The sequence below is a fragment of the Trinickia symbiotica genome (genome assembly GCF_003028655.1).
Taxonomy (GTDB): Bacteria; Pseudomonadota; Gammaproteobacteria; order Burkholderiales; family Burkholderiaceae; genus Trinickia; species Trinickia symbiotica_A.
Window position 1 is genome coordinate 57,672 of sequence record NZ_PYUC01000006.1, and the last position, 57,075, is coordinate 114,746.

The following is a 57,075-nucleotide window of genomic DNA, read 5'->3' on the forward strand; positions in this document are numbered from 1 at the left end:
CTATGCGCACCAAATCGCAATGTCGGTTCGGCATTCGCCCTGCGCCATCCGTCGACGTCGGCTCCACGTCGCAGCGGGAAATCGACGCGAGCCCCAATGCGCTCGAGGATCGCTTCCTCGCCGTATGCCGCAAGCAAGTGACGCATCCGTGTATCGTCAGGGCGAGCGAGGTCGAGGAACGTGTCGAGCGAGGCGCGGACGAATGCGGCTGCGTTTTCGTGCCTGACCGCCGCGAGCGCGCAGGGGTATGCCGAGGACGGACAGCCCGCTAGACCGAATGCGAACCAGCCGTCGTCGCCTTGCGGTGGCATCGCCGACAGCCAGATGTCGTGAGGATGATCGATCATCGCGAGGCGTTCGCCGCCGTCGAGTAGCAACGCGAATTTCGGCGAGAGCGCGGAGAACCTCGGTTCGCTTTGCAGCAGTGCGAGAATCTCTTCGGCAAGCGGCCTCGTATCGCATAACGCTTGCGTGTCGCCGCCGGCGGTCGGGCTGACCATCAAATTGCGCACGTCGTCGGTTGCGGCCGCCCGCGCTCGCTGCACGGCTGCCTCAGCGGCCTCGGCGGGCGCCGCGCTCGGCGACGATGGCGCCGCTGCCATGTAATCGAGCGGCGTCTGCGGCGGGCCGAGCCTGGCCTGCATCAGTCGCTCGATCAATGCGGTTTCGTGGCCCGCGCGCACGCCGCGCAGTTGCAAATTGGCTCGATTCGTCAGCTCTATGACACCGGAGGCATGGTGATCGATTGCCTCGGCCAGGGCGAGCGCCTGCTCGGCGCGCAATTGGCCGCCGGGCAGCTTGATGCGGCATAGGCCGCCGTCGCGCGCGGCGACGATGCGCGAAAGCGATGGGCAGGCCGAGGGCCGAAGCGAGAAAGACGGATCGTGGCTCAAGGCTCGACGGAGTTAGGCATCGCGGCGGCAAGGAGCACCGGCGAAGCGGTATTATGCCGCTTTTCGTAGCGTCCACGAAGCCGCGGACTGGCCGGCGGCGAGGGGTTGGACGTTCTAGCAAGCGGAGATCGATAGAAGGTGATGCCATGCCGGCTTGGCTGACCGTGGTGGGAATTGGCGAAGACGGATTTGCCGGTCTTGGGCGGGCCGCACGGCGCGCGCTGCTCGACGCCTCGATCATCATCGGCGGCGATCGTCATCTGGCTTTGCTGCCGGACCGCATCCGCGCGCGTCGCGAGCCGTGGCCGAGGCCGTTCGACGTCGCTCATGTTCTCGCGCATCGAGGCGAGCCGGTCTGCGTTCTGGCTAGCGGCGACCCGATGTGGTTCGGCGTCGGCGCGACGCTGGCCCGCGAGGTACCGGTTGACGAATGGCGCGTGCTGCCCGCGCCGTCATCATTGTCTCTCGCCGCTTCGCGTCTTGGCTGGGCGCTGCACGAGGTCGCCGTGGTGTCGCTCGTCGGCCGGTCGCTCGCTATGCTCAATCGCCATCTTTATGACGGCGCCCGCGTTCTCGCCTTGAGCGGCAATGGCGAAACACCCGCGGCGATCGCGGCATCGCTGCGCGAGCGAGGATTCGGCGCAACGAGAATGACCGTGCTCGAACACCTCGGCGGTGAGCGAGAGCGGCGCATCCAAACGAGCGCGAACGCCTGGCCGGGCGCCGAGGTTGCCGCCTTGAACGTCGTCGCGCTCGAGTGTCGAGCGCAAGGCGGCTTCTCGTGGCCGCTGACCTTCGGACTGCCCGACGAGGCTTTCGTGAGCGACGGCCAACTCACCAAACGCGACGTTCGTGCCGTCACGCTCTCGCGTCTTGCGCCGCGGCCGGGGGAACTGCTGTGGGATGTTGGCGCGGGTTCCGGTTCGATCGGTATCGAATGGATGCGCGCCCATCCGGCCTGCCGCGCCATCGCGATCGAATCGAATCGAGAGCGGCAGCGCTTTATCGAGCTCAACCGTGACGCACTCGGTGTGCCGGGCCTGCAATTGGTCGCGGGGCGCGCGCCCGAAGCGTTGACCGACTTGCCGATGCCTGACGCGATCTTCATCGGCGGCGGCGTCACTGCCGCAGGCGTGCTCGAAACGTGCTGGGCGCGCTTGCGCCCCGGCGGCCGGCTCGTCGCCAATGCGGTGACGTTGCAGGGCGAAGCGGCGCTCATGGCTTGGCGCGGCCGATGCGGCGGCGCGCTCGCACGCATCGCGCTTGGCGTTGCCGAGCCGCTCGGCGGATTCGATACGTGGCGGCAGGCGTTGCCGATCACGATACTCGAAGCGGCGAAGCCTCGTGACGACGAAGCTCGCCCGGACGCGGATGACGGTGATCGATGATGCGCGAGGAAACGCCGGAAACGCAGCGGCCGTTGCGCAGCGGCTATACCACCGGAAGCTGTGCGACGGCGACATCGCTTGCAGCGGCGCGGCTGTTGCTCGGCGGCATCGCCAGCGAGGTCGCGGAAATCGTGTTGCCGAAGGGACAGCGCGTTCCGATGCAGCTCGTCTATTGCCGCTTTGCAAACGGCTATGACGGCGCGCTCGGTGCGGAGGCGGGTACGGTCAAGGACGCGGGCGACGATCCCGATGTCACGCATGGCGCTGTCGTATTCGCGCGCGTACGGCTGAGCGCCGACGCGGGCGTACGCTTCCACGCCGGCCCCGGTGTCGGCATCGTGACGCGCGCCGGTCTCGTCGTGCCTGTCGGCGAACCGGCGATCAATCCGGTGCCGCGCCAGATGATGCGCGAGCACCTTGCCGAACTGGCCGCCGAATACGGGTACGAAGGCGGGTTCGAAGTGGAAATCGGCGTCGAAGGCGGCGAAGCGCTCGCGCTGAAGACGATGAATCCGCGCCTCGGCATCGTCGGCGGGTTGTCGATTCTCGGTACGACCGGCATCGTCCGGCCTTTTTCGTGCTCGGCCTATATTGCGTCGATTCATCAGGGCATCGACGTGGCGCGCGCAAACGGCTACCGGCATGTCGCCGCCTGCACGGGCAACGCGAGCGAGGACGCGATGCGCGCGCGCTACGGGCTGCCCGAGATCGCCCTGATCGAAATGGGCGACTTCGCCGGCGCTGTTCTCAAACACTTGCGTCGCGCGCCCGTCGAACGGCTCAGCATTTGCGGCGGATTCGGCAAGCTGAGCAAGCTTGCCGCTGGCCACCTCGATCTGCATAGCAGCCGATCGAGCATCGATCTGGAACTGCTGGCTCGGTGGGCAGGCGATCACGGGGCTGACGCTGCGCTGCAGGCCGCGATCCGCGCGGCGAATACGAGCCAGCAGGCACTCGTTCTCGCCAAAGAGCAGGACATACCGCTTGGCGACGTCGTTTGCCGGCATGCGCTCGAGGTGGCGCGTCGCGTTGCGCCACCCGAAGTCGCCGTCGAAACGTTCGCGATCGATCGCCAAGGCAATTTTGTCGGGGAAGCACGATGACGCGAATCTTGTTGCTCGGCGGTACGGGTGACGCGCTGCGGATTGCGCGCGGCCTGCTCCCTGAGCATGTCTATAGTCTCGCGGGGCTCGGGAAACTGCCGCACGAACCCGCATGCCTGATACGTGTGGGCGGTTTTGGCGGAAGCGCGGGGCTCGCGCGATATGTCGACGCCGAACGCATCAGCCTCATCGTCGACGCGACGCATCCGTACGCCGCAAGAATCAGCGCTAACGCATTCGCCGCAAGTCGCGCCACGGGTGTGCCGTATTGGGCACTGCATCGTCCCGCCTGGCAACCGCAGCCAGGTGACGATTGGCGCCTGGTCGACGATTGGAGCGATCTCGTGACGGCGCTATCCGGCTTCGCTCGGCCGCTCTTCACGCTGGGACGCGAGCCGCTCTCGCATCTCGGCGAAATCCCTGCGCATCAATACTGGACCGTGCGATGCCTCGATGCGCACGCCGGCAATGAGCGCTGCGTTGTGATCGGCGCGCGCGGACCGTTCACGGTCGAAGGCGAGCGCGCGCTTTTCGACGCGTGCGGAACCGACGTGGTCGTCAGCAAGAATAGCGGCGGCAAGGCGACGGAAGCGAAGCTCGACGTCGCGCGCGAGCGCGGCTTACCGGTGATCATGCTGCGCCGTCCGTCGCTGCCCGAGGGCGATCGCACGTTCGAGGAAGTTTCGGCATTGATGAGCGCGCTCGACGCGCTTGGTGTGATGTCGAGCGAGATCGGCACAGGTGCCGTCAGAGCCGCCCCATAACGGAGTACAGGATGACAGTGTTTTTTATCGGCGCCGGACCCGGCGATCCCGAGCTCATTACCGTGAAGGGGCAACGGCTCGTGCGGACTTGTCCCGTCATTCTCTATGCAGGGTCGCTCGTTCCTCCCGCGGTGCTCGAGGGCAACGTCGCCGAGCGCGTGGTGAATACGGCGGAACTCGATCTCGACGAAATCGTCGCATTGATCGTCGAAGCGCATCGCAAAGGGCAGGACGTCGCGCGCTTACACTCCGGCGACCCGTCGCTTTATGGAGCGATCGGCGAGCAAATTCGCCGGATCCGCTTATTTGGCATTCCTTACGAAATCGTGCCGGGCGTCACGGCGACGGCCGCCTGTGCCGCCGCGCTCGGTTGCGAGCTGACGTTGCCCGACGTCTCGCAGACGCTGATCCTGACGCGCTTCGCAACCAAGACGGCAATGCCGGAGGGCGAACGGCTCGGCGCTCTCGCACGCCACCGCGCGACGATGGCGATTCATCTCGGCGTGCGGCACCTCGCACGCATCGTAGAGGAGATTCGCCCGCATTACGGCGACGATTGTCCGATTGCCGTGATCTATCGCGCCAGTTGGCCCGATGAGGAGCGCGTGCTCGGGACAGTGGCCGATATCGTCGACAAGGTCCGGCAGACCGATATCGAACGGACTGCGCTGATTCTGGTCGGCCATGTGCTCGCGGCCGAAGGGTTCGCCGATTCATCGCTCTATGCGAAGGCGAGCCGCGTAGCAGAGCCGCGCTGACGGATGCGTCATTCGCAGGTTTGCCGGCCGGCGATCTGCGGCAAGCCATCCGCGATTTCGTAATAGTCGCCCTTTTTCGCAACGCATACGTGCCGCGTGAGCCGTAGCCCGGTCGGCTCATCGATCGTCCCCGCGGCGATTGCAATCCGCCGCTTGTCGCTGCTTTCCGAAAACAACTGCGCGCCGCATCGAGAGCAGAAGCCTCGTCGTGCAACAGGCGAGGAGCGGTACCAACGCAGCTTGCCCGTGCCGACGATCTCGATGTCGGCCGAATCGCATTCCGTATAAGCCGCAAAGTGGCTGTGCAGGCGGCGGCAGAGCGGGCAGTGGCAAGCGATGACATCACGCAACGCGCCCCGTACCGTGTATCGCACCGAGCCGCAAAGACAGCCTCCGGTGGCTCGAATCGGTCTTTCCGTGACCTCTGGCATGCGGTTCTCCTTGCATTCGTCGATGATTGGACTATAGTTCTGGAACTATCGTTCAATCAAGGTTCGATCATGTTTGACTGGGTCCGAGACATTTTCGATAATCTGGCCGCGGAGCGTCGGCGTCGCGCAAACCTGCAATTGTTCGGCAGCTTGAGCGACGAAGTTTTGCGCGACATAGGCCTCGAGCCCGATCGGGTCGAAGCAGGGTTCACCTCGCTTCGGTCTCGGCCTCGGCGGGGCAATGACACCGTTCGTTCTCGCCAGACTACGCGGCTGCTCCGTGGTTGAACGATGGAACCCTTGCCAAATTGACGGATATCGCCTTCGATGTCGCCGCGCGGTGCATGGCCGAACTCGGTCACCCGCACCGCTTACAGATCTTCCAGCTTCTTGTGAAAGCGGGAGAGGGCGGCCTTGCCGTGGGTGAGATCCAAAAGCAGGTCGGCATTCCGAAGTCGACACTCGCGCATCATATTGCTCAGCTCGTCGCGACCGGGCTCATGACGCAGGAACGTCAGGGCAGGATCCAGCGATGCCGCATTGCGCCCGAGCGGGCGCGCGCGCTCGTGACGTTTTTCGTCAACGACTGTTGCGAGGGATTGCCGGGGATCGAAGGGTTGTTCGATTGATCCCGGCGAGTTCGGCGATCGCGGGACAGCCGGCACCGTACCGAGGAAAGACGGCTCAGTGTGACGATGACGACGAGCTCGGCATCAGCACGAGTCGATGCACGGCCGGACCGGGCAAGAACGGGCTCGCATTGCCGTGCACCCAGTTCTCGTGGCCCGCGAGAAAATAGGGCGACGCCGGATTCCCCGATTCGCCACCCGGCATTTCGAAGATCGCTTGCGCTTCATGCCCCGGCGATATCACCATGCGCTCCGAGGCACCGAACGAGGGCGACTGGATTCGCGGCATGTTGATGTCGCCCGGCAGCGGATCGCGCGGCGCTTCCAAGCGGGACTCGAGTATCGGAACCCACGATGGAATCATCCGGGCGAACGGGTGCTTGATCGATGCGCGATTGCGATCGCCCCAGCGCGCCTCGTCGAGCGTCGTGCCGTTTTGCGTCACGGACTCGATGGCTCGATCGATGCGGTCGAGCGCGAAGGCATGCCAGCCGTCGAAACGCGACGGCACCCATGCGCGATGTTGCGCAAGCGCCTCCATGACGGCGAGCGAGCGCGAAGTGGCGTGGCGATAGTTGAGATCGGGCTGCGTCTTTGCCAGCTCCGCATCGAGGCCGCCGAACCACGCCTCGTAGAATGCGGAGTAAAACGCGCGCACCAACGTGTAGCCGACCGCATCGGCGTCCGCTCGACCATTCCATTGTTCGATGAGACTCCGGAACTTCGCACGCTGCGGATGCCCCTCGAGCGCGGCTTCGTCGAGCGTTTCGAGCGCAAGCTTCCGCCACGGCTCGATCCAAAGCGCGCGATCGTCCGTTTGCAGCGCGAGCATGTCGCGCTCGCTGAAACGATCGCGCGCGAACAGCGCATCGCGGATTTGCGTGGCACGCGCGCCGACATCGCTGCCGCTGTCGCCGATTTTTGCTTGCTCCACTCCGGCGAGCTGTCGGTTGTTCGCCGTCCATATCCGTCCACCCGGAGGACCGACGAGTCGGGGGTATTCGGGCGGGTTCAGATAGCCATTCCAGCCGCGGTATTCGTTGCTTCGCACGGGGAAATCAGTCAATGCCGTCGTTGACGCATGCGCCGGTACCCGGCGAGGCAGGGGGCCGGCGACTGTCCAACCGATATTGCCTTGCGCATCGACTACGGTCAGGTTCTGCGTAGGAATGCCGCAACTCGCACCGATCGTCAACGCGCTCGCGACATCGTCGGCGTCGGCGAGCCGGGCCAATCCGAGGTTGACTGCCCGCGCGTCATGGGCGACCCATCGTATCGCGTAAGTGTGCGCGCCCGCTTTCAGCATCGGCCCCCATTGAGTATCGGCAACGTCGAATTCGACCGGGGCCGCTCCGCTGACGGCGATTCGCTCGCGATGTACCGATGCGCGCGCCCAGTGTCCGTCGGACGTTCGATAGCGCAGCGGGTCTTGCGGATCGATCTCGAGGTCGATGACGTCGAGGAAATTGCCGTAGCTGTTCGTGAAGCCCCAGGCGATTTTGCCGTTGCTGCCCGCGACGATTGCCGGCGTACCGGGCAGGCTCACGCCGGTGATGCGTCGGCTCATGCCCCGAGGATCCTTCGTGACGACGGAAAGCCGGTACCAGATGTTCGGCAGCGATAACCCCAGATGCATATCGCTCGCGAAAATGGCGGCACCGCTTGCGCCGTGCGCGCCATCGACTGCCCAGTTGTTACTCCCGACCATTGCCGCAGGCGCGGCCGCCATGTCCTCTTCTTCAGATGCTTGCGCATGAACGGGCGGAGAGCCCACCCAATCGGGGGTGGAGGGAGGAACGGGGTAGCTTTCGACGGTTGCTGCGTGGGTCTTGTTCGCGGTGCGGGGGGGCAGACGATCGAGCGGCGCATCCCAATGGCTCGACGTCGGCAAGAGGAACGGCAGCAATCGGGCTGCCACGCTCTCGCGCAGTGCCGCGCGCGAGAGCGTGTGCTGCAATTCTTCGTACTGCAGATCGAAGTACATTGCGTAGATCACGAGCAGCGTGTCTTCGGCGGTCCAAACCTCGGGCCGCCTTTTCAACAGCCAATATTCGAACGGCCTTGCACTGAGCGAGGCCAATCCAGCGTTGACTCCGGCCGTGTACCGATCGAGCAGCCGTCGCGAATCGTCGTCGAGTGACGCGATGATCACGTGCGCGCGGGCGCGGAACCGATGGAGGCGATGAAGCCGATCGAGATCGAGCGCGGAGGGGCCGACGAGCGCGGCGAGTTCGCCAGCCGCGACGCGTCGCAGCAGGTCCATTTGGAAATACCGATCCTGCGCGTGAACGAAGCCGGTGGCATAGGCGATATCGGCGGTGGTGGTCCCTTCGAGTGTCGGCACACCGAGCTTGTCTCGCTCGATGGTGACTTGCGCCTGCAGGGCTGGGGCGACACGCGTTCCGTCGATCGTGGGCAGACTCGAGTGCACGAGCGCGCGTCCGCCGATGGCGATCGCCAAAAGCAAGACCAATAAAACGGCCAGCGCGCGCATGGCGAAGCGGGGCAGGTGTGTTGGCTTATCGAGCGTTGCTAGTGGTCGGTCTGGCGTGGACATCGTCGTTCCACAGTTCTCGTTGACTGACCGCTATAATAGACGCTTCAATCAGAGCTTCTCGTGAAACCATCTATCGCGCTGAACGCGCACCGTGAGGAAATTCGCAGGATCGTGGAGGATAACCGTGCGTCGAACGCACGCGTGTTCGGCTCGGTGGTCCGCGGCGAAGACACCGAAGAAAGCGATCTTGACCTTTTGGTCGAGCCAAGGCCGGGCATGTCGCTGCTCAATGTCGGGATCATTCGGTACAAATTGGCGGATCTGCTCGGTGTCAAGGTAGACGTTCTAACGCCGAATGCTTTGCCTGACAAGTTCCGGGCGCGTGTTCTCGCGGAGGCGCAGCCGGTATGAGCAGCAAAGCGCCCCGCCTTCGCGATTATCTCGGCCATATCGTCGAGGCAATTGACCGAATCGAACCATGAATTCGAAAGCCATCGTTGCGATTCACGGTGGTGCGGGCACGATCCTGCGCCAGGACCTGAATGTCGAAACCGAGGCGCACTACCGCGCCGAGTTGAACGCGGTGCTCGCCGCGGCGCAGGAAGTATTGGCCGGAGGCGGCAGCGCGCTCGACGCTGTGAGCATTGCGGTGCGTATGCTCGAAGACTGCCCGCTTTTCAACGCGGGATGTGGCTCGGTCTACACCGCTGACGGCAAGCACGAGCTCGACGCCGCAATCATGGATGGCGCGACGCTCGCGGCCGGCGCCGTTTGCGGCGTCACGCGACTGCGTAATCCCGTGCTTGTCGCGCGCCGCGTAATGGAAGCGACCGACCATGTGATGCTGGCCGGCGCAGGCGCCGAGGCGTTCGCGATGGCTGAGGGGCTCGAACTGGTCGAGCCTGGCTACTTCGATAGTGACTTTCGGCTCGCGCAATGGTTGAAGGCGCGGCAAGCCACAGGAGCCGTTCTCGATCACGATTCGGGCGCGTTGATGTTTCGCACGGAGAACGGCAAACCAGGCGCACGCACGCCGGAACCGCTTGACCCGGACACGAAGCTCGGCACGGTAGGTGCCGTCGCACTCGATCGAAACGGCCATCTCGCGGCGGCAACGTCGACGGGCGGCATCACTAACAAGCGGCCCGGGCGTGTCGGCGACAGCCCGATCATCGGCGCCGGCTGCTACGCAAACGACGCGACATGCGCGGTATCGTCGACGGGCACCGGTGAGATGTTCATTCGGCTCGTCGCCGCTTACGACGTCGCGGCTCAAATGGAGTATCGCAAAGTGTCGTTGCGCGAGGCCGCGCATGATGTCGTCATGAACCGGCTGCCGCGCATCGCGGGCCGGGGTGGTGTGATCGCCGTCGATGCGCTCGGCAATCTCGCGATGCCGTTCAATACGGAAGGCATGTACCGCGGTTACGCGCGTGTGGGAGAGGCGCCCATTACCGCGATCTATCGCGAAGAAGCGACGTAACGACGCGGCGACACGCGCTCGAAACGTCCGTTACTCGATCCGATCGAGCAAAGCCGCTTCGCGCCGACGCAACGTTTCCTGAATGGCCGCGAGCCCTCGGTTCACTTCGTCGAGATGTTCGAGCAGCCATTCGCCGCCGCGTGTATCGAGCGTCGCATGCAGCAGCTTGCATTGACCGACCAGCCTCTCGTCGCAATCGATGAGGGCCTTGAGCGTATCGGCCTCCCGGCGATAGCGTTCCGTCATGCGATCGTTCTCCGGCACGGGCTGCGATTGCAAGCGGCCTCCGATCATGCTGATGCTCGCGGCGAGCCGCTCGAGCTGCTGCGATGCCGCGCTCACCGAGGGATCGGGGAATGGCCTTTCGCGCGACGGTACGCCGAAATTCGCGCGGCGATACTCGGCCGCGGCAAGTTCCACGCTCGTACGGGCCATGCCGAGCAGCCAGGCGGCTTTGCTCCGCACAAGCTGATCGTCGGCGCGTAGCTGATTCTCGCGCCGGTAAAAGTTGTAGCCCCATCCGTAGAAGAGATTGATCGCGGTTTGCCGCAGCACGCCTTCGTCGTAAAAGCCCGAGTCCATTCTTTCACGCGCCCGTCGGAAGCCCAGTGTCACTTGCGAGCGGATAAACGCCGGCGGCCGGGCCGCCGATCTGGAACGGCACGCCCGCCGCGGCGTTCGGCGCGGAAACAAGGCCTTTTTCGGCCATTCGTAACGCGAGGTAGTAGCGGACGGCTTCGATCGGCGTGAGACCGATCGCCTGAAGCGAAATCAGCTCGCGCATCCGCTCGTCCTTCGGCACGATGAGCACCTTCACGTCGTTGAGCAAAATGCCGAACGTCCGCAGGAAATCTGACAGATGCATCTTCACCGAGTCTCTGATCTCGGTGATGTGCTCGTTGATGCTTTCCATTTTCGTGACCTGGACGATCTGATTGATCGCCTGCTCGATTGCGGGGCCCGCATATTCGGCGACTTCCTGCGTATCGATGAAATTGCCGTTGAACGGCATGTGCGTAATCAGGTCGAGCGCCGCCTCTTTCGAATCGATGTGAATGTAATAGTCGACCTGATAGGCCATCTCGGCCATTTCGGCGCTCGTCGCAACACCCTGGTTGCGAATGAGCAGCTTCGAGCGGTTCACGTAGATGACTTCGAAGACCCACGGCGACGATCCGCCGAAAAAGCCCTGCGCAATCGAGCCGAGAAGCGGCTTGTCGGGCGTGGTCAGCGTGTATTGGCCCGTCTCGTAGACGTTGAGCACGGCGCCGCGTGACTTGAGCACACAGAAATGATTGCTCTCCACGGTCAAAAGCGATCCCGATACGATACTTTCGTCGGCAATCTTCACCGCCAGTCCCTTCGTCCCCAGCATGTCGGTGCCGTCGCGCTGCAGCGACGTGATTACCTGTCTTGTAATGGCCATGCGATGCTCCGTGTGATCGTTCGTTGGATCAACTAAAAGGGAAGCGGTTGCCGCCAGGCTTTTCTCGGCGTTCAAAGCATAGGCTGACAGCGAAAAATGTCAATTGGTCGAATGTGGGGCGACGAACCTGCCGGGCAAACAGACATAACGGTCCGGCCGCAGGCTTAGTCGCGCGAGGTCAGCTGCACGATCGAGCCGGCGATGTCACCACAATTGGCAACCCCGTCATCCAAATGCTAGACTTCGCCGCGCCGGAAAACCTTTCAACGACATGACACTTCGACGACACGCACGCCTGACCGCATGGCTTGGCCTCATCGCCATGTGGCTCATCGTCTGCGCGCCGATCGTGAGTCAGCTCGTTGTCGCGTCTCACGAACGCGAGCCCGTCGCGGCGCTGTGTTCCGCTAGCGAATCGCGGGACGCTTCCCAGCATTCGGCATCCGATTCGCTCTCCGCATGCGGCTATTGCGATCTGCTGGCGACGCATGCGGCGATGCCGGCGTTGCCTGCTGTCGCGGCTCCTGTGCTGACGCTGGTCGTGATCATGACCGCGCCAGTGCTATCCGTTCGCTTCACGCCGCTCGGCGCATTCCCGTCCGGACGCCCCCGAGACCCACCTCTCGTTTCCTGATCGCCGTTCACCTAGACCGTCCGCAGCGCCCTTTGACGGCGCATACGGTCGTTTGTCCAACGCTTTCAGGAATACGCAATGTCCTTGTTTTTCTGGGCATGCGCATCCGCTTGCCGGCGCAAGCGGATTCGGCATGCCACGCTCGCCGTTGTGCCGATCTCGTTGCTGCCGCACTTTGCGCACGCCGATGACAAGACCGCTGAGCTCGTTTTGCCCACGGTGACCGTGACGGGCAGCGCACAGTCCGCCGGATCGTTATCGTCTCCAGCCATCGATCCCAATCTGCCCGCGACCGTCGAGACGGTCACGCGCAAACAGTTCGACAACTGGAACGTCGTCAACACCGAGGACGTTCTGAAATACATGCCGAATCTCGCGGTGCGAAAGCGCTTCATCGGCGATCTGAATTCGATCATCGCGGTGCGCGGCACGAGCAACGCCCAAAGCGCGCGAGGACTCGTCTACGCCGACGGCTTGCTGCTCAGCAACCTGCTCGGCAACAGTTGGTCTTTCGCACCACGCTGGTCGATGGTTTATCCCGATTCGATCGAGAAAGTCGATGTCATTTATGGGCCGTACTCGGCGCTCTATCCGGGCAACTCGCTCGGTGCAACGGTACTCGTCACGACCCGCATGCCGACGACGTTCGAAGCCGACGCGGACGTGAAGGCATTCACGCAGCACTTCAGTCTCTACGGCGTCAACGAGAATTTCAACGGCACCGAAACGACGGCGACGATCGGCAACAAAATCGGCAAATTTTCGTTCCGGCTCGGCGTCAATCATCTCGCGAATACGAGCCAGCCGTTGCAGTTCGCGACGCTCGCGCAATCGTCGACTCCCTCGCGGGCAGGCGATACGCCTGTCAACGGGGCCTACTTCTACAACAATCAGACTATGAGGCCGACGGCGGTGCTCGGTGTCAACGGCGAAGGGATCCAGCACACGGTGCAGGACCAGTTCACGCTGCGAGCGCAATACGACTTCACGCCGACCGTGCAAGGCGCTTTCACGCTCGGCTATTGGCATCAGACCTACAACAGCGGAACATCGACGTTTCTCACCGACGCGAATGGGAATCCCGTCTACAGCGGGAAGGTCGACATCGGCGGCTACGAGTACACCATTCCCGCAGCCGCGCTTGCGCCAAGCCTCGGTTTCAACGAAAACTGGCTCTACGGCCTCACGTTGCGCACCCATCAGGCAACGGGGTGGAACGCGGAGGCGATCGCCTCGTACTACGACGTGACGAACAGCGTGGCGCGTACCGCCAGCGCGGGTGCGCCCGGCAACGGCCCGGGCGTCGTGACCTACGGCGACGGCACCGGCTGGAAGACGCTCGATCTGAAAGCAACGTGGACGCACGCGTCGCCGGCCGCGGGGTGGGGCGCGCATTGGCTGACGTTCGGCTATCACTACGACAACTATTTCGTCGACAACGAGACCTACAACACGACGAACTGGCGCGACGGGGCGGCAGGCTCGTTCGCCAATGCTTTTGCCGGCAGGACGCGGACCCAGGCGCTGTTTGCGCAGGACGCCTGGCGCGTTTTGCCTCGGTGGAAGTTCGTGTATGGCCTGCGCTACGAGAACTGGAACGCCTATGGCGGCCGCCAGGCCGTCGGCGCGGCGGGACTGCCCTATCCCGAGTCGAGCGATCACCACCTTTCGCCGAAAGCTTCGCTTTCGTTCGATGTGACCAACGACCTGACGTTGCGGGCGACAATCGGACGCGCATACCGTTTTCCGACCGTCAGCGAGCTGTTCCAAGGTCAAATCAACGGCTCCTCGATCGTCAACAACAACCCGAACCTCAGGCCGGAAGACGATCTGTCGAAGGAACTTGCCGCCGAATGGGCGCATTGGAATGGCCTCATGCGGATGTCGTTGTTCCAGGACGACGTGAAGAACACTATCTTCAGTCAGACGGACACGACGGTCATCCCGAACGTCACCAGCTTTCAGAACATCGGCAAAGTACGCTCGCGCGGCGTGGAGCTCAGCTACCAGGGCGAGGACGTATTCGCGCGCGGACTCGATCTCGTTGCAAGCGTCGCTTATACGCAATCGAAGATTGTCGCCAACGCGCAGAACCCGGCCTCCGTCGGCAAATACTTCTATCGCATCCCGCTGTGGCGGGCCAATCTCGCCGCGACCTATCACCTCGACGAGCGCTCGGCGTTGACGTTGGCGGCGCGCTACTCGGGGCGCCAGTACAACACGCTGACGAACACCGACTCGAACCCTGATGTGTACGGCGGCACCAGCACGTATACGGTGGCCGACGCACGCTTCAGCTTCAGGCCGACGAAGAAAAGCGAAATTGGCGTGGGCGTCGACAACGTCTTCGATGCTCGCTACTTCGTCTATCACCCGTACCCGGGACGGACGTTCTATATCGACGCGAAGCTGAGGATGTGATGACAACGAACAACGGTTATCGAACGCTGTGGCGCTGGCATTTCTATGCGGGGCTCTTCGTCATGCCGCTGCTGATCGTGCTCGCGGTCACCGGTACGCTCTATTGCTTCCAACCGCAGATCGAGCGCGTGATCTACCGGGACAGGCTCGTAGTCGAACCGCAGGGGCAACCCCGGCTCTCCGAGGAAGCGCTGTTGGCGCGCGCGGCGGGTGTCCTGCCGAAGGGCGCCGTAGCCAGCAGCGCGCGTATCGCGAACGACCCGACGCGCAGCGCGGAATTCATCTTCCGGCTGCCGGATGGCGAACGCGAAAGCGTGTACGTCAATCCCTACACCGGTGCGGTGCTGGGCACGTTGAGCGTCGAGCATCGCTTCATGCAGATCGATCGGATGTTGCATCGCAAGCTGCTGATGGGCAAGCCGGGCGAACTGCTGATGGAGTTGGCCGCGTGCTGGACGATCGTGATGATCGGCACGGGGATCGCGCTTTGGTGGCCGAAGGAGGGCGCTCGCGCAGGCCGTAAGTTCTGGCCGAACTTCTCGATGAAGGGACGGGCTTTGTGGAAGAGCGTGCACGCGGTGCTGGGTGTCTGGCTCGCGGTCGGGGCGTTGGCCTTCGTCGTGACCGGATTGCCGTGGACGGGCTCATGGGGCATGCAGTTGAAGTCGCTTGCGACGAGCGCCAACCTGGGTGCGCCGTCCGGAGCTTGGGGCGGGCTGCGGCTGCATTCGCAGGCGCGCGATGGGGGGAGCCCATCGATCGACTCCGCGGATGCGCACCATGTCGATCATGCCGATGCTGGTGCTGGTGCCGATGCTAGCCGCATGAGTTCGATGGCAGTGATGACGATGGACGACATGCCGCTTGCCAATGTGCCATGGGCCGTAGGGGCCGTCCCCGTGCCGCGCATGCCTGGGCACGCGCATGACCCGCGGGCGCGCCTGCCGCTCGACCGTTTGATCGAGGACGTGCGCAGGTTTGGGCTGGCGGATGCGTACGAGATCGTGTTTCCGCAAAGCCGAGATGGCGTTTATACGGTCACCTATTTCCCGCAGGATCCGCGCGGCGAGCGCACGCTATTTCTCGATCAGTACAGCGGTGCGGTATTGAAGGACATCCGCTACCGTGACTATGGAGCAGTGGCGAAGGCGATTTCATTTGGCACGTCGCTGCACATGGGGCGCTACTTCGGGCTCGCGAACCAGATCGTCTGCACCTTGATTTCACTGGGGCTCGCCGCGATGGCGGTCACCGGATGCGTGATGTGGTGGAAGCGGCGGCCAGTCGGCAAACTCGGGGCCCCCGGCCGAGACCATGGCATGCCGCCGATGCGCGTATGGAAGGCCGGGCTTGCGTTCCTAGGCATCCTATTTCCGTTGATGGGAGCAAGCCTCGTTGCAGTGTGGGTAACGGACCGCGCATTGTTTGGACGGCCGGCCGAGCGCTGACAGACGAGTGGCTGAAACAGTCCGCGCTCGATCGAGATCCGAATTCGATCGACGTCCGTATTCGATCGCGGTCGGTATTCGATTGGCGGCTCGTCTATCTCGTCGCTCACCTGCGCGTTAGTGGCTGCGAGAGCCTTTGCGCATGGCTGATGAGATCGTCGAGCATCGAGGCACGCTTCTCGGCAGGCGTATCTCGGCTCGTCATGAAGCAGAGCGCGGCAATCGCCTGCCCCGTCCAATCGCGGATGGGCGCGGCCATGCAAAGCCGGAACGTATTCGACAATCCTTCGGTGCAGCAATATCCCTGTTGAGCCGCGCGCTCGACATCGCGTAGGAAATCTTCGAACGCTATGCGTTGACCGTTGTCCAGCACGAAATCTTCGTCGGGAATCAGTGCGCGTATTTCGTTCGCATTGAGATGCGCAAGCAGCAATCTTCCCGTTGCGGTCCAGGGAATCGGCACTTTGACGCCGATTTCGGAGCTGATGTTGAACGGCCGTGAACTATTCTCGGAGAGCACCACCGTGTACTTGTTGCCCTCGAGCGTGCAGAGCTGCGCTGTCTCGTCGTGCTTCCTGACGAGCGCGAGGATGGCCTGATGCGCGCGGCTGATGAGATCGTTACGCGCCGCGTAGTCCGAGCCGTAATAGTGCATGGCTCGACCGAAAAACACCTCGCCCTCCGGCGTCGTCTCGAGCCAGCCCGCCTCCGTGAGAATGGCAACGAGCTCATAGACGCTGGAGCGTGGCGCGCCGGTCGCATCGATGAGCTCGCGCATCGTCAACGGACGCCTCGCGAGATGGAGTTGCTGGCATATATCGATTACACGATCGACGCCTCGCGCTCTCATTGGAGCCGCCGCGGACGTCTCGATTGCGCCTTCGGCGGTCGGGTTCCTCATCGAATTCATGGATCTGTAGTAATCAATTCGGGCGTTCTCACGCGGCCGCCCGCTTCTGAACATCAATCGCGAGCCGGGACGGCCAGCGCCAACGCGATCAGTGTTCGAGCACCCGCTGCAGGAATTGTCTCGTTCGCTCGTTCTGCGGATTCGCGAATATCCGCTCGGGCGATCCCTGTTCGGCGACGAGCCCCTTGTCCATGAACACCACCCGGTCCGCTGTCTTGCGGGCGAAGCCCATTTCGTGCGTGACGACGACCATCGTCATTCCATCGCGCGCGAGACCCCGCATGACTTCCGTCACTTCGCCGACGAGCTCGGGATCGAGCGCCGAGGTCGCCTCGTCGAAGAACATGATGCTTGGCTCGACGGCCAATGCGCGCGCGATCGCGACACGCTGTTGCTGGCCGCCCGACAACTGACTCGGATAGTGCTCGGCACGGTCGGCCAACCCAACGCGATCCAGCGCCTCCATGCCGCGCTTGCGCGCATCGGCCGGTGCCATCTTGCGCGCCTTGATCAGCGCGAGCGTGACGTTGCCGAGCGCAGTCTTGTGCGGAAACAGATTGAATTGCTGAAACACCATGCCGACGTGGCCTCGAATTTCCTTGGCCCGGCGCGACTCGTGCAGCGGCACATCGTTGACCCACACTTCACCGGCATCGGCCGTCTCGAGCCCGCTCATGATGCGCAACACGGTGCTCTTTCCAGAGCCCGAAGCGCCGATCAGCACGAGCACCTCGCCCGGACGAACATCGAGATCGATGGACTTGAGCACTTGCGTCGAGCCGAATGACTTGCTGACCTGCATTAGATTGATGACGGGTTTCGTTTCGGCGGTGGCATTCATGGTCATGTCGGCAAGCTCCTTCGATCATGGCGGCGCACCCACTGCGAGAGCGGGAAGCAAACGATGAAATAAAGCAGGGCAACGAGTCCATAGATCTCGACTGGCTTGCCGATGCGATCGACGATGGCCTGGCCTCCGTGCATCAGTTCCGACATGCCGATCATGCTGACGATCGACGTGTCCTTGATGAGGGACAGGTACTGTCCGATGAGGGGCGGCAGGACGATCTTGCCGGTCTGCGGAAGCACGACCGAGAAGAAAGTCTGGCTCCTCGAGAGGCCGAGGATCTGGGAGGCTTCCCATTGGCCCTTGGGCACGGCCTCGATCCCGGCACGGAAGATTTCGCCAATATAAGCGCCTTGATAGATACTGAGGCCGGCGACGCCAGCCGCGAATACATCGATGGCGTAGCCGAAATACGAAACGCCGAAGTAAATGAACATCAATGTAATCAGGACCGGCGTACCGCGGAAGAGCTCGGTATAGAGCTTCGCGATGCGCCCCGTGCCCCATGGGCCGAACGTGCGCAGCACCGCTGCGAGCAGTCCGGCAATCGTCGAGCCTGCGATCGCCGCGGCCGACAATAGCAGCGTGACGGCCAGGCCCTGAAGCAGAATCGGCAGGCTCGTCGTCAAAAGATCCGTCGACATATCCGCTCTCCGGTTTGGGCTTCAAGTGCGATGTGCCTGGCGCAGAAATAAAAACCCGCGGCGGGTGCGCTTCGGCATCGCAAGCGGCGGATGAAAAGCTTTCGCGCCGATTCGCTCCGCGAGCCACGACAGAACGTTGCTCAACACCAAATAGGCGACGAGCGTGATGGAGAATGTCTGGATATAGAGCAGCGTGCGCGAGTTGATCACGATCGCGGTGCCGGTCAGCTCGGGCAGGGCGATCGCCGAAAGCAGCGACGTCCCCAGCAGTAGCTGAATCAAATTGTTGACGATGGCGGGATAGACGGCGCGCGCGGCTTGTGGCAAGACGACGGAGAGAAAAATTTGCGATCGCTGGAGTCCGAGCAGGCTCGCCGCTTCGATTTGCCCGCGCGGCACCGATTGAATGCCGGCCCGGAATACCTCCGCCAAATAAGCGCCGACATTGACGCCGAGCGCAATGACTCCCGCGGTGTAGGCGCTGAGATGGGCACCGAGCGAGGGCAACCCGAAGAAGACGATGAAAATCTGCAGCAGCACGGGTGTATTGCGGATCAGCTCGATATAGCCGCGCGCGACGGCACGCAGCGCGAGGATCGGCGATGCGCCTGCAAGAGCCGTCGACAAGCCGAGCACGATCGCAAGCAAGAAGGAGAGGAGCGTGACCTGAAGCGTGAGCCACGCGGCGTGGATGAAATCGGGCACATAGCCCCACAACGTGAGCCATTGGTAAAGCATTGCTTCTCCTTCCTTCTCGACGATCCCCCAGCTGACGGCGAACCAGTCGAATCAGCTTCGCTCAGAACTGCGGATTGAGCGGATAGCGCGGATCGGCGCCGAACCACTTCTTGTAGAGTTGAGCGTTGAGCTTCGAAGCGTTGATGTTGAACAGGAACAAATTCAAGTAGTTGAGCCAGGTCTGATCGCCGGCTTTTACCCCGAATGCGTTGTATTCGAGCGGCACGAGCGCTTCGTTCGTGACCGTCAAATTCGAATCGAGGCTGGCTTGATAAGCGAGGAAGTTGTTGTCCTCGATCATCGCATCCGCCTGACCTTGCTTGACCGCCAGAATGGCGGCCTGGGAACTGTCGTATTCCTGGATCTTGATCGGCATGTTCAGCGCGCGCACCTCGTCGCCGTTCGTCGAGCCTTTGACCGTCGCGATCGTGCGGCCCGACATGTCCTTCACGGATTGAATGCCGCTGTTCTTGCGAACGAGCAACGCCTCGCTCGCCACGACGTACGGCGACGTGAACGAAATCTCCTTTGCTCGTTCAAGGTTGCGGGTGAAGTTGCAGAAGACGACGTCCACCTTGCCCGTCTGCAGATTGGGGATCCGGTTCGCGCTTGTCGTGTTGATCACTTCGAGCTTGACGCCCATTTCCTTCGCCAGTTCCTTGGCAAGATCCACGTCATAGCCGTCCGGCTGTCCATCTTTGTTGTAAAAGCCGAACGGCGCGAACGTGAGGCAGTCGCCCACGCGCAAAGTGCCTCGTTGCAGCACGGACTGCAGCGCCGATGCGCTGGAAGCGTCCTGCCCAGGCGTCGAGACCTTCGTACAGGCCGCAAGTAGCATGAGGGCAGCCGCGGCCGCAATAACCAGAAGATTTGCGCTGTGTCTGACAACTCTCATGTTTGCAGTCCTGTCCGGTGCGAGATAATCCGTGGAAGAAGGGGTGACGAGACGCGTTTCGCGGCAACTTGCACAAGGGTGCCGCCCTGTATTCGCCGGCGGTCCGGTATATCGGACTCACGTCCGGTATTGCGGATGCAGGCCAGTCTTTCACGGAAAAAATGTTGTGGCAACGGGGTAAACGCGCGGGTCAGCCATCACCGCGCGGAACGGACGTGTCCGGTTTTCGCTATCGCTGTAGGGCCGACCGATAGTTATCGCGCGAACGGATGCCCATGTCGTCTTCGCTTAGCGAGGCACCAGCGCGTCGAGCACTTCGCCGATTTGCTTCGTCAATCCATCCATTCGCGAGGCACTGACGTTCCCATACCCCAGCACCAGTCCGTTGTAGCGCGCCTGCTTGCCGTCCAGACAAAATCGAGAAAGCGGCCGCAGCACCAGACTTCGGGTCCGCGCGACGTGGCTGACTTCCGTATCCGCCACTGGCAGATCCAATCTTGCCGACAAATGCATGCCTCCCGCCCCGCCCGATACGGTCAACGCACCGCGCAAATTGCGCTCGAGCGCTTCGTGCAGGGCCGTTCGCCGCTCGGCGTACAGCCGCCGCATCCGCCGCAGATGGCGCGTAAAGTGTCCCGCTTCGATGAACTCGGCCAGAGCGAGTTGCTCGGCCACGCGTCCACGCAACATCAGCCGGCTTGCCGTATGCCGCAAGACGGGCGCGAGTGCGGGCGGCACGACCATGAAGCCAATGCGCAGCGCCGGAAACATCACCTTGCTGAACGTGCCGAGGTAGACCACAGGAGCGTCCTCGGCCAAGCCCTGAACGGCGGAAAGTGGCGCGCTGTGATGACGGAATTCGCTGTCGTAATCATCCTCGATGATCCAGGCGCCCATTGCGCTTGCCTGGGCCACCAGCGCCAGCCGTCGCTCCAGGCTCATCACGGCGCCGAGTGGGTACTGATGCGACGGTGTGATGTAGATCAACTTGGGTGGGGTGTCACGCCAGTCTTCGAGGCGCGGCGCAAGGCCGTTCGCATCGACGCCGATCGGTACCAGCTGCAGGTTTGCCGCCTGAAAAGCGTTGCGAGCGCCGTCGTAGCCGGGGTTTTCGATCCAGGCTGTGTCGCCGGCGTCGGCCAGCGTGCGCGCACAAAGGTCCAGGCTGTTTTGCGTGCCGCCGGTAATGAAAACCTGCTGCGCTTCGCAGCGCACGCCGCGTGAGATACGCAGGTACTCGGCAATGGCCGTGCGCAGCGCCATATCGCCCTCAACCGGCATATAGCCGAGTTGAGCCGGGCCGATGTTGCGCCAAGCGCGTTCCATGCAGCGCCGCCATTGCGCAAGGGGAAACTCGTCGAGCGCGGGCGTGCCGGGCAGGAATGGCAGCGGATCGTCCATGCCGGCGTCCTGCCGGATCATGTTCGCCACGCGCCGTGAGAGCACCGGTGCATCGCCGGGCGCGACAAGCGGCGTCCGCTGCACGCCAACCGCGGCCACTATCGTGCCCTGCCGCGTCCCGATCAAGAAACCTTCGGCCGCCAGCCGCTCGTACGCGTAGAGCACCGAGTTGCGAGCCATCCTCAACTCGTCGGCCAGCGCGCGCGATGACAAAAGGCGCGTGCCTTCTTCGATCTTGCCGCTGAGGATGGCGGCTCGCAGGCAGGCGTAGAGGCGCCGTTGCTGAGGCATTCGTGCTGGCGCCTCTTGCGCGGACTCGCGCACGAACGTCGACAGCAAGACACCGTAGTCCATCGTGGCTCCAAATGTGCGGTTGTTGGTGGGTCTATACATGGTGCCATGATTTTCTTATCGTTGGTCGTCGCAACTAATGATCACGATGTCTCGCCATGACCACCATCGAAGCCACGCCTCCGTCCGCGCGCACCCGTGTGCGCCGTGTCGCGAACCGCGGGCACTACGATCGCTCGACTCTTTACGCGATCATCGACGCATCCTACGTGTGCCATCTCGCCTTTGCCGACGACGATGGAGTGCACTGCATTCCCACCGCCTGCTGGCGCGAGGGCGATCATCTGTACATCCACGGCTCCAATGGAAGCCGCATGTTGAAGCTCGCGGCCGCCGGGGCACAGGTGTGCATAACCATTACGCATTTGGATGGTTTAGTGTTGGCGCGTTCGGCTTTTCATCACTCGATGAACTACCGCTCCGCTGTCATCTACGGCGCCTTCGAATTAGTGGACGGGCCAGCGAAGGCCGCGGCGCTAGATGCGTTCGTGGAATTCATCGCACCGGGTCGTTCACGCGAAGTGCGCCCTGGCGACGCCAACGAACTGGCTGCGACCACCGTCCTGCGCATTCCGCTCGACGAGGCAGCATCGAAAATCCGCACCGGTGGTCCGAAGGACGACGACGCCGATATGGATCGTCCGGTCTGGGCAGGCGTGCTGCCGCTCGCGCTGCAGCCGCTAACACCGCTGGTCGACGCTGCGCCTACGGGTACGCCCGATTACGTGAGGCATTGGCAAGGCGAGAGGCATACAGCCGACTCGAAATGAGGCGGTTTGCGTTTCAGCGAATCCGAGGCCCAACGAACGCGCTCAGGAAGCCGCGGCATTAAGCGGGCGGTATCGCGCCACATCTAGCGGAAGCAGTCGGGCCGGGGCCGGCCAAACACTGTTCCTGCCCGCGGCTTTCGCGTTGTACAGCGCCTGATCCGCGGCGCGGATCACCGCGGCGACATCGCTGTCGCGCTCTGGCGTCCAACTCGCTGCACCGATACTGACGGTCGCGTGCCCGAACTCGCTGCCGGTGTGCTCGATCTCCAGCTCGGTGATGGCACGGCGGATTTTTTCAGCGATCAGAACGGCACCGGCGGCAGTCGTGTCAGGCAGTACTACGACGAATTCTTCTCCGCCGTAGCGACCGGCGCTGTCGGCGGGCCGGCGGATATTCTCGAGAATGCATCGAGCGACGGCGGCGAGCACGTCGTCCCCGGCCTGATGGCCGTATGTGTCGTTGTATGCCTTGAAACGGTCAATGTCGATGAAAAGCAGGGAAAACGCGGCACGCGTACGCCGCGCGCGACTCCATTCGCGCTCGACGATCTCGTCGAGGGTTCGCCGGTTGTTCAGCCCTGTGACGCCATCGGTCCTCGCAAGCACTTCGAGCTTTATTTCGAGCTGCATCCGCCGCCGCAACTGCACGGCGAGCATGCACGAAGCTCCGACGAATGCGAAGGCGAGCGCGGCGGTCAACGAGCCGATCGTCAACGCCCGTCGGCGCCAGACCGCGTAGATGTCCGATTCGGCCTCGGCCACCATGATGATCAGCGGCAGATCCGGAAAGTTGCGGAAGTAGTAGAGCCGCCGCACGCCGTCGATCGAGGCGGTGTCGGAATAACTTCCCTCAGGCATCGAAACGAAGTGCCTGTACGTGCTGGCCTTGCTGATATCCCGCCCGATGATGCTGGGATCGAACGGCTGCCGCATGACCATGATCCCGTCGCGGCGGATCAGGGAGATCGCGCCGTGCGGTCCGAGCGATAGGCCCGCGAACAGCTGATGAAAGTACTCGAGGTTGATAGCCATCAGGACGACGCCGGCGAACGACCCATCGGGATGCGATAGGCGATAGCTCATTGCGATACTGGCCGTGCCGTTACGCAGCCGTGACCTGTAGGGGTCCCCGACGAAGAGTCCCGCATGAGGATTGTCACGCTGCACCGTGAAGTATTGGCGGTCCGCGAAGTTGCCCTTGCGCGGCACCTCGCTCCCCGAATCCAAGACGATATTGCCCGAGGCGTCGAGCACGAGCATCGCGCCTAGGTATTTTGCCGTGGTCGCGCGATCGAACAACACCGCATGACGCAGGCGAGGGGGCAAGGCCATCACGTCGGCTTGGTTGAGTCCATCCACGACCGCCTGCATGGAAAGCGAATAGAGCTCGAAATTGCGCTCGATGTCGCGCTCGGCGATAAGCGCAACATTGCGCGACGTTTCGCGAGCGCGGGCGAGCGAATCCTGCCGGCTCTGGTAGAGAACGGTGGCGGTCAAGCCGAGCATGGTCAACGCGATGAGCAAGCCGGCCAAGACAAACACTCGGGGCTCGGCCAGACCTTGCGCCAGTCTGGTTGCCGAAGCCAAGTGCGCGCTATTTCTTTTCGTTGTCGTCTCCATCGTGTATTCGGGGGTTTTTAAAGGCTTCCTGAAATGCGCTGGACAGCGCGCGGAAGACCGGGCCAGTATCGCCGAGCTGCGCGCACTACGATTGATCAAACAGGGATGTTTTGTCCCGCTATTTCCGCATGCCGCGATGGGCTTCGCCGACGTTATCAATCGAGCGTTCGACTATCCGCACGTCGCAGTCCGCGTCGGAGGTCGCGAGGAGGAGTGCTTGCAGGCAGGCGGTGCGATCGTTCAAAGTCCTTCGAGATACCCTTCGCGCCTGAGAAGGTCCGACAGGCTGTGATCCTCCATCGCGTACACGCCGCGCGATGCGCGCCAGACCAATCCCTTCTCCTGCAAGGCGGCCAACGCTTGCTGGACATTCGCCGACGAGAGTTCGCCGTCGCCGGCTTCCCCCCCTAGCGCGACGCCATACTTTTCCATCGTTCGGGACTCGAACGGTGCGTACCTTCTGCCGGCCGCGGCTAAAACGCGTAGCACGGCCGACTGGATCGGCGTGAGGCTGTGGAACACCTCTAGAAAGTCATCGTTGGCTTGCGCGATCTGTTCCTCGACGAGCTGTGAGAAACGTCGTTCGACATCGCCGGGCTGAAGCGCGAGGTCGAACCGGAGCTGGTCGGCCGCGGCGCCGAGGATTTCAGGGCGATTCCCAGCCTCTCTGAAGAGAGGGGTGACGACTTCCGGAGAGAGCTTCGCGGGCAGCTCCGTGGTGTTATCGCAAAACCATTTCACGTAACCTTCATCGAGGGGCGGAAAATCGATCAGCGGAGCACCGAAGAATGCCTGGTCCTTGCTCGAGCGCAGCATCGCGAGCTTGTCCCGGTTCGACCCTGTGCAAACGACTCGCAGCCCGAAGTGCGCCGCGTTCAGTTCGTCGCGCGCGGCCTTGAGCGAAAACATCGCATCGTTGCCGGTCTGAGTCGTAATCGCCTGCTGCGCTTCGTCGATGATCAAGACGATCGGGCCGTTGGCGTCATCGGAAAGCGCGGCGAGCGCCTGCACGAGGGAGACGTCCTTTCCTAGACCGACCCGGTCGAGCGAGAGGTCGACGCTGCCAATCTTGGCGCCCGTGATACCCAGGCTCTTTGCGACCTTGGTTACCACGAATTCGCTTTTTGTCAGTTCGGTTCGAATGGCGGCGACGATTACCTCGCCAGGATCCGCTTTGCGGTCGGCCCACAGGTCGACGTAAATGACGCGAGCGCCAAGCGTTTCCAACGCCGGCGCAAAATCCGCCCGCATGAAAGTGGTCTTGCCCGTGCGTCTCGGTGCGGCTAGAAACAGGCCAGAGGATGAGGCCGATGTCGGAGAAATGTGCAGGACCTGTCGGGCCAAGCGCTCGGCAAGCGCCTTGCGATGAAAGATCTGCCCGCCATCGAAAAGTGGCGAAGTCGCCGCCATAGGAGCCTCCGCGTCGTGGTACGACCAATTATCGACGATTATAGTCAATTATAGATAATTATGTAGCGTGGCGGCTCTCGCCGGGTGAGCGGCCAACGGGCCGACCATTGTGCCTGGCGGTATGTGCAGCCATTGCTGAGCAGCCCTTGGATGCACCGGCCACCTCACAATCGTTTGACGATTCACACTGTTCGTACCCTTTCTCGTGCATAATGCCGCGCGGCTGAGCTGCTCAGTTGCGGTTGGCTCGGCCGTGGTTTGGTGACTTATACGAAAAGACCTATCACAGGGGTGCTACCTCCATGAAAAACGCTTCCAAAGTCAGTCTGTTAGCTGCGACGCTCTTTCTGGCGGCCGCTTCGGCCAGCGCGCAAACGTTTGCGACCGGCGATAGCCGGACGGTAACGGAGCCGACCTATCCGGTGGTTTGCCAGACACTCTACGCAAACTTCTCGAGCGCTCAACGTTCGTCGCCGCCGACCACCGACGACACGACGCGCGTGCAGAATGCGCTGAATCAATGCGCGGGGACGGGCCAGAGCGTCGTGCTCGCGGCTTCGGGCTCCAACGATGCGTTTTATACGGGCAGCCTGACGATCAGCGGCGCGGGCCTCGTCATCAGCTCGGGCACGACACTCTTCGGCAACAACTACGCGAGCAATGCCAACTTGCTGTCCTTCTCTGGGACTAACGCCTCGTTGATGGGACCGGGAACGGTTGACGGCCGCGGCGATCTCATTACGGGAACGCCGAGATTGGTGCAGGCAAGCAAGATTACCAACTTCATCGTCTACAACGTGACGCTCGCCCAAGCTGCGCATCCGAATCTGTACGTGGAAGGCGGTAACGGCTTTACTGCCTGGGGCGTAGCGATTCGCACGCCGGCGACGCGCAAGAACGCCGATGGCATCGACATCGACAGTCTCACCAACGCCACGGTGACCAATTCGGACATCGAGGCCGGCGACGACGGGATCGCCGTCAAGACCAATTCCGGAGACATCTCGAACGTGACAGTCTCCAACACCAAGTTGCACGGTACGCATGGTCTTTCCGTCGGCAGCATCGACAAAAACACCGTCTCGAACATTCTTTTCCAGAACAACTACGTGTATGGAAATGACTTGAGCGGGACTCCGTCGACCAATGCAAACGGCATCAACGTCAAGACCGGCCCATGCACGCTCACCGTGCAACAAGTGAGCTACGTCAACACGTGCATGATCAATGTAAAGCACCTGATCGTCATGGATACCAACTACAACACGTGCACGACTGGCGGCAGCCCGACGCTGTCGGACATCTTCGTCAATGGGGCTTATTCGACGGAGTCGGTATCGGGCGCTTATACGAAGATCGACGGGCGCAATTCGAGCTACCCGGTCAATGCCTATCTGGCTAATGTCAGCCTTGATGCCACCGCGCAAAACGGCGACCAGTACGCAAACGTCGGCTTGTACAACTCGAACGATGTTCCGTCGGGGACCGGCGTGACCACGTCGAGCTTCACGACGACCGGCAGCGTGCCGAGCTGCTCGTTCTGACGCCGTCGTCTTCACCAGCATAGTCATGCAGCGGGATCGATGGTCCCGCCTGCATGGCTCGGTAACGGGATATCCATGCTGATTCAGCGTCAAGCGGAAAAGGCCCGATACGGGCGACACGTCTGCGTCGTCGTTGCCGCGATCGTCGCCTTATCGATAGGTGTGCTCCATTTCAGGCGCGCGGAGCAGCAGCCGTTTGCGACGAGTCAGTCCCGTGCGCCGGTCGAAGGGGCCACGGCTTTCGGGCTCGGGAATTCGGCCGGCGCGACAGAGAGCGTTGCTCTGAGCGAACCAGGCTTGGCAGTCGGCGAAGGCCACCGGTTGATCGTAAATGGCGCATTGCTCGGTCTGATCGACTCGTTTCTGCTGGAGAACTCGGATGACGATCGCGCAGATCAATTGAGGCGCTATCTGAAAGGCAAACTACCGGCGCCGGCTTATGGTGAAGCGATGGAAATTGTCGAACGCTATCAGACCTATATGAAAGCGCATGACGATTTACTTGCGGCGCAAAACCTGGGGCATGGCCGCGACGTATCCGCTATCGATATCGACCGCATTGCAATTTGGCGCCAGCAGCGCGACCGTTTGCGCAGAAGCATACTCGGCGACGACGTCGTGCAAGCCTGGTATCAGAACGACGACGCGCAACTCGATCAGGTCCTGCAGGAGTGGCGGCAGCGCCTGGAAGATAGCGAAGGACCGCTGTCGCGGGCGCAGGCGCAGGCGCTGCGATATCCAGTCCCCCATTGGCACGACAAGCAAGCGGAGGAACATCATCGCCAGTACATGCTGCGCGTACTCGAAAAGGCGGTCACGAGCTTTGCCGATCGGCGGCGAGTGCGCGACGGGAGCTCGGTGCGGTAGCATCACTGAACTTGCTCGAGAGCGGGTCTCTGTGATGACGCCACGAAAACGCTACCTTGCCGCCTTATTGGTCATTCTTCTCATTGGCCTATGGCCCCTCATTTCGGTTTCGATCGCCGGGGCGGTGGCTGACGCCAACGGCTGCGGGCTCGACGAAGGGAGCATTCATCCTTGCGTCGTCCTCGGCCACGACTTCGGTGAACTGCTCTACACCATGGAGGTTCTAGGCTGGGCCGGCTTGGTGACGATGCCGATCGCCACGTTGCTTTTTTGGGTTTGGCTCTTGATGCTGGTTCTTCATCTAGTCAGAAGGAGGAAGCAGGCGGGGCGATAGCGGATTTGACGGCGGGTGACGCATCGCCCATCGCCCTCAACCCCGACGCTTCTTCGTCAACACGATCGTCTCGAACAGCGAGTATTCAGGCGTCGGCGTCTTGTCGGCGCCGACCGCATGGTAGTAGCTCATCGTGATCGTCGTCTTTCCGCCGGGCTCGCCTGGATCGTGATCGAACACGGCGATCCCATATGCACTTGCCGTATCGCGTCGCGCAGACCAAATGGCATCCTCGAAGGCGTCCGCCGGATTTCTAACATAAGTGTTCGGTGACGAGCCCGAAACGGGGCGGTTGGGTTTCGTGAAAACCTTCGCACGCGGCTTCCCGCTGGTCGGGTTCTCGGCATAGACGTCGGAGGGTGCGCTCGTGCCGCCGCCGCCGAGGATCAAATGAATCGTGCCGTGCGTTGTGTCGAAGGTCGAGGTGTTCGGATCCGCCGGCAGCACTGGGCGAGGCTGCAGCGTTTCCACCACTTCGCCAGTCACTGCATCGAAGCCTGAACGATGATTGCAGCCGCGTACCGGATAGCTTCGCTCGTAGTCGTGGTCATGCCCGCATAGCACGAGGTCCACGCCATAACGATCGAAAAGCGGCAGCCACGCTTCTCGAATGCCTTTGTCGCAGCCATTGCCGTTCTTGGCCGTGGTGAGGGAATCCTGGTGCATCTGCACGACGATCCAATCGATATCCTCGTCCGCTGCCGCTTTACGCAGCGTCTTTTCGAGCCAGCGCGTTTGCTCGCCATTGCTGTATCCGCGTACGTAGAACGACGTGCCAGGCTCGATGGGCTGCTTGCCGGTGGCCGGAGCGGGCACGAGCGGGTCGGGGCCCGCGACGAAGGCACCTGCATCCTGATAGACGACATCATCCGCATCGAGCGAAACGAACAACACGGAGCTCACGCGGAAGCTATACCAGCGTCCCGGAAACGCCGTACCGTTGTCCGGCAGCATGTAGCGCGTCAGATACGACTCGAAGCCTTGGGCCCCGTTGTTGAACTCGATCTCGTGGTTACCAGGGCACGGCATCCACGGCCGGTTCGCCGCCGACGCCTGATTGTTGTTGCCGAAGTCGCGCCAAACCTCCGGCTGATGTTGCGGGTTCAGGTTCGCGTAGCAAAGATCGCCGTTCAATAAATGAAAGAGCGGCGCGAATTGCTCGACGGCCTGTACGGCAAATCGGCTTTGCGGCGACGACAGGACCCATGCGGTGTTTGGTGTCGCGAGGTCGCCGTAGCTCGTCCAGCGAAACGGCGCTCGGCCGCGCGGAGCGGTCTGAAAGCTGGCGGTGAAGGGTGTGGCCGCATTGCTGTCGTTGTCGGCGCTCACAGCGTATTCGTAGCGAGTGCCGGGCTTCAGATAACGCACGCGGACGTGGTACGCGAAGACCGTCTCGCCGTTCAACCCGTCGGTGTAGATGCGCTGAATCGCGGGAATCGAGCGAGCTTTCGTCTCGTCTGCCCCGCGCACGCGCGCGCAGGGATTGATGGCTTGCGTAGCGGAAGCCCAGGAGATGACGACTTCCGTGCAAGGGTCGTCGCCCCACGTCAAGTGGACCTGCTCGGGAGTGCCATCCGGGCTCGCCGGACCGGCGTTGCTCGGTGACGGGAACGTCCCTGCCGCCGTCGCAAGTCCCGAAGCGCCCGCGAGCTTCAGAAAGTCGCGGCGGGAGAGGGTGTGGATGCAGTCGCCGAGCTGCTTGCCGAGATATTTCTCTTGCGCCATGTCGAGAATCCTCCGTTGGGAGGGATTCTCGCAAGCGTTCTTGTAACTGAGATGACAGTGCGCGCGCCGGCAACATTCTTGCGCCAACGGTTAGGCGCAGGCGCAAGAGCCAGCGGCTTGGTTCAGCTACTGGAAGACGACCGTGCGATCACCGTTCAAAAACACCCGCCGCTCAATGAAGGCCTTGACCGCGCGGGCGAGCGTGATGCACTCGACGTCTCGCCCAACCGCAAGCAGTTGCTCCGGCCGGTAAGCATGATCGACGCGCTCGACGACTTGCTCGATGATCGGCCCCTCGTCGAGATCGTCGGTCACGAAGTGCGCGGTTGCGCCGATCAGCTTCACGCCCCGGGCGTGCGCTTGATGATACGGTTTCGCGCCCTTGAAACCGGGAAGGAACGAATGGTGAATATTGATCGCGCGGTTAGCGAGCTTCGCGCTCGTCTCGGGCGACAGCACTTGCATGTAGCGGGCGAGGATCAGCAACTCCGCACCGCTCGACTCGAACAGGTCGAGCCACTTCGCTTCCTGCTGCGCCTTCGTCTCCGGCGTGATCGGGAAGTGGTGGAACGGCAAATCGTGCTGCTCGGCGAGGGCTCGGAAATCGGGGTGATTCGACACGATGCCGACGATTTCCATCTTCAGCTCGCCCATTCTCCAGCGGAAAAGCAGGTCCGCGAGGCAGTGCTCGAGCTTGGACACCATGATGAGCACCTTCGGACGCGCATTGACGTCGTGGATCGCCCACTGCATCTCGAAGCCGGCGGCGATTGGTTCGAATTCTTCGCGCAGCGCGTCGATGCTGAGCGCCGTGCCGTCGGTCGGATGGAACATACAGCGAACAAAAAAGCGGTTGCTCAAATCGTCGTCGAATACCGTCAACGCGTCGACGTAACAGTGATGCCGGTCCAGAAAGCCGACAACGGCCGCGACCTGCCCAGCGGCGCTCGGGCACGACAGCGTCAGGACGAATGGGTCGGGGCGTTGAGCAGTCATCTTGTTCCTCTGGTCTCGGTAGGCGGTATCGGGGCGCGCGCCCGCCGGGCGGAGCGCGATGCACAAGTTAATCAGCCCGGCTGAGGAACGGATAGAACCGACCCGTCGTATCGCAGGAACCAGGGCGCCAGGAGGCTACTTATCTTCCAGCAGAGTTTCCGCCGCGACATGCGGGTATCCCAAGTCGCGCGCCACGGCTTCGTGCGTGACGCTACCTTGGCAGACATTAAGCCCTCGGCGAAGGTGAATATCGTCGCGCATCGCATGCTTCCAACCCTTGTCCGCGAGGGCGATCGCGTGCCCGATCGTTGCGTTGTTCAATGCGAAAGTCGAAGTACGAGCTACGGCGCCGGGCATGTTGGCCACGCAGTAGTGCACGACACCGTCGACGAGATACACCGGCTGCGCGTGCGTGGTGGGGTGCGAAGTCTCGAAGCAGCCGCCTTGATCGATCGCCACGTCGACCATGACCGCACCCTTCTTCATGTGCGCCACGTGCTTTCGCGTGACGAGCTTAGGAGCGGCGGCGCCGGGGACGAGCACGCCGCCGATGACAACGTCTGCATCGAGCACGGCTTCTTCGATGCTGTGCGCGTTGGAATACGCGGTACTGATGCGATTGCCGAATACCAGATCCAATTGGCGCAGGCGATCGACGCTCTTATCGAGCACAGTCACGCGCGCCCCCAGCCCGATGGCCATCTGCAACGCGTTAGTGCCGACCACGCCGGCGCCGATGACCACGACATGCCCTGGCGAGACGCCCGGCACGCCGCCCAGCAGTACGCCGCGCCCACCGTGCGCGATCTCGAGATAGTGCGCGCCGGCCTGGACGGCCATGCGCCCAGCAACTTCGCTCATTGGCGCGAGTAGCGGTAAGCCACCGCTGGGACCCGTGATGGTCTCATAGGCGATGCACACGGCACACGAATCGACCAGGGCCTTGGTCTGCTCGGGGTCCGGTGCGAGGTGCAGATACGTGTAAAGGATCTGCTCGGGGCGCAGCATGCGGCATTCGTGGGGCTGCGGCTCCTTGACTTTGACGATCATGTCGGCGCGCGCGAAGACTTCCTCGGCTTGCGCGACGAGCTGTGCGCCGACGGAGCGGTATTGCTCGTCGCCGAGCCCGATTGCCGCGCCTGCGCCGGTCTGCACGAGCACCTCGTGTCCGCGCGAAGTCAACTCTCTTACGCTTGCGGGCGTAAGCCCAACGCGGTATTCATGATTCTTGATTTCCTTAGGCACGCCGACACGCATGGTTTGCTCCCAAAGTTACACACTCCCCAATCATCTGTGGAAAGCGCGCTTCCTATAGTCGGCGAACCCACCCATCTCGCTAACGAGACCGGTTCAGATCAACTCGAGCACGAAGTGCGCGGTCAGCGCGCCGCTTGTCACTAGCGTTGCTAACCAGCATAGCGCGCGCAGCGACCAGTGCATGCTCAAGTCGCCAATCGCCGCGCGTTTTGTGCTTAGCAGCAAAAGCAGAATGAGGACAGGGGCAACGGTCATACCGTTGAGCAAGGCGCTCCAATAAAGCAGCTTCACAAAATTAAATTGCAGCAAAGCGAGCGATACTCCGGACAATGCGCAAAGCGTTGTCAATCCTGCCTGTGTCAAGGCGATACGCCTGTCCCGTTGTTGTCCGCGCCGCCAACGGAACATGCTTGCCGCCGCATTGGCAGCGGAGCCAGTGAGCGGCGGCAAGGCCAGCAAGGCGGTCCCAATCAGAGCGAGGCCGAGGACGTGGGGTGCCGATCCGTGCAGCAGCGGCTCCAGCACACGGGCGACATCCTCGGCGGTGTCGAGCCTGCTCCCCGCTACATGGAGTGTCGCGGACGCCGCAAGCATGATGAAAAAGCCGACGGCGTTCGACAGTGCGGTTCGTACGAGCGTTTGCGCACGAACGCGGCGAAGATGGCGCTCGGTCCTGTCTTCATCGCCGCTCGAATCGTCCTTCGATCTTCCATCCGCGAGTTCTTCGATTTCCTGCTCAGCCTGCGTAAAGAGCAGATATGGACTGACCGTCGTGCCGAGCACGGCAAGCAAGATCGAGAAATATTCCTCAGTGAAGCTCACGCGAGGAATCAGTGTATGCCACGCTACCTCGCTCCACGGCACATGCAGCGTGAACAGGACGCCCACATAGCCGAACATCCCCAACGTCAGCCATTTGACCACGTTGGCATAGCGAGCGTAAGGGACTTTCCACTGAAGTGCGAGCGAGCCGGCGCCGAGCAACAACGTGAACAACGGCACGGATCCGTTCCACAACAAGCGAGCAGCGAACCCCATCGCCACCATATCGGCTGCGATATTGACGGTATTGGCAACCAGAAAGCGCGCAACGGCAATGTAGAACCAGAGCGGAGCGTAGTGCTCGCGCATGTTCGTCGTCAGCCCTTTGCCGGTGATCGCGGCCACACGCGATGAAACGAATTGCAAGGCCACCATCGATGGGTACGAAAGAACGCATACCCAGAGCATGTCGTAGCCGAGCTGCGTGCCCGCGAGCGAATACGTCACGATTCCGCCCGGATCGTTGTCTGCGCCGGCCGTTGCCAATCCTGGCCCAGCATCGGCAGCCCAGCTGTGAGCGACCCGGCCGCTCGCGGTCTTGTCGTTGCGGCGGGGTGACGGACTGCCTTTCCCGACGTTCGAATTCACTCGAGCCTGCCGATCGGAAGCTGGGATGATCGAAAGTCAATGCATGAATCGTTCCCCGCGTCAAAGAAGTCGCGAAGAGTCAATCGGTCCCAAAGGCGATCGTGGAAAGAAGAGCAAGTTCTGCCTGCCGGGAATCGAGGCGTGTGTGCTGTACGATCACGGGCACATCCGATTCCAGCACGGCGGAATACTCTGTTCCGGTTGGGATCCGTTCGGGATCGCTCAAGTCGTTGAAACGCATATGAAGCGTACGTCTTGCGGGTACCGTGAGCCGATACGGGCCTGCCGGATCGCGATCCCTGAAGAAAATCGTGACCTCGACGTGCGCGTCGCGCTCACCCGCGTTCAGGATGCACGCGGCCTCGTGGCTCTCGAGCTCGCGACTATCTCCTGTGCTATACGGCGGCAAATAGCCCTCGGCGATTGCCCATCTCCTCTTTCCGATCGCCTGCATGCCTGCTCCTTTTGAGCGCGGTCCGCGTTGTATCCCGCGCGACCACGGCGCTAATGCCGCAACCGCCGTGCCAAGCGGCAGGTGGTCACGACCATTCTGTCGCCATTTCCGCCAAAGGGCGCATGCTGCAGCGGCAGACGCACTCGCAGCGCATGCCGCATCGGGTGTACGCTGGTTGATTCGAAGCATCCGGTACTGATCGTCATGAGCCAGAACAGGATCGAATCGGAACCGCCTCGCGGCCGTACAGGCGACGCGCAAACGCGGCTGCTCGCGCTTATTCGTGAGTTGGCCGAGGAAACGCGCGGCGATAACCCCCTCTATAACGAGGTAACGCTCCATGCCCATCTCGAGCACGACCTCGGCTTTGACAGCTTGGCGCGCGCCGAACTGCTCGCGCGCATCGAACACGCTTTCGGCGTGCAACTGTCCGTCGATACGTTCGCCTCGGCTACGACAGCCGCCGAACTGCTGCTCGCGGTGACAGGCGAACCGTTGCGCGAAGCGGCAGCCTCCGCAGAGCCACTTTCCCCGGTGAGCGGGGTATCGCCGGACAAAGCCGCTGGCCGACTGGCTATTCCCCATCATGCGCGCACGCTCATGGAGGCTATGCACTGGCACGCAGACCGGCATCCCGAACGCACCCACATCGTGTTGATCGAGACCGATGGTGTCACCGAATCACGCATCGGATACGGGGAGTTGCGGGAGCGTGCCGCGCAGATGGCAGGCGGCCTGCGCACCGTTGGCATCGATCCCGGCGATACGGTCGCGCTGATGCTGCCGACGAACCTCGATTATTTCGTCGCATTCACTGCAATATTGCTCTGTGGCGCAATCGCGGTACCGATCTATCCGCCTCTTCGGAAAGGTCGGCTTGCCGAACATGTGGAGCGCCACACCGCGTTGCTCAACAATGCGCAAATCAAGGCGCTGGTCACTTTCGAGCAGGCCGAAACGGTCGCGCGACTGCTTAGGACGCACGTGCCGACGCTGCGCCACGTATTGACGCCTGAGCGGATAGTCCGATTGCCGATGGATACGCCCGTGGTGACCCGCGCCGAAGACATTGCGCTTCTGCAATACACGTCGGGCAGCACGGGTATGCCGAAAGGCGTCGTGCTCACTCACGCCAATCTGCTCGCTAGTATCCGCGCGATGGGCGAACGCGCGGCGGTAAACGCCGACGATGTGCTGGTCAGCTGGCTGCCTCTTTATCACGACATGGGCTTGATCGGTGCCTGGCTTGCGCCGCTTTATTTCGGCGTACCGCTCGTCGTCACTTCGCCGCTCACATTTCTCGCACATCCCGATGCATGGCTGCAGATGATCTCGCGCTATCGCGGCACCATCACCGCTGCGCCGAACTTTGCGTACGACCGATGCGCGCGGCATGTTTTGGACGCCATACTGCAAGATCTCGACCTGTCATCGCTACGCTTGTCCTTCTGCGGGGCAGAACCCGTGAGCGCGAACGTGATGCGTGCGTTTTCCGAAAGAATGAGCGTGGCGCGCTTCGACGCCCGTGCGCTGGCCCCCGTCTATGGGCTCGCCGAAAACACGCTGGCCGTAACGTTCCCTCCACCCGCGCGCGGACTATGGACCGATAAGGTGCTGCGATCGCAGTTCGTCGACGACGGCAGGGCAGCGCCATCACTCAACGGCGCCGATACTTTGGAAATCGTCTGCTGCGGCCCCGTGCTTCCCGGCTGCGAGATGCGGATCGCCGATAAGCACGGACGCGAACTCCCGGAGCGCCAAATCGGGCGTATCGAATTCCGAGGCAGGGCGGCCACACAGGGCTACTACCGCAACGCTGAAGCGACGGCTCAACTCATGGATGGCGAGTGGCTCGATAGCGGTGACCTCGGGTACGTAGCGAACGGCGAACTGTACGTCACCGGACGAGTGAAGGACATGATCATTCACGGCGGCCGGCACTTTTTTCCTTACGAGCTCGAAGATGCAATAGGCCGGCTGCCCGGCGCGATTGCGGGACGCGTTGCGGTATGCGGAGGCATCGATGCCGCACGAGGCACGGAACGTATCGTCATTTTCGCCGAAACGGCCGAGATGGACCCCGATGCCCGTGCGTGTCTCGTTGCGCAAATCAACGAGACGACCACCAAGTGTTTCGGAACGGCTGCGGGGAACGTCATGCTGCTCGACCGAGGCAGCATTCTCAAGACTCCGGCCGGTAAAATCCGCCGCAGCGCCATGCTCGAGCGATTCGAGCGATCGGAGAGCGAGGGCCGCGAGTTTCGGAAAATGAGTGCGCCCCATGCGCCATGGCGGCAAGTATCGGAAGTCGTGTTTGGCAGCATGAAGCCGTTTGTACGCCGGAGCCTCGACCGGGTACGACTCATCGCATACGGTTCTTGGTGCTGGGCGCTCGTAGCCGCGATTGCACCCGTGCTCTGGTGCCGAGTTGCCCTCGGCGCGGCTGCCGCGCGCAACTGGCATGTCACCGGGCGGGCCACACGCCTTTTCCTTTATCTCGCCGGGTTGCGCACCGAGGTTATAGGCGAAACGGAATCATTCCCCGCTTCCGCCGCCGCGATCGTCGCGGTCAACCATACGAGTTATCTCGACAGCGTCGTGCTGCATGCATTGCTGCCGCACCCGCTGCACTTTGTCGCGAAGCGGGAGTTGGCGCGGCAACCGTTTATCGGAGGCTTTCTGCGCAGACTCGGCGTGCGATTTGTCGAACGCGCGGACTATCGCGCTAGCGTCGAAGACGAAGAACGCATCGTCGCCGAGGCACGCGACGAAACGTTGCTGTTTTTTCCCGAAGGGACATTCCGGCGTGCGGCAGGGCTCGGTCCGTTTCACCTCGGGGCGTTTCGCGCGGCATGTCTTCTGGGGCGGCCCGTCGTACCCATTGCCTTGCGTGGCGTGCGAGCTGTATTGCGCGACGGCGACTGGCTGCCGCGCCGTGGCCATATCGTGATGACCGTGCTCGCGCCGATCAAACCGGAAGGGACCGACCTTCGCGCGATGGTGAAGCTGCGCGACCAAGTACGCGCTGCGATCCTCACGCATTGCGGTGAACCCGAGCTGATTGGGCCGGCAATGGGCATCGCACCATCGGGTATGGAGGCAGCAAGGCGGCCAGGGTCGCACAAGCGAGCTTGAATCGCCTTCGAATTTGACGGTCACCCGTGCCAGTCCGACAGCGACAAGGGCGATCTATGGCAGTTCTCCAGGTATTTCTCGACTCGCAAGGGTTCGAAGTCAATACGCACGGGTGCAGTTCTGTCAGCCTTTCATCGATTCGATCAGCCACCATTTGGGCCTGCTTGGCGATGGACGACGGCCGGATGAACGTGTCGTCAGCGAGACATGGCCGGTTACCAAAGGAAGCGCAAAAAGAGGTTCGGGTTCGGCGATAACATGCGCGCGAGATCGTTTCATGCTGCAATCCTAGTAATTTTATGAGGTCTGCCTTGTCATTAGTGGGTGTAGATTTAGTCTTGCATAACCACTAAGAGATGAGGTAGACATGGACACAACTTGAGACCGCTACATGGAAACGGGCATATCGCCCGACGCGGCCGCAGGCTCGCCTTTTCAAATCATCAGCGATGGTAATTGGTTGCGTTTTTTAATTTTTAGGAGGAAAAATGAATATTAAAAATCTGCAGGAGAAGCACGGAAATATGTCCACGCTTCCTGGAACCTATGATGCGCCCCAATTGGTTATTGATAAAGAACTCGATGACCAAGGCGTATCTATCAACATTTCTTTCGGCGGCGGAAGCGTTTCGGCCGGAAATATCATTTATGTGGGGGTAATCCAATCTGCAGATGGTTCGATTGAGGACCTGAGGGATTTGGACCTCCGGTCTGGTCAATCAACTTTCGAAGTAACACAGGAGATGCTGTCCCAGGCTCACTATACAATCAAGACAAAGGCGGGAGCCTTTTCCAGGGCGAAAGGAAATGGAATTAAAAATGGACGCGCGTTCATTGTGTGGGCAATTTTGGATATGAATTTCGAGGTAATCGGTTTTTCATTTAAAAATCCAATCTACCTCTCTTTGTAATGCGGCTCTCTTAAAGGCGGTTTCGTAAAGACTGCTGATTCCGCTGTAAGCTGTTCCAGCAGATCGAGCGGCAGCCGAGTTTAAGAAAAGCTTCATGGATGTCGGCGCGTCGCTCTCTAGCTCGCGCATCGTCATCGTGATCGTCCTAGTCGCGTTCATCGCCGGCGCTCCCAGATAGCTATCCGGCGATGAACCTACACAGAACACGACATTTCTATTTAGCGGAAAATCGATGGGACAGAAAAGTACTCAGAAATCAGCGCCTGGAACCCTGGTCCCATCAAGCGGCGCCCGAATTTCATGGCCAGTTTATGTCCCTTGGATGACTGAAATTGATCCTCCGTACGTCGTATGGTCACCAATGCTGTATGAAATCTCTCCGTAAGATTTTGGGGACAAAAATGTGTCGGGATCACTACCGGCGCGACACCGGTCAAACCGCCAAGTTCAGATCCCCGCGGGAAAGGAACCAAGTATGTAGCTGTCCGATCCCTTTCGCTTCGATGAAGCCGTGATCCTCGAATCGGAATGGCGGGCCGAGCCTGCGCCGAGTGGCGTCGGTCACTTGCACCCGTCCGGGCACGCCGTGCGATTCCATGCGGCTGGCGCGTAAGCCGTGGCCGGCGGCAGCCCGGTAGCTATGAATGTTGCTCATTGCGGCGCTCGTCTGTTGGAACGATAAAGGTCAGTTCGGGCAAGTTAACGCAAATGCCGCTTGGTCCGTCTTTTCCTTCGAACTTTTAGGCGGTTCGTGGATTTTGGACGCAGAGAATGGACAGTGATATGCCAGCGTTGCACCCCAATGCGTATCCGATAGGGCGGCGCAGCGGGAGGCCACTTGCGCCTGGTTCAGCGTCGTGCGGTTCGGGAGCCGGGTTAACCGTATCAATCTGTAGCAAAAGGACGATCAACCCTTGATGAGAATGCGCCATCTGCGCGTGCCGGTAAGGTGAACTGAAAGACCGCGCCGCGAGGCACGCTTGCACTCGACGACAATCTGCCCCCGTGTGCTTCCACGATCGAGCGACAAATGGACAGTCCCATGCCCATTCCGCCGGCCTTGGTCGTAAAGAACGGCTCGTAGAGGCGGTCGACGTTCCCCGATGCCACACCCGGCCCCGAATCGCGCACCGTGACAAGGACGCCGGTCTGCTCGTGTTGGCTTGTGCCAATGAGGAGTTCTCGCGGTCCGTCATCAGCGGCGCTCATTGCTTCGATGGCATTGATGATCAAGTTCAGCACGACCTGCTGGAGCTGAACGCGGTCGCCGTCGATGAGCGGCAAGTCCTCCTCAAGCTGCGTCCGGACAGAGACGTTGTTCTTCTCGGCCTCGCCGCGCGTCATGGCAATGACCTCACGAATCGCCTCGTTGAGTTGCAGCGTCTCCGTGCACGTCGGCGCATTTTTGACGAGGCCACGAATACGATTCATGACTTCGCCGGCGCGCGTTGCGTCTTTGACGATGTGGGCAAACGCCTGCCGGGCTTCCTCCAGATTGGGTGGCTGCGCGCTCAGCCAACGTAGGCCTGCCGCTGCATTGGTGGCGGCCGCGCCGATCGGTTGCTTGACTTCATGAGCGATTGAGGCTGCGAGCTGCCCCATGGTCGTGACACGGTTCGCATGCGCAAGCGCCATCTCCACCTCACGATATCGCCGTTCGCTATCGCGCGCTTCGGCTTCGGCCCGCTTGCGGTCGGTCAGGTCAAGCACGAACGCGACGCCTTGGTGCCGGCTTTCTTCGAAGCTCGCCACACCGATCAACACGGGCACGCGGCTGCCATCCTTCCTTAAGTACTCCTTCTCGAACGGTTGCACAGTCCCCGTTGCCTGGAGCTCCGGGATCCAGCGTTGCCTGTCCAAATCGAGCCAGTCGGGCGGCGTCAGTTTCGTCCAACGCAAACGACCGTTGACGAGATCGTTGCGGTCGTAGCCGACGGTGGTCAAGAACGCGTCATTGGCCTCGAGAATCTGCCCCTCGAGATCCCATATGAAGATTCCGACAATATTGGCGTCGACAAGGCGCCGGATCTTCGCTTCACGTTCTGCGAGCTCGCGATACAAGCCCGCGTTCTCCAGCGTAACCGCGGCCTGCGAGGCAAGCAGCTTCAGCATCGCGATCCTGGCCGGTGCAAAAACGCCTGGAGCCAGGTTGTTCTCGAGATACAGTGCGCCGATGAGTCTCGCCCGGCTGATCAAGGGCACGCACAGAATCGAGCGAACTTGACGAACACTGATGTATGGATCCGTCGCAAACGAAGCGTCTGCGGCTGCATCACGGACAATGACGCTCTCCCCGGTACGCAACACTTGGTGGAGAATCGTCTGCGGCAACGCCTGCGCAGCCGCGGGCTCGTCGCAAAGTTCCACGACGACTGCGTCGGGACACGTCGTCGCTCGTGCCTCGATCCGCGGCTCGGCGCCACTCGACATAACCAGCAGTCCGTTCTCAGCACCCGCCTGTTCGATGGCGGTGCGCATGAGCGTGTGGAGCAGCTTGTCCAGGACAATTTCGCCTGAAACGGCCTGCGACACCTTGATCACGGTCCCAAGGTCGAGGCGATCGACCGGCGTCCCGATTGTACTCGTCGCATCGGGCAGAGATTCTTCCTTCTCGAGTTGCGGATAAGCTTCTTCGAGTTGTCGCACCTTGCCGTCGGCTCCCCAGCGCAGATAGCAGTACCGGGCGTTGCGCAGGTACGCATGTGCAATGATCTCGAAGCCTCGCGCGGCATGGAACCGCGCTGCAAGCTCGCTGGCGAGCGCCTCGTTGTTGGGAAAGTCGTTTGCGCGAGCCGAGCGGATTGCTTGCTCGTAGAGTCGTTCGGCGTCAAGCTCGCGCCCTTCGAGGCGGGCAATTTCCGCGTGCACGAGGGCCGCCCGATGCTCGAAGTTCTCCGGACAGTTCTCCGCCCACACGGCAAGCTTTCCGTGGTGAGCGGCGAGGGACGCCAAGTGTTGCTGCCGCTCGGCGGCTGTTGCGTCCTCGCAGCATGCGGCCGCGGAGAGTGCGGCGTAGAAGTGGTACTCCGCTTCCTCGTAAAACGTTTCGGATGTCCAGAGCAGCTGTTGCGCCCTCGACGAGGCATCCATGGCAGCCGCATAGTCGCCGGCAAGATAGCGCCCCTGCAGTTTCCGAATCCAGTACCAACATTCGGCGATCGCCAACGCCCGATTGCCAGATAGGTGCTGCTCGAACCGGTGCTCCTCGAACTGTCCGTCATCGAAGCACCCGAATTTTGATGTCAGGCCGCGAAGCGTCCGGATCAGTGCAAGCTGCGTCGTGATGATGTCAATCACGAGGCCATATTGCGCGCTTTCCGCAAACGCGAGGCCATGTTCAGCTTCGCGTTGCACTTCGACGAGCGGATTACCCGCGAAGAGGAGATCCGTGTTCAGATTGTTGCACGCGTAGGCTGCATACTGGACGTCGCCTATCTTGTTTGCGGCTTCGAAAGCGCGGCGCAACAGGTCTCGGCAGAAGCGCACATGTTTCGTCCAGCGCATCACAAAAGCGGCGAAGCACAAATAGGTGCTCGCCTCGAAGCGCTTCAAGCCACGTCGTTCGACGAGTTCATAGCCGAGCTCGCCGAATCGAAACCCCGTGTCGTAGTTGCCGAAATACGGTCCCGCGATTTTGCCAAGCATGACATAGGCGAAGCACGACGCATCGCAGTTGCCCCGCTCGAGACTCAGATTGACCGCTCTGCAGACGGTAACGGCAACCAGGTTCGCATCCGTAAAAACAGCTGGTGGCAACACCTTATTCAGAACACCGACGGTTGCGAGCGACTCGGGATCGCTCATGAGCGGCAATTCGATGAGGCTCTCGATCGATCGGCTCCCAAGTCGGGACCAGATTTGCTCATACTCGCGCCGCGCCTCTTCCTGTGTCGGATGAGGTGACAAATCGATACCCACATGCCGCAGGTAGTCGAGCGCAACGGCAACGGCTCGATCGCTGCGATCGAGGGTCGTGCACACGTCCATCTGCACGCATGCGACGCTCGCGCGCTCGACTGTATTGGTCGCCCGATCGGAGAGCGCAGTTAAGCGCTCGTCCGCGGCCACGAGCTCGCCGGTCAGGAACTCGCATTCCGCGCGTTCCAGCTCCAGCGCGAAGATAAGGTTGCGTTGGCGCTGCCAGCCATCGTCGCCCAGTAGCGCCGTGCCCACGACGAGGTGCTTGAGCGCCGAGACGTAGGCCGTTGAAGATTTGGCACGCCGGCCTGCGGTCAAATTGAACACAGCGAGCCGTTCGCGCTCCTCACACGAAGTGATCAAGCAGACGGCGCGGTTCAGTTGACTGACGATCTCGAAGATCGACTCCTCGCGCTTCTCGAGAGGCGTCAGCGCAGCGAGCAGTCGTCCTATTCGAAGGTGCGCCTCGCTGCGCAGTTCCTCCGGAATCAGCGAATAGGCGGCTTCCTGAACGCGATCGTGGATGAACCGGTAAGCGCTCGCGAGGCGCTCGACCAATTCCTGATGGACAGCTGGCAATAGCACCGCGTGAACTTCTTTGTCGGTAGTCCCGAGAACGATCGAAAGTGTGCCGATCTCGGCGATGTTTCCAAGACAGGCCAGCTGCTGCAACGCTCGTTGCGTCTCGGCTGGCAGACGGCTCAACTTCGCGACCACGAGCTCGACGATGTTATCGGTGTACCCTTTCGCGTGAATCCGGTCGAGGTTCCAGGACCAGCGCGCCGCACCATGCTCGAAGGCGAGCATTCCCTCATCGGCCAGCGAAGACACGAACTGAATGGCGAAAAACGGATTGCCACCGGTTTTCGCGTGCACCAGTTGTGCGAGCGGCGCGGCGCGCGCCGACTCGCAGCGAAGCGTATCCGCGACCAGTTGCCCGACATCCGCCTCGCCAAGTGGCGCAAGCGTGATTTCGAGCACCTTCCCGCCAGCGGTCTTGATGGCTTCCAGCCTGCGCGTGAGCGGGTGCTCCGGGGTGACTTCGTTATTGCGATAGGCGCCGATCAACAAGAGGTGCTGCAGATCGGACTGGGTCAGCAGAGCCTCGAGCAGATCGAGTGTCGCTGCGTCGAGCCATTGCAAGTCATCGAGAAAGAGCGCAAGAGGATGCTCCGGGCGGGCGAACACACCGATGAAGCGTCGGAATACGAGCTGGAAACGTCGATGTGCGTCCTGGGAACGAAGCTCGGGAACCGGTGGCTGGTCTCCGATGATGAGCTTCAGCTCCGGGACGACATCGACCATGAGTTGCCCGTTCGGGCCGAGCGCCTCGAGCAGGGCGTCGCGCCAACCACGAAGCTCGGCGTCGCTCATGCCGAGAAGCGGCCGCACGAGACTTTGAAAGGCCTGAGCAAGCGTCGAATACGGGATGTCGCGCTTGTATTGATCGAACTTGCCCGCGGCGAAGAGCCCACGCAACGGCGCCAATACCTTATGCAGCTCGTTGACGACCGAGGACTTGCCAATCCCCGAATAGCCGGACACGAGCACGAGCTCCGGAGTCCCATTTTTGGCGACGCGATCGAACGCGGCGAGCAGGGCCTCGACCTCGCGGGCTCGTCCGTACAGCTTCTCCGGAATCAATAACCGGTCGGGCATATCCTGTTGACCCACCGGGAAGTTCTCGATGCAACCGCGGGCTTCCCATTCGGCCAGGCAGCGCCGCAAATCGCGCTCGACGCCGACCGCAGTCTGGTAGCGCTCCTCGGCCGTCTTCGCGAGCAGTTTCATGACGATGGCCGAGATCGCCGCCGGGAGATTTTCTAACCGCTCGCTCGGCGGCACCGGCTTTCTAGCGATATGGCAGTGCACCCACTCCATGGGGTCTGTTGCTGCGAATGGCAGGGAGCCCGTGAGCATCAAATACAGCGTGACGCCGAGCGCATACAGATCGCTGCGGGCGTCGATCGAGCGGTTCATGCGGCCTGTTTGCTCGGGCGCCATGTAGGCGAGGGTGCCGGCGATGGTCCCGGGTGGTTCCGGCGCCTGTCGCTCGCGGGGCAGGCGCGATGCGATGCCGAACCCCGTCAGCCGGGTCTTCCCGTCCGCACAGTTCACGAGAATGTTGCCTGGCTTGAGGTCCTTATGGACAAGGCCGCGCTGGTGCGCCTTGCCGAGCGCGGTGACGACGCTGATGGCGAGGCGCAGGAAGTGCCCCGTTTCCATAGGCGCCCCGATGAGCCGGGTGAGCGGCTCGCCGCCCGCGTCTTCGAGCAAGAGCAGCGTACGACCGCCTTCGTGCACGATTTCCAGCGGCCGCACCGCCCATTCGCTGTCCAACTCGTTTCTCAAGGCGTATTCGTGCGCGAGACGGTCGAGACTGGCAGGCGTAGGATGCTCGGCGGCGGGCCCCATCGCCAGCGCCGAGGCGTAAGTGCCGTCGGCATTTCGGCGGCGTATCCGGTAGCAGATACGTTCGCCGTCGTCCCACAAAAACCGGGAGCTTCCAATCTCAGGCGCGGCGAACCAAGAAGACTGGGTCAAACTTCTCGCCTCCACGTCGAGCCTATTGGCCGCTGTCTGGCCGAGCGGCTGCTTCGCGTCGCGTCGGGTGGGCAGGCCGTTCTGCAACTTAGTCTGCCACAGATGCTGGCGGCCTGATGATGCGAGTTTTCGCGTGACTTGATCGGATTTGGGGAACGCTACCTAATGGGGTGGAGGCAGGACGGAGCGAGCTCCGACATCATTAGGAGTGCTTACATCAGCGAAGCGGTCGTGTCCTTGCTGAAGGGCTGTACCGTCTAGGCGAGGCCCGTGTGCGTATTAGCAGCATTGCCGCATCTCCGATTCTTCCGCCTCCGTGAACGGGCGCTGTCCAGCTCGCGCATCGTCATTGTTATCCGTTCTGTCGCAGCCATCGAAGCCTCCGGCGCCGGAATCGGCTGCCGGCGCAGCTTACGCTGCGCCCAAAAGCGGACAGTATAACTTAGCCGCTACAACCAGTCCTGTTGATAATTTAGATTATGTCAACTTCGTGCGATTCCGTAATGTGCGTCGGAGCGCGTGAGCAACTGCGTCTGGGGCTGAAGCTTCGTGTTCCTTCGCCTGTCGGCTGACGTTGCGTGACGGCCGCTCTGCTTCTGCGCGCCGCAGCGCATCATGCAGGCTTATTCGGGCTTCGGTGAGATACGAATCCTGGACCGTGTTCTTCGGCTCGGCGGCAACCCATACGTCCGCCGGTACATCGCGATAAACGCACTGTCGCTGGCGTAGCCGACCATGTGCGCAACGGTTGTGACTGATACGCCCTCAGCCAGTCGCGTCTGCGCGATCAACAGGCGACATTGTGTACGCCACTGCGAGAACGTCATGCCCGTTTCGCGTACAAAGGCACGTGCGAGGGTTCGTTCGCTGGCGCCAACCTGAACGCCCCAGTCGCCCAGCGACAAAGGTAACGCGGGATCGTCGAGGAGCGCCTGTGCGATTGTCCGCAGCCGCTTCTCGCGAGGCATCGGCAGATGGAGGGGAGCCGACTTTGCTGCAGCGAGTTCGTCGAGCAAAGTTGCGATCAGACGATGTTGTGCGGGCGTTAGTGCCTGATCGGACGACCATCCGGTAACGCTGAGAATCAGCTCGCGCAACAGCGCACTGATTTCCAAAATCGCAGGCGACCCGGGCAAGTCCGGGTAGGTCTCGACATCGAAATAGAGACTGCGGTACGAGAACCGACCGTGCATGGTGGTCCTGTGAAGACATCCAGCGGGCAGCCAGACCGCTTGTGAGGGTGCCAGTTGTCCGATGCGATCGGCGGTATGCAAGGTGACGGCGCCTTCGGCCTGATAGAGCAACTGGGTTCGCCTGTGCGTGTGCCAGCCCGATTCGTGTTTGCGGCTGTCAATCGCGAGGCCGACCACCGGACAGACTGCTGTATCAGGATCGATGGCCTCGTCGGGCCTGTAGCGCGGCATGTCTGTCCTGCGATGTTTTCTGTCTGAACGGCGTGATTATGACCCGTTCGAGCTGAGTATGCTACGGCTCTCGCTCACGAGGGCATCATGAAACTCACCGACATCCGCATCGGCGACGGTAGCGATCTGCCGCCGAAATGGCTGGTCATCGCCTGGCTCGCATTGCCGCAAATCGCGGAAACCATACTGGCCCCTGCTCTGCCGGACCTCGCCCGTGTCTGGCAACTTGACCCGGCTCATACGCAATGGGTCATGGGGATATTTTTTCTCGGCTTCTCGGCAGGCGTACTGCTTTGGGGGCACGTCTCCGATCGATTTGGGCGACGTCCGGCGCTGCTGCTCGGCCTGACACTGGCGCTTGTCGGCACGATCGCGGCAACCGTCGGGTCCACTTACGGACTACTTTTGCTTGGGCGTTTCGTCCAGGCGGTTGGTATGGCGACGTGTTCAGTCACCACCCAGACGATCCTGCGCGACCGACTTGGCGGAGCAGCGCTGACCCGGTACTTCGTAACGCTTGGCATGGTGTTGTCCTGGTCGCCGGCAGTCGGGCCACTGGCCGGACAGATCGTGTCCGACTGGCAGGGCTATCAGGGCGTGCTCAGCGTTATCGCCGCATTGGCGTTAATTCTTGCTCTTTGCGGCGTGGGTTACCTGACCGAAACGCGACCGCCGAAAGCCGCGAACGTGCCGATGAAGAGCCTTGCGGTTCGAATGATGACCGATCGTTCCCTGTGGAGTGCAGCCATACTTGTCGCGGGTCTCAACGCACTTGTGTTCTCCTTCTACGCCGCAGGTCCATTCATGGTCGGCCATCTGCCTGGCCTGGGCTTTGGCTGGATCGGGCTCGCAGTCGCACTGGCCGGCAGTCTGGGGGCAGCCTGCAATCGTCGACTTTCCGACTCCGTACTGCCGGACCGGCGAGTACGCTACGGGCTGCTTAGCGTACTCGCCGGCGTCACCGGTCAACTGCTTTTCGTATTGGCATCGGGGCATGCTGGCGTATTTTGGGCCATCGCGGCGCTCCCAGTCTTTGCGGGATTCGGCCTCGCGATTCCCAACATTCTCGCGCCCGCCCTGCGCAACTATGGCGCTTGCCTTGGGCGCGCCGGTGCGCTCTTCGGCGTGACCTATTACCTGCTGCTTGGCGGGGCGATTGTCGCGACGGCAGCACTACCCTTTCATACGCCTGTACCGCTTTGCGTGTTCTGGTCGATCGTTGCGGTAGGCATGCTTATGGTCCACTGTCGAACGGTCGTGGTGTCCGGGGTGGCTTCAGAATGCGCAAAAAAATCGTAAGCCAGGCGAGGTTATCGCGTCACCGGCGTCTGTTATCTTTCGCCGTCAGCCTTCCCCTTGAGGTCCGAATGCTCCCAAAGCCACTTCGAATGCTGCTCGCCCCCGCGCTGGCCGCGATCGCTGTTCTTGTGACCGCACCTTCGGCCCGCGCCTGCGACATACCGGAGGCTGTCCAAACCATCGATCCCCCCGGCTACTATGACGACGCCTCGGGTTACGCGGAGGCGGTCAAGCCGATGCGCAACTTTGTCTCGCGTCTCAATACGGCGGCAGGCAAAGGCGACTGGTCGTGTGCGTTGAGCCTGCTGGACAGCTGGGCGCGGTCCGACGCATTGATGGGTCACATTTCCGGATATCAGGGCTATTACGAGCGCTCTTGGGCAGGAACGGACTTCGCAATGGTGATCCTGCATATGCCTCAAGGCTTTCGTGACGAGAATAAAGCGCGCTTCGCCGCGATCGGTCCATGGCTTCAACGAATCGCTATTGCGACGCGTGATGCCGAAGCGATCAACCATCTGCACAACAACCTCGTCTACTGGGCGGGCCTCAATCTGATCGCGATCGGTACAGCGACAGGCAACTCGAGCCTTTTCGATTCCGGCCTCATGCGTATTCGCGAGGGCATCCGCGACATCGAGCCCGACGGCGCGCTCGCACGCGAGGTGAAGCGTGGCAATCGGGCGCTGCACTATCACACCTTCGCACTGATTCCATTGGTGTTCGCTGCGGAATTGGCGCGCAGCCGCAATATCGATCTGTATCGGGAGAATGATGGTGCGATCGGCCGTCTCGCCAATCTTGTGATCGACGCAGTAGACGACCCTGAGAGTTTCACGAAGATCACGCCGATCAAACAGGATCTCTTTCCGTGGACGTTCCGCGATGAGCTGTGCTGGATCGAGCCCTACTATGCGCGGTTCAGGGACAGCCGTCTGCCGGCCCTCATCGCGCCACGCAGACCGTTCGACGAATGGCGCCTTGGTGGAAACGTCACGGCATTCTGGGGCGCGCCTCTTCCGTAGGTGTCAGCCGGCCGGCCGCTACGCTGGGGGCACGTGGTGACTCACCTCACTGAGGACCGGTCGGGATTGCGAATTGTGCGCTGCAGAGCATAAGCAGGAATCCGGGCCGCCCCTCACTCGTCAACGGTGAAATCCGAGTTCGTCTCCAGCCACATAGCATTCACGACGGCGAACGCGAGCGCCAGGCCGATACCGAGAATCCAGGTGAAGTACCACATACATCTCTCCTTGTTACCCACGGTTCGATTGAGGCCAATCGATCAATAGAGCGACGAGTCGCGCACGATGTCTTCGGCCCGCACCCGGCCGAACATCACGCGATACGCCCACGTCGTATAGAGCAGCACGATCGGCAGGAAGACGGCAACGGCGACGAGCATGATCTGCAGCGTGAGCTGGCTCGAGGTCGCGTTCCACAGCGTGAGGCTGTCGTCGGGCTTGGCCAACGACGGCATCACGAACGGGAACATCGACGCGCCCGCCGTGAGGATCACGCCCGCTACGCTAAGGCTGCTCCCAACGAACGCAACAACCCGCCGCTCTTGCGCCGCAAACCACGCGGAAGCGAGCGCTCCGCCAACGCCCAGCAAGGGAGCCGTCGCCACCCACGCCGAGCGGCTGAAGTTCTCGAGCCAAAGACCCTCGCGGGTCAACACCTTGCCATCGGTCATGAGCTGATAGCCGTCGACGAACGAGGCCACCACCACGCCGGCAAGCACGAACAACACGACGGTCGAAAAGCCGGCCCAGACGTTGACACGAGCCGCGCGTGCGGCTACGGGTCCGGATGCCTTTAGCTGCAGGAACGCCGAGCCGTGCATGACGAGCATCGAGATGCTGACCAATCCGCACAACAAAGCGAACGGATTCAGCAAGGCCCAGAAGGTCCCGTCGTAGGCCACGCGCATATCGGCATCGAAGCGAAACGGCACGCCCTGCAGCAGGTTGCCGAATGCGACGCCGAACACGAGCGCGGGCACCGCGCTACCCGCGAACAGCGCCCAATCCCACGCGAAGCGCCAGCGCAAGCTCGGCAGCTTGCTCCGATAGTCGAAGCCGACCGGCCGGAAGAACAGCGCGAACAGCACGAGCAGGAGCGCGACATAGAAGCCGGAGAACGCCGTTGCGTAGACTAGCGGCCACGCGGCGAAGGTCGCGCCGCCCGCAGTGATCAGCCAGACCTGATTGCCCTCCCAGGTCGCGCCGACCGTGTTGACGACGATCCGCCGCTCCGTATCGGTGCGCGCGATGAACGGCAGCAGCATGCCGGCACCCATGTCGAAACCGTCGGTCAACGCGAAGCCGATCAAGAGCGCGCCGATCAGCGCCCACCAGATCACTTTGAGCACGTCATAATCGATCACATCAATCCCCTTTCCAGCGCGTCAATAGACGCTTCGCCGGGCAACGACACGCTTGGCGCCGGCGCTTCGTCGTCGACTGCCGGGCCTAGCCGCGCGTACTTGAACATCAGATACATTTCGATGACGAAGAGCGCCGTGTAGAAGAGGACAAAGCCTGTCAGGCTGAAGGCCAGGTCACCTTTCGAGAGTGTCGAGACCGACAGCTGAGTAGGCAGCACACCGGCGATCGTCCAGGGTTGCCGGCCGTATTCGGCCACCACCCACCCCAGTTCCACGGCAAGCCAAGGCAGCGGAATCGCGAGCACGGCCCAGCGCAGGAACCAGCGGTGCTTCGCCAACAGCAGCCCACGCCGCGCGCAGAGCCAGAACGCGAAGCCGAAGGTGGCGAGCATCAGCAGGCCCAGCCCCACCATGAAGCGGAACGACCAGAACAGCGGCGCAACGCTCGGAATGGTGTCGTCCGCTGCTTGCGCGATTTGCGCGGGCGTCGCGTCAAGCACAGCGGGCGTGTAGCGCTTAAGGAGGAGGCCGTAGCCGAGGTCGCCCTCGTGCGCAGCGAATTGCGCCGCGACGGCCGCCGAGGTATCGCCGCCGCGCAGCTTCTTCAAGGCGTCGTACGCAATCATGCCGCTCTTGATTTTCTCGGCGTTCTCCGCCTTCAATTGCTTGAGACCGGGTATCGGCGTGTCGGTCGAGCGTGTCGCAATGAGCCCGAGCATCCAGGGCACGCTAACCGTGTAGCGGGTGCGTTCGCGCGCTTGATCCGGGAGGCCGAAGATGGTGAACGCCGCCGGAGCCTCGACCGTATCCCACTCCGCTTCGATCGCCGCGAGCTTGACCTTCTGCACCTGACCGGTCGTATAGCCGGACTCGTCGCCGAGCACTATCACGGAGAGCACCGAAGCGAGGCCAAAAGCCGCCGCGATGGCGAACGAGCGCAGCGCGAGCGGCGTATGGCGTCGCTTGAGTAGATACCACGCGGAAATGCCGAGCACGAACATCGAGGCGGTCACGTAGCCCGCGGAAACGGTGTGCACGAACTTCACCTGCGCGACCGGATTGAATAGCAAGTCGGACAGGTGCGTGAGCTCCATACGCATCGTGTGGTAGTTGAAGTGCGCACCCGCTGGATTGTTCATCCAGCCGTTAGCCACCAGAATCCATAGCGCGGAGAGATTGGAGCCGAGTGCGACGAGGAACGTGACGACGAGGTGCTGTAGTTTCGACAACCGGTCCCAGCCGAAGAAGAACAGTCCGACGAAAGTGGACTCCAGAAAGAATGCCATGAGCCCCTCGATCGCGAGCGGCACGCCGAAGATGTCGCCTACATAGTGCGAGTAGTACGCCCAGTTCGTGCCGAACTGGAATTCGAGCGTGATGCCGGTGGTGACGCCCATCGCGAAGTTGATGCCGAAGAGCTTGCCCCAGAAGCGCGTCATGCTCTTGTAGACCGGCCTGCCGGTCATCACGTAGACCGCCTCCATGATGACGAGGATCCACGAGAGCCCCAGCGTCAAAGGAACGAACAGGAAGTGATAGAGCGCGGTCACACCGAATTGCAGTCGTGACAGGTCGACGACGGTGTTATCGATCATGGCGGTTCTCTTCTGATGAAGCGGGATGTCCGAGCAGGACTCGGGCGACGGCAGTACTACCAGGATGGCGGCCGCTGTCTTCGCTTCGTGCCGCCAATGTGTCGTACAGCGCTGCGAGAAGCAGGCACTTGATGAGCAGCGCAACGGATAGGTCACGGGCCAACGGGCGTCGGGCGGCGCGGCGGCGGATGCGCTCCAGCCAGGGTTCACCGTGGGCGAGATCGTTCGCCATTCATTTCTCCATGACCGAAACAAGAGATTTCGGATGGAAGTCACTGTAGGCCCGCAAGTGCCGCTCGAATTGACGTACATCAAGCGCGACCATTCATGGCATTTCGCACCTTCGATCTTTCAAGGACAGGTTGCACTGCAGCGCCCGCTCAAGGGCGCGTCGTGGGCTTTCCGGGTTTTTTCAGCCGGTCTCCAGGTTTGGCATGTACCTTGCCGAGCAATTGACAGGCGGCGGGCATCGTCGATGACTTTCCTGCCGACCGGACGACCAGCATTACAGGGAGGCATCCATGAAATTTATCAGGCCATTTATTATCGCCGTCGGCGCGCCACTGCTTATCGCCGGCCCTCTGGCAATGGCCCAGAACAACGACACGCAGTCCGGACAGGATCAGAACAGCGGCCAGAGCTCTCAATCGGGGCAGCAAGCGCCAGGCGCAACGGTTCGTTATGCGGATCCGAACGACAAAGCGTCGTCCACCAAGGGCACTCTGATGCAGAGGCGGGAACAGGGCATGTCGCCACAGGGCGGTGCTTCTTCGGGCAACGCGACCGGCAAAATTCCGCAGTAAAACGAACGTCGGGTGGCTAGTACATCGCGCTTACGACATGTCATGACGACTGACCGTCGGCGTTCCGACGACACAGGAAGGACGTTGCGGAAGCTTAAATTCCGCAAGGTGTCGGGCGGCGACCGGCCGCCGTTCCGGGCATGCTCGTTGCGCTCGTATTGCCACCGCAGCGAATGCGGCCAAGCCAACGGAGGTTCATATGAACAAGGATCAGGTGAAGGGTGTCGCTGAGAAGGCAAAAGGCAAAGTGAACGAATCGGTCGGCAAGGCCACAGGCGACGCCACCCAAGAAGCCAAGGGTGACGTGCAACAAGGCGCGGGCGAAGTCCGCAAGCAATTCGGCAATGTGAAGGAGGATACGAAGCAAGAGCGTCGCGGCCATCATTAGCCTGCCGTTGGATGCGGGGCGGACTTCTCCGTCCCGCGATCACCCGAGCCGGAACACCGCGACCGCCGAGCGCAGACGCGTCGCCTGTTCGTCGAGCGACGACGCGGCAGCGGCGGCTTCTTCGACGAGCGCGGCATTTTGTTGCGTGACTTCGTCCATCTGTGTGACGGCGCGGCTCACCTGCTCGATTCCCGTGCTTTGCTCATCGGACGCGGCCGAGATTTCACCCATGATGTCGGCAACCTGACCGATCGATCGCACGATTTCCGTCATGCGCTCGCCGGCCACCTCGACGAGCCGGCTACCGTCGCTGACTTTCTCGACCGAGACCTGAATCAATTCCTTGATGTCTTTCGCCGCGGCCGCGCTCCGTTGCGCGAGCGAGCGGACCTCGGACGCGACCACCGCGAACCCGCGCCCGTCCTCCCCTGCCCGTGCCGCCTCGACCGCCGCATTCAAAGCGAGAATGTTCGTCTGGAACGCGATGCTTTCGATCACCGAGGTGATGTCGGCAATGCGCACCGACTGCCCGGAGATCTCTTGCATGGTGGCGACGACTTGGTGCACGGCCGCTCCGCCGCGTTCGGTCGCATCTTTTGCGGTCGCGACGAGGGAATTTGCCTGCCGCGCGTTGTCGGCGTTCTGCTTCACGGTAGCAGTGATCTGCTCCATGCTTGCCGCGGTTTCCTGCAGCGACGCTGCCTGCTGTTCCGTGCGTTGCGACAAGTCCAGATTGCCCTGGGCGATTTCGCCCGCGCCGTGTGCAATCGACTGACCCGCCGACTGGATCTCGGCGATCATCGCGGCGAGTCGCTCCTTCATCTCGCCGAGCGCGGCGAGCAGGCTGCCAGCCCCAGCCGTCTGCGCGTCGAACGGCACATCCAGATTGCCGGCGGCGATTTGGGCCGCGACGTTGGTCGCTTGCGCCGGGTCCCCGCCGAGCGTGCGTCTGACGCTGCGCATGACTGCCCAGGCAATTGCCGCGAGCGCAGCACCAACGCCCACTGTGCAGACGCTGAGCACTGTGGCGAGCTTCATGAAAGCCGCATTGATGTCGTCATAGAAGAAGCCGGTGCCGATCCACCAGTCCCAGTCCGGAATCGCGACGACGCCTTGCAGCTTCGGCTCGACGTCCGCATCGGGGCTGCGCTTGATCAGGACGTCGACGAGTGCGAAGTGCGATTGCGCCATCCCGGCCCGGTATGCCTCGCTGTCGGTCATGCCGCTTGTCGTTCGGTTGCCTTTCGCCTTCGTGCCGATGAACTTCGCGTTCGGGTGCACCAGATTAATGCCGTCGGAGGTCGTGACCCAGTAGTAGCTCTTCGTGTTCGCATTGAGCTGCGCCAGCGCTTCCTTGGCTTGCTGCTGCGCCTGATCGCGTGTAAGGGTTCCGCGCGCCTGCAGCTCCCTGTACGAATTGACGAGATGCTCGGCTTTCGTCAGGAGAATGACGATCTCTTCCCGGCGACTATCTATCAGCGCGCTTCGCAGCGTCTGCAGCGCTATCGCGGCAAGCAGCACGACGCCGACCAGCGCCGCGACAACGAGCATCAACAATTTCGTGGAAAACTTCATGCGAGCGCCCCGCTCCGTTAACTAGTCAGTACATATATCGGCACGTCGCGATTCTGACTTGAGGGATAGGACACTACGTACTAACCCACGAAACGTTCGGCAATCGCACATCGCGGGATTGCCATGCCGCGGTCCACTCTCGGCCGATTATGGCGAACTCGAAGCGCTCCACGGGGAGCGCATTGCGTCGAACGCGCTAGCCCGGCAGGAAAACTCCGATTGCCGCGATGCCCATGGCAAGCGTCGCGAGCCACCCTCCCCATGCGAGTGATCCGCTTACCGCGAACTGGCCCATGATGCGGCGGCTGCGCGCCATCAGCATCAGGATGACCATGATCGGCACCGCTGTAAGACCGTTGATGACGGCGCTCCAGTAAAGCGCCCTGACGGGATCGAAGTGCATGAAAGTGATCGCGACACCGCCGACGATCGCGCAGGCAATGACGGCATAGAACTGACGAGCCAGCATCAGATGCAGTGAAAGACTGCTGCGCCAGTGGAAGCTGCCGGCTGCGGCATAGGCGGCCGAGCCGGCCAGAACGGGAAGCGCGAGCAGTCCCGTGCCGACGATGCCGAGTGCGAAAACGACATAGGCAAAGCGCCCGGCAATCGGCTCGAGCGCCCGTGCGGCGTCCGCGGACGTTTTCACGTCGATATGATGGAGATGAAGCGTCGCGGCCGCCGTCAGCATGATGAAGAACGCGATGACGTTGGACACGCCCATGCCGATCCAGGTATCGAAACTGATCCTGTGCAGTTGCCTCGGTGCCTGCTGAGGCACCCAGCGCAACGGCCGTTGACCAATCTTGGAATGCATCTCCTCGAGTTCTTGAGACGCCTGCCAGAAGAAAAGATACGGGCTGATGGTGGTGCCGAACACCGCGATGACCGTGGTCAGGTAGTCCGACGTCGGTGAGATGCGAGGCAGTGTAGCGGCGCGCGCGACCTCGCTCCATGGGATCGGCACGATCAGCGCGACAGCGACATACGCGAGAAGCGCGAGCGCCGTTCCCTTGAGAAAACGGGCATACCGGTCATAAGGAACGAAGATCTGAAGCACGAGCGAAAACCCACCAAGAACGACGACGTAAAGCTGCTCGGGGCCATGCATCAGCAATCCGACGGCCGCCCCCATCGCCGACAGATCAGCGGCGATATTGATGACGTTGGCCGCCATCAGCAGCAAGACCGCCCCATAGAGCAGCCACTTCGGATAGTGTTCGCGCATGTTGGCCGCCAGGCCCCTTCCCGTTACGCGACCGATACGTGCGCTCACGAGTTGGATCGCCGTCATCAGAGGGTACGTCAGCAGGAGCGTCCATAGCAGGTCGAACCCGAACTGGGCACCGGCCTGCGAGTAGGTGCCGATTCCGGAAGGATCGTCATCGGCGGCGCCCGTTATCAGACCGGGACCAAGCCGTCGTATCCACGATCGTTCGACGGGATCGCGGACGGTGTGCTCGGGCTCCAGAAGCTTGTTCCGATTCATGGCTGGGTCCCCTCCTGCAGACGGCGTCTGCAATTACCGGACCCGCCATTCCTGAGTGCGCGAGTACAATGGCTCCTGCTCAACGCTCATTGAATTCGGCGGCAGGTTCGACGCAACTCATCGGTGAATGCGCCCGAGACTTCAGACGATAATCAATTGACCTCCGAAACCCCAACCACGTCGATCGAAGATCGCGATACTGCCACGCCCCTGACAGATGTGACGGCCTCCCCTCATTCCCGCACTCACAGCCTTGCGTTGGCCGCGAGCCTGGCATTGATCGCCTTTTCGCTGCGTACGCCGATTACGAGCGTCGGCCCGATCCTCCTCGACGCGGTCCGGGCGACACACCTCAGTCCTGCCGGCGCGAGCATGCTGACCACGCTTCCTTCGCTATGCTTTGGCTTGTTTGGTCCGCTTGCGCCGATGCTTTCTCGGCGCGTGGGCAGTGAACGCGCGTTGCTTGCGCTGCTGGTCCTGCTCACGGCCGGTACCGCATTGCGTGTCGTACCTTCCTGGCAGGTGTTGTATGTCGGCCAGATCGTAGCCTGCTTTTCGATCGGCTTGATGAATGTGCTGATGCCGGGCGTGGTAAAACGCGACTTCCCGCATCACGTTGCACTGATGACCGGAGTTTATAGCGCCGCGATGTGCGCCGGCGCCGCCTCCGCTGCCGCTGTCACGGCGCCCGCCGCCAATGCCCTGGGACATCTCTTCCTCGGCGACGGCAACGGCGACGGAAACGGCAACGCATGGGCGTGGGCATTGGCGCTCTGGGCGTTGCCCGTTGCATTGGCCGTTCTGATCTGGCTCGGACAGCTCCCTCCGGTAGGCACTCGCGCTGAACGGAGCACGCGGATCGTTCGCGGATTGTGGCGAAGTCGGCTCGCGTGGCAAGTCACCGTTTTCATGGGCTCGCAATCGTCGCTCGCATACATCGTGTTCGGATGGCTGGCCACGGTTTTACGCATGCGTGGAATGAGCGCGGTCGATGCGGGCCTCCTGCTCTCGCTCAGCGTGATCGCTCAGGCGGCGGCGTCCCTGCTGCTGCCCTTTCTGGTTGCACGCCTTGCGGACCAGCGCGCGATCAATGTCATCGCATTGGCGATGACGGGCGTGAGCCTCGTCGGTTGTTTCTTCGCGCCGATATCGACGACGTGGGCCTGGGCGCTCTTGCTCGGCGTCGCGCAGGGGAGCGCGTTTACGCTCGCCTTAACCGTCATTGGACTGCGCTCGCGCGATTCGCACGTGGCTGCGCAACTCTCGAGCATGGCTCAAGGAATCGGCTATTTGATCGCGTCATGTGGCCCGTTCATCGCCGGATCGTTGCTGCACGCAACCGGCTCGCTCTACAGTCTGGCCGCGCTGTGTGTCGCGATCTGCGCGCTGTCGGCCTGGTGCGGTTATGCCGCGGGCCGGCGCGACCATGTCAACGTGCAAACCGAGGCGACCACGGCCTAATCGACTCGAAAACGGGGCACAAGGGGTTGATCGATCGTCATCTTGTTGTAGCACCTTCGACCGGACCGCGACCCGGTAAGCCCTACCACGCCCTGC

General features: G+C 61.9%; 49 protein-coding genes (1 of these 49 cut by a window edge). 21 read left to right on the top strand and 28 right to left on the bottom strand.

Annotation, left to right across the window (positions count from 1 at the left end; all coding sequences use genetic code 11):
• Window positions 1-893: the 5' portion of a precorrin-3B synthase gene (cobG, locus tag C9I57_RS13195; RefSeq protein ID WP_107151134.1), read on the bottom strand. Its footprint begins 643 nt before the window's first position; only the first 893 of its 1,536 coding nucleotides appear in the window; its start codon is at window positions 891-893; the stop codon falls past the left edge of the window.
• A gap of 146 nt (window positions 894-1,039) precedes the next feature.
• Here cobG and cbiE point away from each other — a divergent pair, with 146 nt between their 5' ends.
• The 4 genes from cbiE to cobM are packed head-to-tail and all read left to right on the top strand — an operon-like array spanning window position 1,040 to window position 4,906.
• The gene (gene cbiE / locus C9I57_RS13200; protein WP_107151135.1) at window positions 1,040-2,281 is read left to right on the top strand and encodes a precorrin-6y C5,15-methyltransferase (decarboxylating) subunit CbiE; all 1,242 of its coding nucleotides are present in this window, start codon (window positions 1,040-1,042) and stop codon (window positions 2,279-2,281) included.
• Window positions 2,281-3,384 carry a cobalt-precorrin-5B (C(1))-methyltransferase gene (locus tag C9I57_RS13205; protein ID WP_107151136.1) on the top strand — a complete coding sequence of 368 codons (1,104 nt, stop codon included), beginning with the start codon at window positions 2,281-2,283 and terminating at the stop codon, window positions 3,382-3,384. Before cbiE ends, C9I57_RS13205 begins: the two co-directional genes overlap by 1 nt.
• Window positions 3,381-4,148: a cobalt-precorrin-6A reductase gene (locus tag C9I57_RS13210; RefSeq protein ID WP_107151137.1), complete on the top strand. Its 768-nt coding sequence runs from the start codon at window positions 3,381-3,383 to the stop codon at window positions 4,146-4,148. Before C9I57_RS13205 ends, C9I57_RS13210 begins: the two co-directional genes overlap by 4 nt.
• A gap of 11 nt (window positions 4,149-4,159) precedes the next feature.
• On the top strand, window positions 4,160-4,906 hold the full coding sequence (cobM, locus tag C9I57_RS13215) for a precorrin-4 C(11)-methyltransferase (protein ID WP_107151138.1): 747 nt from the start codon (window positions 4,160-4,162) through the stop codon (window positions 4,904-4,906).
• A gap of 8 nt (window positions 4,907-4,914) precedes the next feature.
• Here the strand turns inward: cobM and C9I57_RS13220 are convergent, their stop codons facing one another.
• On the bottom strand, window positions 4,915-5,337 hold the full coding sequence (locus C9I57_RS13220) for a GFA family protein (RefSeq protein WP_258187623.1): 423 nt from the start codon (window positions 5,335-5,337) through the stop codon (window positions 4,915-4,917).
• A 284-nt stretch (window positions 5,338-5,621) separates the two neighbouring features.
• Between C9I57_RS13220 and C9I57_RS13225 the strand changes: the two genes are divergently transcribed.
• Window positions 5,622-5,966, top strand: coding sequence for an ArsR/SmtB family transcription factor (locus C9I57_RS13225; RefSeq protein ID WP_199189650.1), 345 nt, complete (start codon window positions 5,622-5,624; stop codon window positions 5,964-5,966).
• Between the two features lie 55 nt (window positions 5,967-6,021).
• Here C9I57_RS13225 and C9I57_RS13230 read toward each other — a convergent pair whose 3' ends face one another.
• Window positions 6,022-8,523: a penicillin acylase family protein gene (locus C9I57_RS13230; protein ID WP_258187624.1), complete on the bottom strand. Its 2,502-nt coding sequence runs from the start codon at window positions 8,521-8,523 to the stop codon at window positions 6,022-6,024.
• Between the two features lie 60 nt (window positions 8,524-8,583).
• Between C9I57_RS13230 and C9I57_RS13235 the strand changes: the two genes are divergently transcribed.
• Both C9I57_RS13235 and C9I57_RS13240 read left to right on the top strand, forming a co-directional pair.
• Window positions 8,584-8,874 carry a nucleotidyltransferase family protein gene (locus C9I57_RS13235; RefSeq protein WP_018441012.1) on the top strand — a complete coding sequence of 97 codons (291 nt, stop codon included), beginning with the start codon at window positions 8,584-8,586 and terminating at the stop codon, window positions 8,872-8,874.
• Window positions 8,875-8,941: 67 nt separating this feature from the next.
• The gene (locus tag C9I57_RS13240) at window positions 8,942-9,946 is read left to right on the top strand and encodes an isoaspartyl peptidase/L-asparaginase family protein (RefSeq protein ID WP_107151141.1); all 1,005 of its coding nucleotides are present in this window, start codon (window positions 8,942-8,944) and stop codon (window positions 9,944-9,946) included.
• 30 nt (window positions 9,947-9,976) lie between these two features.
• On the opposite strand, the gene C9I57_RS13245 is transcribed toward C9I57_RS13240, so the two are convergent.
• Both C9I57_RS13245 and C9I57_RS13250 read right to left on the bottom strand, forming a co-directional pair.
• A complete protein-coding gene (locus C9I57_RS13245) occupies window positions 9,977-10,528 on the bottom strand; it encodes a hypothetical protein (RefSeq protein WP_107151142.1) in 552 nt (183 codons plus the stop codon).
• 4 nt (window positions 10,529-10,532) lie between these two features.
• A complete protein-coding gene (locus tag C9I57_RS13250) occupies window positions 10,533-11,372 on the bottom strand; it encodes an SPFH domain-containing protein (RefSeq protein ID WP_107151143.1) in 840 nt (279 codons plus the stop codon).
• Between the two features lie 271 nt (window positions 11,373-11,643).
• Here C9I57_RS13250 and C9I57_RS13255 point away from each other — a divergent pair, with 271 nt between their 5' ends.
• The 3 genes from C9I57_RS13255 (at window position 11,644) to C9I57_RS13265 (ending at window position 15,875) form a co-directional block, all read left to right on the top strand.
• Window positions 11,644-12,006: a DUF2946 domain-containing protein gene (locus tag C9I57_RS13255; RefSeq protein WP_107151144.1), complete on the top strand. Its 363-nt coding sequence runs from the start codon at window positions 11,644-11,646 to the stop codon at window positions 12,004-12,006.
• A 78-nt stretch (window positions 12,007-12,084) separates the two neighbouring features.
• Window positions 12,085-14,427: a TonB-dependent receptor gene (locus tag C9I57_RS13260; protein ID WP_107151145.1), complete on the top strand. Its 2,343-nt coding sequence runs from the start codon at window positions 12,085-12,087 to the stop codon at window positions 14,425-14,427.
• Window positions 14,427-15,875, top strand: coding sequence for a PepSY-associated TM helix domain-containing protein (locus C9I57_RS13265; RefSeq protein WP_107151146.1), 1,449 nt, complete (start codon window positions 14,427-14,429; stop codon window positions 15,873-15,875). Before C9I57_RS13260 ends, C9I57_RS13265 begins: the two co-directional genes overlap by 1 nt.
• Before the next feature lie 106 nt (window positions 15,876-15,981).
• On the opposite strand, the gene C9I57_RS13270 is transcribed toward C9I57_RS13265, so the two are convergent.
• The 6 genes from C9I57_RS13270 to pdxR form a co-directional block, all read right to left on the bottom strand.
• Complete coding sequence (locus C9I57_RS13270) at window positions 15,982-16,725, bottom strand: IclR family transcriptional regulator (protein WP_107151388.1); 744 nt, start codon at window positions 16,723-16,725, stop codon at window positions 15,982-15,984.
• A 148-nt stretch (window positions 16,726-16,873) separates the two neighbouring features.
• Window positions 16,874-17,632, bottom strand: a complete 759-nt coding sequence (locus tag C9I57_RS13275) for an amino acid ABC transporter ATP-binding protein (RefSeq protein ID WP_440130203.1) — start codon at window positions 17,630-17,632, stop codon at window positions 16,874-16,876.
• Window positions 17,629-18,276, bottom strand: a complete 648-nt coding sequence (locus C9I57_RS13280; protein WP_107151148.1) for an amino acid ABC transporter permease — start codon at window positions 18,274-18,276, stop codon at window positions 17,629-17,631. Before C9I57_RS13280 ends, C9I57_RS13275 begins: the two co-directional genes overlap by 4 nt.
• 21 nt (window positions 18,277-18,297) lie before the next feature.
• On the bottom strand, window positions 18,298-19,014 hold the full coding sequence (locus tag C9I57_RS13285; RefSeq protein WP_107151149.1) for an amino acid ABC transporter permease: 717 nt from the start codon (window positions 19,012-19,014) through the stop codon (window positions 18,298-18,300).
• 61 nt (window positions 19,015-19,075) lie between these two features.
• A complete protein-coding gene (locus tag C9I57_RS13290; RefSeq protein WP_107151150.1) occupies window positions 19,076-19,909 on the bottom strand; it encodes an ABC transporter substrate-binding protein in 834 nt (277 codons plus the stop codon).
• A gap of 288 nt (window positions 19,910-20,197) precedes the next feature.
• The gene (gene pdxR, locus C9I57_RS13295) at window positions 20,198-21,664 is read right to left on the bottom strand and encodes a MocR-like pyridoxine biosynthesis transcription factor PdxR (RefSeq protein WP_107151151.1); all 1,467 of its coding nucleotides are present in this window, start codon (window positions 21,662-21,664) and stop codon (window positions 20,198-20,200) included.
• 95 nt (window positions 21,665-21,759) lie between these two features.
• On the opposite strand from pdxR, the gene C9I57_RS13300 reads away from it, so the two are divergent.
• Window positions 21,760-22,431 carry a pyridoxamine 5'-phosphate oxidase family protein gene (locus C9I57_RS13300; RefSeq protein ID WP_107151152.1) on the top strand — a complete coding sequence of 224 codons (672 nt, stop codon included), beginning with the start codon at window positions 21,760-21,762 and terminating at the stop codon, window positions 22,429-22,431.
• Window positions 22,432-22,473: 42 nt separating this feature from the next.
• Here C9I57_RS13300 and C9I57_RS13305 read toward each other — a convergent pair whose 3' ends face one another.
• Window positions 22,474-24,051, bottom strand: coding sequence for a sensor domain-containing diguanylate cyclase (locus tag C9I57_RS13305; RefSeq protein WP_440130204.1), 1,578 nt, complete (start codon window positions 24,049-24,051; stop codon window positions 22,474-22,476).
• Between the two features lie 240 nt (window positions 24,052-24,291).
• Entirely contained in the window at window positions 24,292-25,461 is a 1,170-nt protein-coding gene (locus C9I57_RS13310) for an ATPase (protein ID WP_107151153.1), read from the bottom strand.
• A gap of 302 nt (window positions 25,462-25,763) precedes the next feature.
• Between C9I57_RS13310 and C9I57_RS13315 the strand changes: the two genes are divergently transcribed.
• From C9I57_RS13315 to C9I57_RS13325, 3 genes are all read left to right on the top strand, one after another.
• Window positions 25,764-27,005 carry a glycosyl hydrolase family 28 protein gene (locus C9I57_RS13315; RefSeq protein WP_107151154.1) on the top strand — a complete coding sequence of 414 codons (1,242 nt, stop codon included), beginning with the start codon at window positions 25,764-25,766 and terminating at the stop codon, window positions 27,003-27,005.
• A 75-nt stretch (window positions 27,006-27,080) separates the two neighbouring features.
• Window positions 27,081-27,872: a hypothetical protein gene (locus C9I57_RS13320; protein WP_258187625.1), complete on the top strand. Its 792-nt coding sequence runs from the start codon at window positions 27,081-27,083 to the stop codon at window positions 27,870-27,872.
• A gap of 34 nt (window positions 27,873-27,906) precedes the next feature.
• Window positions 27,907-28,206: a hypothetical protein gene (locus tag C9I57_RS13325; protein ID WP_107151155.1), complete on the top strand. Its 300-nt coding sequence runs from the start codon at window positions 27,907-27,909 to the stop codon at window positions 28,204-28,206.
• 36 nt (window positions 28,207-28,242) lie between these two features.
• Here the strand turns inward: C9I57_RS13325 and C9I57_RS13330 are convergent, their stop codons facing one another.
• From C9I57_RS13330 to C9I57_RS13350, 5 genes are all read right to left on the bottom strand, one after another.
• A complete protein-coding gene (locus tag C9I57_RS13330; RefSeq protein WP_107151156.1) occupies window positions 28,243-29,931 on the bottom strand; it encodes a fibronectin type III domain-containing protein in 1,689 nt (562 codons plus the stop codon).
• 126 nt (window positions 29,932-30,057) lie between these two features.
• A complete protein-coding gene (gene purU, locus C9I57_RS13335; protein ID WP_107151157.1) occupies window positions 30,058-30,927 on the bottom strand; it encodes a formyltetrahydrofolate deformylase in 870 nt (289 codons plus the stop codon).
• Window positions 30,928-31,062: 135 nt separating this feature from the next.
• Window positions 31,063-32,184 carry an alanine dehydrogenase gene (ald, locus tag C9I57_RS13340; RefSeq protein ID WP_107151158.1) on the bottom strand — a complete coding sequence of 374 codons (1,122 nt, stop codon included), beginning with the start codon at window positions 32,182-32,184 and terminating at the stop codon, window positions 31,063-31,065.
• Window positions 32,185-32,277: 93 nt separating this feature from the next.
• Window positions 32,278-33,594 (bottom strand): NRAMP family divalent metal transporter, encoded by a 1,317-nt coding sequence (locus C9I57_RS13345; protein WP_107151159.1) that lies wholly within the window; start codon window positions 33,592-33,594, stop codon window positions 32,278-32,280.
• Window positions 33,595-33,673: 79 nt separating this feature from the next.
• A complete protein-coding gene (locus C9I57_RS13350; RefSeq protein WP_107151160.1) occupies window positions 33,674-34,048 on the bottom strand; it encodes a sensory rhodopsin transducer in 375 nt (124 codons plus the stop codon).
• Between the two features lie 204 nt (window positions 34,049-34,252).
• On the opposite strand from C9I57_RS13350, the gene C9I57_RS13355 reads away from it, so the two are divergent.
• Entirely contained in the window at window positions 34,253-37,183 is a 2,931-nt protein-coding gene (locus C9I57_RS13355; RefSeq protein ID WP_107151161.1) for an AMP-binding protein, read from the top strand.
• Between the two features lie 123 nt (window positions 37,184-37,306).
• On the opposite strand, the gene C9I57_RS32745 is transcribed toward C9I57_RS13355, so the two are convergent.
• Complete coding sequence (locus tag C9I57_RS32745; RefSeq protein ID WP_181321826.1) at window positions 37,307-37,462, bottom strand: hypothetical protein; 156 nt, start codon at window positions 37,460-37,462, stop codon at window positions 37,307-37,309.
• Between the two features lie 209 nt (window positions 37,463-37,671).
• On the opposite strand from C9I57_RS32745, the gene C9I57_RS13360 reads away from it, so the two are divergent.
• Window positions 37,672-38,094: a hypothetical protein gene (locus C9I57_RS13360; RefSeq protein ID WP_107151162.1), complete on the top strand. Its 423-nt coding sequence runs from the start codon at window positions 37,672-37,674 to the stop codon at window positions 38,092-38,094.
• Between the two features lie 433 nt (window positions 38,095-38,527).
• Here C9I57_RS13360 and C9I57_RS13365 read toward each other — a convergent pair whose 3' ends face one another.
• From C9I57_RS13365 to C9I57_RS13375, 3 genes are all read right to left on the bottom strand, one after another.
• Window positions 38,528-38,749 carry an adenylate/guanylate cyclase domain-containing protein gene (locus C9I57_RS13365; RefSeq protein ID WP_107151163.1) on the bottom strand — a complete coding sequence of 74 codons (222 nt, stop codon included), beginning with the start codon at window positions 38,747-38,749 and terminating at the stop codon, window positions 38,528-38,530.
• A gap of 230 nt (window positions 38,750-38,979) precedes the next feature.
• Entirely contained in the window at window positions 38,980-44,556 is a 5,577-nt protein-coding gene (locus C9I57_RS13370; protein ID WP_258187627.1) for a trifunctional serine/threonine-protein kinase/ATP-binding protein/sensor histidine kinase, read from the bottom strand.
• Window positions 44,557-45,179: 623 nt separating this feature from the next.
• Window positions 45,180-45,980, bottom strand: coding sequence for an AraC family transcriptional regulator (locus C9I57_RS13375; RefSeq protein WP_107151165.1), 801 nt, complete (start codon window positions 45,978-45,980; stop codon window positions 45,180-45,182).
• Window positions 45,981-46,067: 87 nt separating this feature from the next.
• Between C9I57_RS13375 and C9I57_RS13380 the strand changes: the two genes are divergently transcribed.
• Complete coding sequence (locus tag C9I57_RS13380) at window positions 46,068-47,279, top strand: multidrug effflux MFS transporter (protein ID WP_107151166.1); 1,212 nt, start codon at window positions 46,068-46,070, stop codon at window positions 47,277-47,279.
• Window positions 47,280-47,368: 89 nt separating this feature from the next.
• Complete coding sequence (locus tag C9I57_RS13385; protein ID WP_107151167.1) at window positions 47,369-48,304, top strand: mannuronate-specific alginate lyase; 936 nt, start codon at window positions 47,369-47,371, stop codon at window positions 48,302-48,304.
• A 113-nt stretch (window positions 48,305-48,417) separates the two neighbouring features.
• Here C9I57_RS13385 and cydX read toward each other — a convergent pair whose 3' ends face one another.
• From cydX to C9I57_RS32430, 4 genes are read right to left on the bottom strand one after another with little or no spacing between them, the layout of a single operon-like run.
• Entirely contained in the window at window positions 48,418-48,522 is a 105-nt protein-coding gene (gene cydX, locus C9I57_RS13390; protein ID WP_107151168.1) for a cytochrome bd-I oxidase subunit CydX, read from the bottom strand.
• A 42-nt stretch (window positions 48,523-48,564) separates the two neighbouring features.
• Window positions 48,565-49,665: a cytochrome d ubiquinol oxidase subunit II gene (gene cydB, locus C9I57_RS13395; protein ID WP_107151391.1), complete on the bottom strand. Its 1,101-nt coding sequence runs from the start codon at window positions 49,663-49,665 to the stop codon at window positions 48,565-48,567.
• Window positions 49,665-51,263 carry a cytochrome ubiquinol oxidase subunit I gene (locus C9I57_RS13400; RefSeq protein ID WP_107151169.1) on the bottom strand — a complete coding sequence of 533 codons (1,599 nt, stop codon included), beginning with the start codon at window positions 51,261-51,263 and terminating at the stop codon, window positions 49,665-49,667. Before C9I57_RS13400 ends, cydB begins: the two co-directional genes overlap by 1 nt.
• Window positions 51,253-51,495, bottom strand: coding sequence for a hypothetical protein (locus tag C9I57_RS32430; RefSeq protein ID WP_146166213.1), 243 nt, complete (start codon window positions 51,493-51,495; stop codon window positions 51,253-51,255). Before C9I57_RS32430 ends, C9I57_RS13400 begins: the two co-directional genes overlap by 11 nt.
• A 289-nt stretch (window positions 51,496-51,784) precedes the next feature.
• Between C9I57_RS32430 and C9I57_RS13405 the strand changes: the two genes are divergently transcribed.
• Both C9I57_RS13405 and C9I57_RS13410 read left to right on the top strand, forming a co-directional pair.
• A complete protein-coding gene (locus C9I57_RS13405; protein ID WP_107151170.1) occupies window positions 51,785-52,066 on the top strand; it encodes a hypothetical protein in 282 nt (93 codons plus the stop codon).
• 199 nt (window positions 52,067-52,265) lie between these two features.
• On the top strand, window positions 52,266-52,454 hold the full coding sequence (locus C9I57_RS13410) for a CsbD family protein (RefSeq protein ID WP_107151171.1): 189 nt from the start codon (window positions 52,266-52,268) through the stop codon (window positions 52,452-52,454).
• A 39-nt stretch (window positions 52,455-52,493) separates the two neighbouring features.
• On the opposite strand, the gene C9I57_RS13415 is transcribed toward C9I57_RS13410, so the two are convergent.
• Together C9I57_RS13415 and C9I57_RS13420 are read right to left on the bottom strand one after the other, a co-directional pair.
• Window positions 52,494-54,029: a methyl-accepting chemotaxis protein gene (locus C9I57_RS13415; RefSeq protein ID WP_107151172.1), complete on the bottom strand. Its 1,536-nt coding sequence runs from the start codon at window positions 54,027-54,029 to the stop codon at window positions 52,494-52,496.
• A gap of 196 nt (window positions 54,030-54,225) precedes the next feature.
• The gene (locus C9I57_RS13420; RefSeq protein ID WP_107151173.1) at window positions 54,226-55,518 is read right to left on the bottom strand and encodes an Nramp family divalent metal transporter; all 1,293 of its coding nucleotides are present in this window, start codon (window positions 55,516-55,518) and stop codon (window positions 54,226-54,228) included.
• A gap of 156 nt (window positions 55,519-55,674) precedes the next feature.
• On the opposite strand from C9I57_RS13420, the gene C9I57_RS13425 reads away from it, so the two are divergent.
• Window positions 55,675-56,979, top strand: coding sequence for an MFS transporter (locus C9I57_RS13425; RefSeq protein WP_258187628.1), 1,305 nt, complete (start codon window positions 55,675-55,677; stop codon window positions 56,977-56,979).
• The last annotated feature ends 96 nt before the right edge of the window (window positions 56,980-57,075 follow it).

What these genes read in the sequence shown, in the direction of transcription:
- cbiE (WP_107151135.1), top strand. Translation starts at nt 1,040, where the DNA reads ATGCCGGCTTGGCTGACCGTGGTGGGAATTGGCGAAGACGGATTTGCC.
- C9I57_RS13205 (WP_107151136.1), top strand. Translation starts at nt 2,281, where the DNA reads ATGCGCGAGGAAACGCCGGAAACGCAGCGGCCGTTGCGCAGCGGCTAT.
- C9I57_RS13210 (WP_107151137.1), top strand. Translation starts at nt 3,381, where the DNA reads ATGACGCGAATCTTGTTGCTCGGCGGTACGGGTGACGCGCTGCGGATT.
- cobM (WP_107151138.1), top strand. Translation starts at nt 4,160, where the DNA reads ATGACAGTGTTTTTTATCGGCGCCGGACCCGGCGATCCCGAGCTCATT.
- C9I57_RS13220 (WP_258187623.1), bottom strand. Translation starts at nt 5,337, where the DNA reads ATGCCAGAGGTCACGGAAAGACCGATTCGAGCCACCGGAGGCTGTCTT.
- C9I57_RS13230 (WP_258187624.1), bottom strand. Translation starts at nt 8,523, where the DNA reads ATGTCCACGCCAGACCGACCACTAGCAACGCTCGATAAGCCAACACAC.
- C9I57_RS13240 (WP_107151141.1), top strand. Translation starts at nt 8,942, where the DNA reads ATGAATTCGAAAGCCATCGTTGCGATTCACGGTGGTGCGGGCACGATC.
- C9I57_RS13245 (WP_107151142.1), bottom strand. Translation starts at nt 10,528, where the DNA reads ATGGACTCGGGCTTTTACGACGAAGGCGTGCTGCGGCAAACCGCGATC.
- C9I57_RS13250 (WP_107151143.1), bottom strand. Translation starts at nt 11,372, where the DNA reads ATGGCCATTACAAGACAGGTAATCACGTCGCTGCAGCGCGACGGCACC.
- C9I57_RS13255 (WP_107151144.1), top strand. Translation starts at nt 11,644, where the DNA reads ATGACACTTCGACGACACGCACGCCTGACCGCATGGCTTGGCCTCATC.
- C9I57_RS13260 (WP_107151145.1), top strand. Translation starts at nt 12,085, where the DNA reads ATGTCCTTGTTTTTCTGGGCATGCGCATCCGCTTGCCGGCGCAAGCGG.
- C9I57_RS13265 (WP_107151146.1), top strand. Translation starts at nt 14,427, where the DNA reads ATGACAACGAACAACGGTTATCGAACGCTGTGGCGCTGGCATTTCTAT.
- C9I57_RS13270 (WP_107151388.1), bottom strand. Translation starts at nt 16,725, where the DNA reads ATGAGAGCGCGAGGCGTCGATCGTGTAATCGATATATGCCAGCAACTC.
- C9I57_RS13275 (WP_440130203.1), bottom strand. Translation starts at nt 17,632, where the DNA reads ATGACCATGAATGCCACCGCCGAAACGAAACCCGTCATCAATCTAATG.
- C9I57_RS13280 (WP_107151148.1), bottom strand. Translation starts at nt 18,276, where the DNA reads ATGTCGACGGATCTTTTGACGACGAGCCTGCCGATTCTGCTTCAGGGC.
- C9I57_RS13285 (WP_107151149.1), bottom strand. Translation starts at nt 19,014, where the DNA reads ATGCTTTACCAATGGCTCACGTTGTGGGGCTATGTGCCCGATTTCATC.
- C9I57_RS13290 (WP_107151150.1), bottom strand. Translation starts at nt 19,909, where the DNA reads ATGAGAGTTGTCAGACACAGCGCAAATCTTCTGGTTATTGCGGCCGCG.
- pdxR (WP_107151151.1), bottom strand. Translation starts at nt 21,664, where the DNA reads ATGGACTACGGTGTCTTGCTGTCGACGTTCGTGCGCGAGTCCGCGCAA.
- C9I57_RS13300 (WP_107151152.1), top strand. Translation starts at nt 21,760, where the DNA reads ATGACCACCATCGAAGCCACGCCTCCGTCCGCGCGCACCCGTGTGCGC.
- C9I57_RS13305 (WP_440130204.1), bottom strand. Translation starts at nt 24,051, where the DNA reads ATGGAGACGACAACGAAAAGAAATAGCGCGCACTTGGCTTCGGCAACC.
- C9I57_RS13310 (WP_107151153.1), bottom strand. Translation starts at nt 25,461, where the DNA reads ATGGCGGCGACTTCGCCACTTTTCGATGGCGGGCAGATCTTTCATCGC.
- C9I57_RS13315 (WP_107151154.1), top strand. Translation starts at nt 25,764, where the DNA reads ATGAAAAACGCTTCCAAAGTCAGTCTGTTAGCTGCGACGCTCTTTCTG.
- C9I57_RS13320 (WP_258187625.1), top strand. Translation starts at nt 27,081, where the DNA reads ATGCTGATTCAGCGTCAAGCGGAAAAGGCCCGATACGGGCGACACGTC.
- C9I57_RS13325 (WP_107151155.1), top strand. Translation starts at nt 27,907, where the DNA reads ATGACGCCACGAAAACGCTACCTTGCCGCCTTATTGGTCATTCTTCTC.
- C9I57_RS13330 (WP_107151156.1), bottom strand. Translation starts at nt 29,931, where the DNA reads ATGGCGCAAGAGAAATATCTCGGCAAGCAGCTCGGCGACTGCATCCAC.
- purU (WP_107151157.1), bottom strand. Translation starts at nt 30,927, where the DNA reads ATGACTGCTCAACGCCCCGACCCATTCGTCCTGACGCTGTCGTGCCCG.
- ald (WP_107151158.1), bottom strand. Translation starts at nt 32,184, where the DNA reads ATGCGTGTCGGCGTGCCTAAGGAAATCAAGAATCATGAATACCGCGTT.
- C9I57_RS13350 (WP_107151160.1), bottom strand. Translation starts at nt 34,048, where the DNA reads ATGCAGGCGATCGGAAAGAGGAGATGGGCAATCGCCGAGGGCTATTTG.
- C9I57_RS13355 (WP_107151161.1), top strand. Translation starts at nt 34,253, where the DNA reads ATGAGCCAGAACAGGATCGAATCGGAACCGCCTCGCGGCCGTACAGGC.
- C9I57_RS32745 (WP_181321826.1), bottom strand. Translation starts at nt 37,462, where the DNA reads ATGAAACGATCTCGCGCGCATGTTATCGCCGAACCCGAACCTCTTTTT.
- C9I57_RS13360 (WP_107151162.1), top strand. Translation starts at nt 37,672, where the DNA reads ATGAATATTAAAAATCTGCAGGAGAAGCACGGAAATATGTCCACGCTT.
- C9I57_RS13365 (WP_107151163.1), bottom strand. Translation starts at nt 38,749, where the DNA reads ATGAGCAACATTCATAGCTACCGGGCTGCCGCCGGCCACGGCTTACGC.
- C9I57_RS13375 (WP_107151165.1), bottom strand. Translation starts at nt 45,980, where the DNA reads ATGCCGCGCTACAGGCCCGACGAGGCCATCGATCCTGATACAGCAGTC.
- C9I57_RS13380 (WP_107151166.1), top strand. Translation starts at nt 46,068, where the DNA reads ATGAAACTCACCGACATCCGCATCGGCGACGGTAGCGATCTGCCGCCG.
- C9I57_RS13385 (WP_107151167.1), top strand. Translation starts at nt 47,369, where the DNA reads ATGCTGCTCGCCCCCGCGCTGGCCGCGATCGCTGTTCTTGTGACCGCA.
- cydX (WP_107151168.1), bottom strand. Translation starts at nt 48,522, where the DNA reads ATGTGGTACTTCACCTGGATTCTCGGTATCGGCCTGGCGCTCGCGTTC.
- C9I57_RS13400 (WP_107151169.1), bottom strand. Translation starts at nt 51,263, where the DNA reads ATGATCGATAACACCGTCGTCGACCTGTCACGACTGCAATTCGGTGTG.
- C9I57_RS32430 (WP_146166213.1), bottom strand. Translation starts at nt 51,495, where the DNA reads ATGGCGAACGATCTCGCCCACGGTGAACCCTGGCTGGAGCGCATCCGC.
- C9I57_RS13405 (WP_107151170.1), top strand. Translation starts at nt 51,785, where the DNA reads ATGAAATTTATCAGGCCATTTATTATCGCCGTCGGCGCGCCACTGCTT.
- C9I57_RS13410 (WP_107151171.1), top strand. Translation starts at nt 52,266, where the DNA reads ATGAACAAGGATCAGGTGAAGGGTGTCGCTGAGAAGGCAAAAGGCAAA.
- C9I57_RS13415 (WP_107151172.1), bottom strand. Translation starts at nt 54,029, where the DNA reads ATGAAGTTTTCCACGAAATTGTTGATGCTCGTTGTCGCGGCGCTGGTC.
- C9I57_RS13420 (WP_107151173.1), bottom strand. Translation starts at nt 55,518, where the DNA reads ATGAATCGGAACAAGCTTCTGGAGCCCGAGCACACCGTCCGCGATCCC.